Source organism: Paracoccus beibuensis, assembly GCF_026162625.1.
Classification (GTDB): Bacteria; Pseudomonadota; Alphaproteobacteria; order Rhodobacterales; family Rhodobacteraceae; genus Paracoccus; species Paracoccus beibuensis.
Genome location: NZ_JAOTBD010000004.1, coordinates 110,660 through 165,759, shown reverse-complemented (window position 1 = coordinate 165,759; position 55,100 = coordinate 110,660). Strand labels below are relative to the sequence as shown.

Genomic DNA, 55,100 nt, shown 5'->3' with positions numbered 1-55,100 from the left:
AGCGCCCCGCGTCGTCGCGCGACAGGCCATAGGTCATCTGCGTCAAGTCGTTCGTGCCGAAGGACAGGAAGGCCGAATGCGCCGCGATGTCGCCTGCGCGCAGCGCCGCGCGGGGCGTTTCGACCATCACCCCCAGGCGATAGGTGAACTCGGCCCGCATCTCGTTCCTGACGGCGGCGGCGACGGCGTCGATGCGGGTCTTGACCAGTTCGACTTCTCGCATGGCGCTGACCAGGGGGATCATGATCTCGGGGACGACGGGGTCACCCTTGCGGCTGGCCTCGACCGTCGCCTCGAAGATCGCGCGCGCCTGCATGTCGTAGATCTCGGGAACCGTGATCCCCAGGCGGACGCCGCGCATGCCCAGCATCGGGTTGAATTCGCTCAACGCCTCGACTCGCCGCGTGACGTGGGACAGCGGCAGGTCGAGGGACTCCGCAAGTTCCCGCAGGCCGTCGCGGTCATGGGGCAGGAACTCGTGCAGCGGCGGATCGAACAGCCGGATCGTGACAGGCAGGCCGGCCATGATCTCGAACAGGCGGGTGAAGTCCTGCCGCTGCATCGGCAGGATGCGGTCCAGCGACAGGCGGCGATCCTCGGGGCTGTCGGCGAAGATCATCTCGCGCATGGCGGGCAGACGCTCGGCGTCGAAGAACATGTGCTCGGTCCGGCAGAGACCGATGCCCTGCGCCTGGAAGCGCCGGGCAGTCAGCGCATCCTCGGGGGTGTCGGCATTGGCGCGGACGTGAAGGCCGCCCGCCCCGGCCGACCAGTCCATCAGCTGCGTGAAGGCGTCGTCCAGCGCCGGCGGCAGAAGAACGGCCGCGCCCGCCAGCACCTCGCCAGAGCTGCCGTCGATGGTGATCTCGTCGCCCTCGTGCAGGACATGCGTGCCTGCGCTCAGGGTCCGGCCGCGCGCGTCGATGGACAGGCCCGTGGCCCCAACGATGCAGGGCAGGCCAAGGCCGCGGGCGATGACGGCCGCGTGGCTGGTGGTACCGCCCCGCTCTGTCAGAACCGCGACCGAGGCATGCATCCCGCGGATATCCTCGGGCACCGTTTCGCGACGGACGAGGATGCAGGCCTCTCCGCGCGACTGCGCGGACTGGGCAGCGGCTGCGGAAAAGACGATGCGGCCGGTGGCGGCGCCGGGGCTGGCGTCGATGCCGCGCGCGATCAGCTTGCGCGGGGCCCGGGGGTCGACCTGGTGGTGCAGCAGGTCGGCCAGCGCCCGGGGCTCGACCCGCATCAGCGCCTCGTCATGCGGAATGATGCCGTCGCGCGCCAGGCTGACGGCGATGCGGACGCTGGCGCGGCTGCTGCGGGCGACCCGCGTCGCGTCGATGACCGAGATGTGGCCGCCCGTCACCACGAACTCGATCTGCATCTCCTCGCGCAGGCGTTCGCGGGCGGCGATGCCGAAGCGGACGAGGTCGGCGAAGATCTCGGGCGCCGTATCCTCGAGCGAGGGGCCGCGTTCGTCGCTGGTCAGGTAGAGCGTCTCGGCCCCGCTGCCCACGGCTGCACCGTGGTGCTGGCCACGAAAGCGGCCGGTGACGCGGGGTGCGCCGGTCACCGGGTCGATGAACTGGATCGTCCCCGACCCGCAGAGGCCCGGCCCAAGCGCCAGCGCCATTTCCTGCACGACCAACCCCAGCGGAGCGTCGGGCGGCGCGCCCTTGGCCTGGCGCAGAAGACGCGCTGTCGGGCCGTCCCAGGCCCGCGCCATGCTGCGCAGGACCTCCGACAGCTGCTCGGCGGGGTCCTGAGGGAAGGGGGCGTCCATCTCGTCGCGATAGCAGCGCAGAGCTTCGGCCAGCGCGTCGGGGCCGTCCTGCGTGAACATGTCCGGGTCCAGCCGCGCGATGTGGATCGCATAACTTTGCACGAAGGACAGATAGACCGCATCGGCATTGGCCTTGCCAAGAGCGGATACCAGCCGCACATGGACGTCGTCGTTGATGCCGACGTTCAGCACCGTCCCCGGACCGCCCCATTCGGGCATCACCGCTGAAGGGCGCACGCTGACAAGCCCGTTGCCCGCGAAGACGTCGCGCAGCGCCTCGGGTTGGACGCGGCGGCCTTGCGCGATGATGCGCACCGTTTCGGCAGAGATCGCGAAGCTGCGGGGGACCGGAAGCTGCATCCGGACCAGCCGCTGCAGGCATTTGGCACGCCATCCGTGGTGGGCGCGGTCGATACGCCCGGAAGGCGTGATCTCGGTCGCCTCGCTGATGTCATGCATGTTCATGAGGCCGCAGCATGGCCTTGCACCGCCATTGCTGCAAGGGCGAAAAAGGGGGCAAATGCCCCCTTTCAGCAGTTCATCGGGGGAAGGCTCAGGCGCCTTCCTCTTCGGCACCCTGGATGCTGACGTCCAGCATGTAGTCGGGCTCTTCGACCGCGCCGTTGGCGGCTGCGTCGCCCTTCTTGATGCTGTCCAGCACTTCCCAGCCTTCGATCAGTTGGCCGACGACGGTGTACTGGCCGTCAAGAAATTGTGCCGGCGCCAGATCGATGAAGAACTGGCTGTTGGCGCTGTTCGGGTCGGCCGCGCGGGCCATGCCGACGGTGCCGCGCCCGAAGGTCGTGTCGCTGAACTCGGCCTCGAGATCGGGCAGGTCGGATCCGCCCATGCCGGCCATCGAGGTGTCCTCGCCCTGCTTGCCGTTGGCCACGTCGCCGGTCTGCGCCATGAAGCCGTCGATCACGCGGTGGAACACCACGCCGTCATAGGCGCCCTGTTCGGTCAGTTCGACCAGGCGGGCGACGTGGTTCGGGGCCAGGTCCTCGCGCAGGTCCAGGACCATCGTGCCCTTGGAATTACCCTCGGCGTCCGCGACCTCGATGACCATGTTCGGGCCTTCGGTGTCCTCGACCTCGGGGTTGGTGCCCTGAGCGAAGGCGGCCGTGGTGCCAAGCGCAAGAACGGCGGGGATCAGGACGAACTTACGCATCGGCGGCCACCTTCACGCTGATCATACGGTCGGGCTGCGCGGGCGGTTCGCCGCGGGCGATCTTGTCGACATGCTCCATCCCCTCGACGACGCGGCCATAAACGGTGTACTGGCCGTTCAGGAAGTGGTTGTCGCCGAAGTTGATGAAGAACTGGCTGTTGGCGCTGTCGGGGTTCTGCGACCGCGCGGCGCCAAGCGTGCCGCGATCATGCGGCAGCTTCGAGAATTCGGCCGGCAGGTCCGGCTTGTCCGAACCGCCGGTTCCTGCGCGGCCCGGGTTGTAGCCATTTTCCATGTTGGCATGGGCCACGTCGCCGGTCTGGGCCATGAAGCCCTCGATCACGCGGTGGAAGGCGACGTTGTCATAGGCGCCGGCGCGGGCCAGTTCCTTCATGCGCTCCACATGCTTGGGGGCAACATCGTTCAGCAGCTCGATGACGACGGGGCCATCCTTGAGCTCCATGATGATGGTGTTCTCTGGGTCCTTGATATCGGCCATGCGGCCCTCCTTTGACAGGTTCGCCCTCTGATCTAGGGACTTGCCCGGCGAAGGGCAACGCGCGAAACCGTGACTCGTCCGTACCGGCGGGATCATGCGAAGCGCGCCCGGCCTTGGCGCGGTTGACGACCCCCGTTCCATGCGGGACAAGCCTGTCAACGCCCCACACCGGAAGGATGCAAGGATGACCAGGTTCCACACGATCGACGACATGGATCTTGACGGAAAGGTGGTGCTGACCCGCGTCGACGTGAACGTGCCCGTCGAAGATGGCCGCGTCACCGACACCACGCGCATCGACAAGATCGTGCCGACCGTCAGGGACATCCAGGCCAAGGGCGGCATCCCCGTGCTGCTGGCGCATTTCGACCGTCCCAAGGGCGAACGCGTCGACAGCATGAGCCTAAAGCAGATCGTCCCGGCGCTGGAAGCGGCCTTGGGCCAGCCCGTCGTCTTCGCCGACGACTGCATCGGCGGTCCCGCCAAGCGCGTCGTCGCCGCGTTGCAGCCGGGGCAGGTTGCGCTGCTTGAAAACACGCGGTTCCACGCGGGCGAGGAAGCCAATGACGCGACTTTCGCGGCCTCCCTCGCGGCCCTCGGCGGTGCCTATGTCAACGACGCCTTCTCGGCGGCGCACCGCGCTCATGCCTCGACCGAGGGGCTTGCGCGGCTGCTGAATTCCGGCGCAGGCCGCCTGATGGAGGCCGAGCTGAAGGCGCTGCACGCGGCCTTGGGCAACCCACAGCGGCCGGTGATGGCGGTCGTGGGCGGCGCCAAGGTCTCGACCAAGTTGGAACTGCTGGAGAACCTGGTGGCGAAGGTCGACCACCTGGTGATCGGTGGCGGCATGGCGAACACCTTCCTGGTGGCGCAGGGGGTCGAGGTCGGCAAGTCGCTGGCCGAACGCGACATGGCCGACACCGCCCGCGCGATCCTGGAGAAGGCTCAGGCGACGGGGTGCAGGATCCACCTGCCGGTCGATATCGTCATCGCCCGCGAATTCAAGGCCGGCGCCGCGTCCGAGACGCTGCCGGTTGATCAGTGCCCCGCCGACGCGATGATCCTCGACGCGGGCCCCGAGACGGTCGAGGCGCTGCGCCAAGCGATGACGGCCTGCAAGACGCTGATCTGGAATGGCCCCCTTGGCGCCTTCGAGATCGAGCCCTTTGACCGCGCCACGAATGCGGCTGCGCAGGCCGCGGCGGAGCTGACGCGCGGCGGCGGCCTCGTGTCAGTTGCCGGCGGCGGCGACACGGTGGCGGCGCTGAACAAGGCGGGGGTTGCCGGGGACTTCACCTTTATCTCGACCGCGGGCGGCGCGTTCCTTGAATGGATGGAGGGCAAGGACCTGCCCGGGGTCGCGGCGCTGGAAACGTCGACCCGATAAGAACTGCACGGCCGGGGGGTGATCCCCCCGGCCGATCAGGTCCGGTCGGCGTCTCCCTCAGGGCTCTGCGCGTCGGGTCGGGCGCCTGCCTCGTATCCCGTCAGCAACTTCAGCCACTGCTTATAGGCCATCGGCGGGATGACCCGTTCGGCGGCCCTTGTGATTTCGGTCGGCGGAAGCTCTGCCGGCGACGATCCTGCCGCACCGCGCTGCTGGTCGTCCGGCAGCACCCGTGCCGGCGTCGGTGCCGCATCTGACCGCGGAAGCTGGTAATGGCCAAGGGTGGTGGTCAGGAACATGGTTATCCTCCGCTTGCAGGCTGATCTTCTTCAGATATCGTGAAAAATCGTCCGGTAATCGACTTCTGTTTTCATAGAAGTTTACCGGCTTTTCCGGCGCATCCTTGCTGCGGTGCGGCATCATTTCTCAGGCAGCTGAACTTGTTAGCGTAACCAGCATTGCTGCGGATTCGGTGCATGTTATCCAACGCCCACACCAGAGGAGAGAACTCATGCAGATGACCGATACGGTGCGCCGCATCCTGGCCAATTACGAAGGCGAGACGCCGGGCGTGAAGGCCCAACTGGCGCGAATGCTGATGACGGGCCAACTGGCTGGCACCGGCAAGATGATCATCCTGCCCGTCGACCAGGGCTTCGAACACGGCCCGGCCCGGTCCTTCGCGCCGAACCCCGCCGGCTATGATCCGCATTACCATTATCAGCTGGCGATCGACGCGGGCTTGAACGCTTATGCCGCGCCGCTGGGGATGATCGAGGCAGGGGCCGATACCTTTGCGGGCCAGATCCCGACGATTCTGAAGGTCAACAGCGCCAACAGCCTGATGTCGAACACCGCAGGCAAGAACCAGGCGGTTACGGCTTCGGTTGACGATGCGCTGCGCCTTGGCTGCGCGGCGATCGGCTTTACCATCTATCCGGGTTCGGACATGGCGCTGGACATGTTCGAAGAGATCGTCGAAATGCGACGCGAGGCCGCCGCCAAGGGCGTGGCGACCGTGATCTGGTCCTATCCGCGCGGCGAGGCGATCACCAAGGACGGCGAGACCGCCATCGACGTCGCCGCCTATGCCGCCCAGATCGCGGCGCTGATCGGTGCGCACATCATCAAGATCAAGCTGTCGACGGACCACCTGATGCTGCCCGAGGCCAAGAAGGTCTATGAGGAGAAGGGCATCGACGTGGCGACGCAGGCGGCACGTGTGAAGCACTGCATGGAGGCGAGCTTCGGCGGGCGTCGCATCGTCGTCTTCTCGGGCGGCGCGGCCAAGGGGGCCGATGCGGTCTTCGACGACGCGCGGGCGATCCGCGGCGGTGGCGGCAACGGGTCGATCATCGGGCGGAACAGCTTCCAGCGCTCGCGCACCGACGCGCTCGAGATGCTGCAGAAGCTGGTGGACATCTACAAGGGCGCCTGATCGACCCAGCGGACGCGCCCCCTTGCGGGGGCGCGACGACATCAGCGCCTGGCGGCGCGGGACGGGGGACCAGAGGCCCCCCTTTTTTCAGACTTCCTCGATCCGCAGTTCCACCGGGTCGCTGACAAGGACGCCGGTGCGGGGCAGGGCTTCAATGGCGAAGTCGATCGCCTCGGGCGTGGTCTTGTGAGTCACGACGAGGACCGGAACGCTGGCGGGGCTGTGCTGGCCGTATTGCCGCATCCGGTCGATCGAGATGCCCGCATCGCCGAGCACGGTCGCGACCTTGGCCAGCGCCCCCGGCTTGTCCTGCAGTTCGAGGCGCATGTAATAGGCGGCCGGAACGGCGGTTCGCGCAGGCTGAGCGGCCACGAGCGTCTCGGCGGGCTGGCCGAAGACGGGCAGGCGGACGCCACGTGCAATCTCGATGATGTCGGACATGACCGCGCTGGCGGTGGGGCCTTCGCCGGCACCTGCGCCGCGCAGGACGATCTGTCCGACGCTGTCGCCCTCGATCACCACCATGTTTGTACCACCGACAAGCTGCCCCAGCGGGCTGTCGGCGGGCACGAGGCAGGGCGACATGCGCTGTTCCAGCCCTCGCGCGGTCGTCTGCGCGACGCCCAGCAGCTTGATGCGATAGCCCATGTCGGCCGCGCGGCGGATGTCATCTATGCTGACGCGCTCGATCCCCTCGATCTCGACGGCGTCGAAGCTGACCTGCGTGCCGAAGGCGATCGAGGACAGGATCGCCAGTTTGTGCCCGGCATCGATGCCGCCCACGTCCAGCGTCGGGTCGGCCTCGAGATAGCCGAGCTGGCGCGCCTCCTCGAAGACGGCCTCGTAGGGCAGGCCCGCGCTTTCCATCCGGGTCAGGATATAGTTGCAGGTGCCGTTCATGACGCCCATCACGCGGGTGATGCGGTTGCCGGCCAACGATTCCGTCATCGACTTGATGACCGGGATGCCGCCTGCCACCGCAGCCTCGAACCGGATCACGCGGCCAAGGCTTTCGGCCAGTTCCGCCAAGGCCTGTCCGTGCATCGCCAGCAGCGCCTTGTTGGCGGTCACGACATCCTTTCCGGCCCGCAAAGCGGCTTCGATGCTATCGCGCGCGATGCCCGTGTCGCCGCCGACCAGCTCGATGAACACGTCGACGTCGTCGGCCGTCGCGACGGCCATCGGGTCAACCTCCCACCGGTAGGCGGACAGGTCGGCGTCGCGGTTCTTCATCCGGTCGCGTGCTGAAACGGCGGTGATGGCCACCGGACGTCCCGAGCGTTTCGCCAGCAGATCGGCGTGCTTCTGGACGATCTTGACGACACCGATGCCGACGGTGCCAAGCCCGGCGATGCCGAGGCGGAGGGGGGACGTCATGGGTTCCTCTCATCCTTGATTTCGCGGGTGTTAGCGCGGCTGAGCGGCTGTTGCAACGCGCGAAAGGCGCCCTTCAGATCCAGCGTCGCGTGCGGGCGGCGTAGCGGGCGAAATCCGCCGGGAAAGCGGCGGCCAGTCGCGCCTCCTCTGGCCGGATGAAGCGGGCGGCCAGGATGCGGGCCAGCGCCCAGACCAGGAGCGGCGCTGCAAGCCAGGCACCCAAGGCAAGTGCGGCGCCCAGAAGGATCAGCAGGTCCGCAAGGTAGATCGGGTTGCGCGACAGGGCGAAGGGGCCGGTGGTGACCAGTGCCTGTGGCTGGCCATGCGGATCGACCGTCGTGCGGCTCTGCAGCATCAACGCCGCCGCCCAAAGCGCCAGCGCCAGCCCGGCCGCCGTCAGCGCCCATCCGATCGGTTGCAGGATCGGCGGACCCGCCGGCAAAAGGCGCCCGCAGCCCCAGGCAAGGCCGATGAACGCCAGAAGCCAGACGGGCGGATAGTCTGGCGTCACGCGCATTCAGTCATCGTCCTCGTGTCCGGCCCATTGGCCTTCGATCCCGGTGGCGCGCATGATGCGGACGACGCGGCGCGCCGCGGCCAGCGTGCGGTCGCGGATCTCCAGCACGTCTTCGGCCGACATGTCGCCGGGATGACGCTCTCCACGGGTGTTCACGAAGGTGGGGTGCCATTGGCCGGGCCGGTCGCCGGGGCGCCACGACGCGTGGCAGAGCAGGTTGCGCATCCGGCGCAGGCGCGGAAGCTCTTGCGTCAGAGGGGCCAGTTCGGGCGTCTCGGCCCGGCGGGCGGTGGCCAGGAAGCTGTCGATCAGCGTGCCGAGCGTATCATCGGCGATGTCCTCGATCCGCTGCAGCCATGCTTCCAGCGCGAGGTCGCTGGCATCCGCGCCCAAGCCCTTGCGGGTGAGCGAGAAGATCGCGCGCTTCAGCGCCTCCTCAAGAAAGCCGAAGGCCGCGATGGCGTGGCCGAGCGCGGCAGCCATCTCCTCCGGCAGACGGTCGGGCGCGCGGGGCAGGGGCATCGGTCATTCCCGCCAGAGCCGGGACACCCAGGACGTCGGGCGGACATAGTGGCGCAGGTGCTTGACGAACCCCTCGCGCCGGTCGCCGCTGAAGGCGGCGCGCAGATGCGCCAGGGGCGGGCGGGCCTTGTCGGCCTCGTCCCAGCGGCCGACGATGGCGTCAGGCGGGTTAAGGCTGCCGGGGAACATCACGATGCGCGTGCCGCGGGGAATCCGCGGTTCCCTGATGTAGTTCAGCGGGAAGACCGGGACGCAGTGAAAGCGGAAGTGCGCCAGCCAGCCGCGGGGCCAGAACTTGACGCCGCCGGGCGCGTTCCTGGTCACGAATCGCTGTTCGAAGCGGTACTTGTCGGCAACGCCCTGCGGGTCGGCCGCGAACATTTGCTGCAGCGGTGCCAGCTTGCCTACGCGCGTGCGATAGACCGAGGTCTGGCCCATCTTCTCGAGCGGCGTGTTGGGGTTGCGGCCCAGGATGGTGTCGTCGGGGTCGCCATAGGCGAAGAACGGGTCGAGATCCCCGGTCACGATCACGTCGAGGTCCAGGAACAGGACCACGCCCGTCACGTCGCCAAGATCGCCCCACAGGCGCGATTTCGGCCACTTGCCGCGGGTGCGCTGCGGCGCGTCATAGGTGAAGTCGGGCAGCGGGCGCACCGCGATTTCCGGATGCAGACCCGTCCCATCGTCGGTGAAACAGAACAGCCGGAACGGGGGCGTGATGTTGCGGGCGATCATCGCATGAAGCCGGTTCACGTATTCAGGCCCGAACTTTGTCCCCCACTTGATGCAGATGATCTGTTTGAAATTGCCGTCCCGTCCGTCGCTCATGTCACATCCCCCGCCTTTCGGTCCCAGCTTTCCCACCTCGGACGCGCCGAGGCAATGAGCGATCAGGCCCCGGCGTGCAGTTCGCGAAATGCCGCGACGGCATTTCCACCCAAGGACTCGGCAAGTCGCGAGGCGCCGGCAGTGTCGAGTTGGGGCCCCGTGGCGATGAACCAGCAGGCGCGCGTTGGTGCAAAGTCGTGCTTGTTCCTTGGACGGCAGCACGTTGTTCCAGGCGACGACGCGGCCTGCACGCGGCATCGGTATACGATTCAGGGGGTGCACGGACCAACGTTGCCTGAACGCATCGGGCGTAGGCGCGGCCGCGGCAAGACACGGGCGCCCGTGACGCCGCAATATCCTGATCTTGGCTTCTACGACGCATCGCGACGCCTGTCGTATCTGCGACCTGTGGCTTCCCCAAGGGCGTCGGATTCGAGGCCGACAAACGCGCCATCGGCGTAGTGCTTGATAAGCAAGATAGCGCTGGTCCCGATAAGCGACGCATGCAGCTCTTCCAGAAGTCGAAGGGCCTCAAGATGCCGGATACTTTCGTAGCGGCCGCCGAAGCCTTCGGGAAGCCGGTCATGGCCCCGCTGCGCGAGACCTAGCCATAGACGAAGCCCCGTTCGATGGGCTTGGCTGCCGCAGCACGGGATGCCTGCGCGGCCGGCCTTGGCTGCAAAGCTGCCCTGAAGAAGGCGGCTCATCATCCCGATCCTGTTGCCGGTGAGGGCTGTCGCGGCGGTATCTCAGGGCGGGCGGGGTGAAGCAACAACCTTCCCGACGATTTCAGCGGGCTCCCGGTCCGCTTCGAGGGCGCCACAACACTGATGTTGATCTGACCGGCCCTTATCGGCGAGCGTCAGACTGGACCGCCGCTGGTGAATTGGCCACAAAGCGGGACGGGCGCGTTCCCGGACGCCCCCCCGGCACCGCCAGCCAGTCCTCAAGGGCGGACGTACCTGTCTTTTGCCTGCCGATGTGAAGCCAGGTTCGCGCCACGCGTCAGCGTCGCGTCGCGCGGATCAAATTCAGGATGTCTGCCGCCGCGGACGGGATGTTCGTGCCGGGCCCGAAAATCGCCTTGACGCCGGCGGCCTTGAGGAAGTCGTAATCCTGTTGCGGAATCACGCCGCCGCAGATCACGATGATCTCCTCGGCCCCTTGCGCCTTCAGCGCCTGGATCAGCTTGGGCGCAAGGGTCCGGTGCCCCGCCGCCTGGCTGGAGATGCCGACAACGTGGACGTCGTTGTCCACCGCGTCCTGCGCGGCTTCCTCGGGCGTCTGGAACAGGGGACCCACGTCGACGTCGAAGCCGATATCCGCAAAGGCAGTGGCGATGACCTTGGCGCCCCGGTCGTGACCATCCTGGCCCATCTTGACGACCAGCATGCGGGGGCGGCGGCCTTCCTCCTCGGCAAAGGTCTCGACGTCCTTCTGGATCTGGGCGAACCCCTCGTCGCCTTCGTAGGCGGCGCCATAGACGCCAGCCAGGGTCTTCACCTCGGCGCGGTGGCGGCCGAATTCCTTCTCCATCGCCATGCTGATCTCTCCGACTGTGGCACGGGCGCGGGCGGCCTCGACGGCGGCCTCCAGCAGGTTGCCGCCCTCGCGGGCGCGGCGGTTGATCTCTTCCAGTGCGGCTTGGCAGGCGGCTTCGTCGCGGCTGGCCCGGATCTTCTGAAGGCGCGCGATCTGACTGTCGCGGACCGCCATGTTGTCGATGTCCAGGATGTCGATCAGGTCTTCTCGATCCTTGCGGTACTTGTTGACGCCGACGATGACATCTTCGCCCCGGTCGATCAGGGCCTGGCGCCGCGCCGCCGTTTCCTCGATCCGCAGCTTGGGCATGCCGGACGCGACGGCCTTGGTCATGCCGCCCATCTCTTCGACCTCCTCGATCAGCGCCCAGGCTTTCTCGGCCAGCTCCGCCGTCAGGCTTTCGATGTAGTACGACCCGGCCAGCGGATCGACGACATGGGTGATGCCGGTTTCTTCCTGCAGGATCAGCTGGGTGTTCCGGGCGATGCGGGCGCTGAAGTCGGTCGGCAGGGCAATCGCCTCGTCCAGCGCGTTGGTATGGAGCGACTGCGTGCCGCCAAGCGCCGCCGACATCGCCTCATACGCTGTGCGGATGACGTTGTTGTAGGGGTCCTGTTCCTGCAGGGATACGCCGGATGTCTGGCAATGCGTTCGCAGCATCAGGCTTGCCTGCTTCTTGGGTTGGAATTCCGACATGATCCGGTGCCACAGCAGGCGCGCCGCGCGCAGTTTCGCGATTTCCATGAAGAAGTTCATGCCGATGGCAAAAAAGAAGGACAGCCGCCCGGCGAAGGCATCCACGTCCATGCCCGCCGCGATGGCCGCGCGGACGTATTCGCGTCCGTCGGCCAGGGTGAAGGCCAGTTCCTGCACCAGGTTCGCGCCCGCCTCCTGCATGTGATAGCCCGAGATCGAGATCGAGTTGAACCGCGGCATCTGGCCCGAGGTGAACTCGATGATGTCGCTGACGATCCGCATGCTGGGCTCGGGCGGATAGATGTAGGTGTTGCGGACCATGAACTCCTTCAGGATGTCGTTCTGGATGGTTCCCGACAGCGCCGAACGCGGGTGACCCTGTTCCTCTCCGGCGACGATGAAGTTCGCGAGGATCGGGATGACCGCACCGTTCATGGTCATGCTGACGCTGACCTTGTCCAGCGGAATGCCGTCGAACAGGATCTTCATGTCCTCGACGCTGTCGATCGCGACGCCGGCCTTGCCCACGTCGCCCTCGACCCGCGGATGGTCGCTGTCATAGCCGCGATGTGTGGCCAGATCGAAGGCCACGGACACGCCCTGCTGACCGGCGGCCAGGTTGCGGCGATAGAAGGCGTTCGATTCCTCGGCCGTGGAAAAGCCCGCATATTGCCGGATCGTCCAGGGGCGCCCGGCATACATCGTGGCGCGCGGACCGCGGGTGAAGGGCCCCAGGCCCGGCAGGCTGCCCATGTGGTCAAGCGCGACCGTGTCGTCCTGCGTATAGAGCGGCTTGACCGCGATTCCTTCCAGCGTGTGCCAGGTCAGGCTGTCGGGGTCGCGGCCCTTCAATTCAGCCTCGGCCTGCTTGCGCCAATCCTGCAGCGTCGGTTTTGTCATGGTTCATCCTTTCCCGCGGCTCGTCCCGGCCTATATTCAGACCATGACGAGGTGCCGATGAAGTTGAGAGTCCTGATCTTCATGATGGTTCTGGCCGCGATGGGGCCGGGCCGCGATGCACCGCCGCCCGATCCCGACAGCGTGGTGCAGCGCAATCCGGCGCGGTTGCCGCCGGTGTCGCGGCAGCCTTCGGCAGCGGACGACGTCGTGACGCCCCTGGCCCTTCCCGCACCGCCCCTGTTCGAGGCGTCTGCTGTCGAGCCGCAGCAGTTCCTGTGGGAGGCGCGCCCCGTCGTCGTCTTCGCCGACACGCCCGAAGACCCGGCCTTCGTCGAACAGATCGAGGCATTGACCGGCGACGGGCGGGCGTTGCTGGCCCGCGACGTGGTGATCGTGACCGACAGCGATCCGGCGGCGAACAGCATCTGGCGGCAGCAGTTGCGCCCGCGCGGCTTTTCGCTGGTGTTGCTGGACAAAGACGGGCAGGTCAAGATCCGCAGGCCGACACCTTGGGACGCGCGAGAGATCGGGCGGGCCATCGACCGGCTGCCGCTCCGCCGGCAAGAGAGCGACCGGGGCAACGTCCTGCGCTGAGCGAACGCCGTGCGAAACTTGTGGATTTGCTGTGCGTTGCCTATATCATGAAGGACATCGGGCGGCATGCCCGCAGCAAAAGAGGGTTCGATCATGGCCAAATCGCGTGCAGACCGCGCCGCCGCGCCTTTCGCGTCGGTCCCATCGAAAGCAAATCCGGGCCGCCGGGACGGCAACGCCGCCCCACGTCCCGAAGGCAAGCCAAAGGCCGCGGTGATCAGCCGCGCCAACGAGATCGTGCGTGCCATCGGCCTGCGTCCCATCACCGGCCTCTCGGGTCCGAAGATCGGCTACTGACGCCGTCGCGCGCGGTCAGCCGGTCGCGCATCTCGGCCAGTTCCGCCGGGAGGTGCTGCGCCACCTGCGCCAGCACTGCGGCATCGTCGTCATCCAGTATCCGTTCCACCGCCACGGGACCGCCCCTTAGGCATTCGGTCAGAACGCGAACGGCGTGCAGGCCGGTGTCGCGTGTTTCCTCCATCAGTGACAGATAATCCGCCATCATCTGCGCGGCGCGGTGGCCATCGGTCTTCGCGATCTCGCGCAGGTCTGATGCCAGCGCTGCCATGATCGACAGCAGCCGGTAATAGAGCACGATCGGGTCGATCACGGGGGCGGGCAGGATGTGGATGTCCGTCAGCACCGCCGAGAAGATTCGGTCGTTCGCGTGCTGCGGCAGGGTGGGGACGAAGTCGCCGGTGCCGATGCGGGCGATCAGCGTCTCGGCGTCCTCGGGCAGGGGGACCTGCTGTTCCAGGGCGAAGACATGGGCTCGGATCTCGGCCAGAAGGGCGCGCTGGATGTCACCCTCGCGCGTGCGGCGCAGGATGGCGTCCCGCCGGCGGGTCTGCGCCGCAACGACGATCCAGCCCACCGCGACAAACAGGCCGGTCACGACCGCCTGCTGCAGCTGCGGGCTGAGATAGGCGTCAAGTGGCGCCATGGGAACCTGCCGCCGTCCTGATGCGTCCTTGATGCAGCACGAGGGGAAAACCGATGCACCGAATTTGTCTGACCGCGCTGCTGAGCGTCTGGCCCGTGATGGCCCCCGCCGATGCCTCGCGTGGCGCCACCACCGGGCTGCGCGTCATGCCCCTCGAGGATGGAACGCTGGAACAGCTGCGCTGGCAGACCCGGCCGGTCGTGGTCCTGGGACCAGGCGAGGCCGCAGATGCGCAGATCGCTGCGCTGCAGGCCTGGGCGGCCGAGCTGCAGGACCGCGCCGTCGTCATCCTGACCGACGGCCCGGGCGCCGAGCCGCTGCGGCGCGGCGCAGCCTTCCGGGTGCTGCTGATCGGCAAGGACGGCGGCGTCAAGCTGCGCCGCGACAGACCGGTCGACGCCTCCGAGATCATTGGGTTGATCGACACGATGCCCATGCGCCAGCGAGAGGCCGCTGCCGATCCTGAACCCGGATGAAGGCGCGCGCTCTGTCTCCACCCATGGTAGCTGGCGCAGAAGTTCAGAGCGCGCCTTTCGCCAAGCCTAGGGAAAGACAGCAGTGTCGCCATAGCAGATCGCATCTTCCAACCTCTACCTACGTGTCATCCAACTGCGCCAGAAGTTCTGCCAGGACTCTGAGGCCCTCTCGATCGACCTGCAGCGACTGGCTGACCTAACCGGGGATCTTCCGACCCGAAGAATCGTAGGTATCGACTTGTAGCAGCCTTTCGCCGTCAACTGTGACGATCGGGAATGTTCCATCGATCTCTTGGTGCCTCTTTGGATGCGCGATTTATTTATTGGTCAGCGTACGGACGAGGGCATTCACTCGAACTCCATGATCACATCGTCGACCTTCAGGCTTTCACCGGGGCCGGCGTTGACGGACTTGACCACGCCCCGGCGCTCGGCTCGCAGGATGTTCTCCATCTTCATGGCTTCGACAGTGGCAAGGGCCTGACCCTCCTGGACCTCGTCGCCCGCCTCGACGTTGATGCGCACCACAAGGCCCGGCATCGGGCAGAGCAGAAACTTGGACGTGTCGGGCGGCAGCTTTTCTGGCATCAGGCGCGCCAGTTCCGCGGCGCGGGGGCGGCGGACATGGACGCGCAGGTCGGCGCCGCGGGTCCGCAGGCGCAGGCCGGCCGGGATCTTGTCGACCTTGAGGACCAGCGGACGCCCGTCGACCTCGATCAGCGCCAGCGACTGCCCCGGGCGCCAGTCGCTTTCGACCCGCATTGCGCGACAGGCCAGGTGCACCGTCGCGCCGTCGCGATCCGCCACGACCCGGACCGGCCATTCCCGGCCCTCGGCGAAGACGACCCAGTTCTCGCCGACATGGCGCTCGTGGTTGCTCAGCCGCCCGCTGATGCGGGTGCGCCGGATCTCGGCCACGCGGTGCATGGCGGCGGCGGCGGCGGCCACGCGCTCCAGCTCGTCTTCGGGCAGGGCAGCGCCCTGGAAGCCCTCAGGGTATTCCTCGGCGATAAAGGCAGTGGTGATGTCGCCCGACACGAATTTCGGGTGGTCCATGACCGCCGACAGGAAGGGCAGGTTGTGGCCGATTCCCTCGACCTCGAACCGGTCAAGGGCCACGCGCATTGCCTCGATCGCCTGCGCACGGTCCGGCCCCCAGGTGCAGAGCTTGGCGATCATCGGGTCATAGAACATGCTGATCTCGCCGCCCTCGTAGACGCCTGTGTCGTTTCGCACGGCGGTGGCACCATGAGGCGCGCCCTGCGCCAGCCACTTGCCGTCGGCCAGCATCGGCCCCGCCGCGACCTCGACGGGCGGGCGATAGCGGGTCAGCCGACCGATGGAGGGCAGGAAGCCGCGATAAGGGTCCTCGGCGTAAAGCCGGCTCTCCATCGCCCACCCGGTGATCTTCAGGTCCCGCTGCGCGAAGGGCAACGGCTCTCCGGCAGCCACGCGAATCATCTGCTCGACCAGGTCGACGCCGGTGATAAGCTCGGTCACCGGATGTTCGACCTGCAGGCGGGTGTTCATCTCGAGGAAATAGAAGTTGCGCTGGCCGTCGACGATGAACTCGACCGTACCGGCACTGGTATAGCCGACGGCCTTGGCCAGCGCGACGGCCTGGCTGCCCATCGCCGCCCGCGTCGCCTCGTCCAGGAAGGGCGAGGGCGCTTCCTCGACGACCTTCTGGTTGCGGCGCTGGATCGAGCATTCGCGCTCGTGCAGATAGACCGCGTTGCCATGCTGGTCAGCCAGAATCTGGATCTCGATATGGCGCGGCTGGGTCACGAACTTCTCGATGAAGATGCGGTCGTCGCCGAAGCTGTTCGCCGCCTCGTTCTTCGAGGACTGGAACCCCTCGCGCGCCTCGTCGTCGTTCCAGGCAATCCGCATGCCCTTGCCGCCGCCGCCAGCGCTGGCCTTGATCATCACCGGGTACCCGATCTCGGCGCTGATGCGCGCGGCCTCGTCGGCATCGGCGATCAGGCCCATGTGCCCCGGCACGGTGCTGACGCCGGCCTCTGCCGCAAGCTTCTTCGAGGTGATCTTATCGCCCATCGCCTCGATCGCGCCCGAGGGCGGGCCGATGAAGGCCACGCCCTCGGCCTCCAGCGCCTCGGCAAACTTCATGTTTTCGGACAGGAAGCCATAGCCGGGGTGCACGGCCTCGGCCCCGGTCTGGCGGATGGCATCCATGATCCTGTCGATCACGATATAAGATTGGTTGGCGGGGGGCGGGCCGATGTGGACGGCCTCGTCGGCCATCTTGACGTGCAGCGCGTTTCGGTCGGCGTCGGAATAGACCGCGACCGTGGCGATGCCCATCTTGCGCGCCGTCTTGATGACGCGGCAGGCGATCTCTCCCCGGTTGGCGATCAGGATCTTCTTGAACATGGCTCCCCCCGGCCCTCAGGCATGAAAAAACCGCCCGAAGGTGCGGCAAGCACCTTGGGCGGCATCAATCTTGGTCCGGCCGCGAGCGCGGCCGGAAATGGTCAGGCGATCACTGGCACAGACGGACGTCGTTGCACAGCGCGCCGGCAGCGCCGCCGATGGCAGCGCCCTTGATGGCGTTTTCGCCGCTGACGCTGGCGATGGTCGCGCCGACGCCGGCGCCGATGAGGGCGCGGTCCGTGTCGGTCGGGTTGATGCCCTGCGTGCAGCCCGCAACGGCGGTTGCGCCGACCAGTGCGGCGATGGCGAAGAACTTGGACATGGTTCTGATCCTGTCGTTAGGTTGGCAGAGGCGCAACGCGCGCTCTGCCTGATTGTTTCACAATCGTCGCAGCGATCAGTAGCGGCGCTGGCAGACGCCGGCGTCGTCGCACAGCGCGCCGCCCACGGCGCCGATGGCCGCGCCTGTTGCCAGATCTTCGTCAAGCGCCTTGGCGATGACGGCACCGGCAACGGCGCCACCGGCTGCGCGCTGCGCGTCGGGCGCGATACCGCCGCCCTGGTAGCCGGGGGCGCAGGCGGAAAGGCCGGCTGCGACCAGAGCAAGCCCAGCAAGACGGATGGTGACGGAATTCTGCATGTTGAACAGCCTGTATTGTGGGCCCGCTGCCGGACCAGTTGTAGATCACCACCTCGTATCGCACAGCAAGAGGTGACGTCAAACTGACATGCGTGTGACTTCAACGGGTTCAGCAGCAAATCGCGCATCAGCGGGCGTCCTCATCCTCGCCGTCGTCCCAGTCCGCGTCATCGTCGTCCCAGTTGAAGGCAGGTGGCGCGTCCTCGACGAAAAGGTCGGGAAAGGCCGCTTCGGCGGCCGCCATGTCGACCTGCAAAAGCTGCTCGTAATCGGTCGGATCGAAATCGCCGACAGCCTTGACCTCACGGCCAATCAGCCAGGACAGACGCCCCGCATCGAGGTTGCCGCGCGGAAAAGGCTCTTCCCCGAAATGTTCGATGAGTGCTGCAAGAAATCCGGCGTCGGCGCGCTTGTCGGCGGGCTTGCGATCCTTGAATCGCTCGCGTCGGGTGATCGGCGTCGCGCCCTTCTTGCGGTTTTCTCGCCGGATGGTGAATTGGAAGTCGGTGCCGGGCAGGCGCCCGGGAAAGCCGCGATGCTTCAGCATGGCGTGGCCCCTTTGCTGTGGCGCGCGGGGGCTGCTGCGCACGGGCAGGCTGGCCGCCCGCGCGCGGTGGTCGATGCGCCGGTCTTAGCCGAACTTGCCCTGATAGACAGGCTCGGTCGTGACCGGGTTGACGACCGGCGCCGCCGGGGCGGTCGGGACGTAGACGTCGGGCTGCTGGCGCTGGCAGGCCGCGAAGGCCGACACAAGCACGAGGCCGAGGATGATTTTCTTCGACATGGAAACAGGCTCCTGTAAAGCGGACGCGACGGCGCCCGACTGCTCGGGTTATGGTCGGCTTCGACGGCCGACCTGGCCGCAAGCATAGCGGCGCTTGCCCGCCCCAGACAGGCGGCGCCCACGGCCCGACGCACGCCGCCCGGACGCTGTGGCGCGGCTGCATCATTCACGAAGTTGTGCATCATGACCATGTCCGGACAGACTTACAGCGGAATGTTGTCATGCTTTTTCCACGGGTTCGCCAGCTGCTTGCCACGCAGGCTGGCGAAGGCGCGAGCCACGCGCTTGCGGGTGCTGCGCGGCTGGATCACCTCGTCGATGAAGCCCTTTTCGGCCGCCACGAAAGGGTTGGCGAAGCGGTCCTCATAGTCCTTGGTGCGGGCGGCGATTTTCTCGGGCTGGTCCAGTTCGCTGCGATATAGGATCTCGACCGCGCCCTTGGCGCCCATGACCGCGATTTCGGCCGTGGGCCAGGCATAGTTGAAATCCCCGCGCAGGTGCTTGGACGCCATGACGTCATAGGCCCCGCCATAGGCCTTGCGGGTGATCACCGTGACCTTCGGCACGGTCGCCTCGCCATAGGCGAAGAGCAGCTTGGCACCGTGCTTGATGACCCCGCCGTATTCCTGACCGGTTCCGGGCAGGAAGCCCGGCACGTCGACCAGCGTCAGGATCGGGATCTCGAACGCATCGCAGAAGCGCACGAAGCGCGCGGCCTTGCGGCTGCTGTCGATGTCCAGGCACCCGGCCAGCACCATAGGCTGGTTCGCGACGACGCCCACGGTCTGGCCTTCGATCCGGATGAAACCGACGATGATGTTGCCCGCAAAATCCTTCTGAATTTCGTAGAAGTCGCCCTCGTCGGCGATCTTCGCGATCAGCTCCTTCATGTCGTAGGGCTGGTTCGGGTTGTCGGGGATCAGCGTGTCGAGACTGGGTTCGATCCGGGCAGGGTCGTCGAAGAATGGCCGCGTCGGCGCCTTTTCGCGGTTGTTCAGCGGCAGGAAATCGAAGAGGCGGCGGATCTCCGACAGCGCCTCGACATCGTCCCGAAAGGCGCCATCGGCGACGGACGACTTGCGCGTATGGGTGCTTGCGCCGCCCAGCTGTTCGGCGGTCACCACCTCGTTCGTGACCGTCTTCACGACGTCGGGGCCGGTCACGAACATGTAGGACGTGTCCTGCACCATGAAGATGAAGTCGGTCATGGCGGGCGAATAGACCGCGCCGCCCGCGCAGGGGCCCATGATGACACTGATCTGCGGGATGACGCCCGACGCCATGATATTGCGCTGGAACACATCGGCATAGCCGGCAAGGCTGGCCACGCCTTCCTGGATCCGCGCGCCGCCTGAATCGTTCAATCCGATCACCGGGGCGCCGTTCTGCATCGCCATGTCCATGATCTTGCAGATCTTCTGGGCATGGGTTTCGGACAGAGATCCGCCGAAGACGGTGAAGTCCTGGCTGAAGACATAGACCATGCGCCCGTTGATCGTGCCCCAGCCGGTGACGACGCCGTCGCCATAGGGGCGATCCGCCTCGATTCCGAAATCGGTCGAGCGGTGGGCCACGAACATGTCGAACTCCTCGAAGCTCTCCTCGTCCAGCAGCAGCTCGATCCGTTCGCGCGCGGTCAGCTTGCCGCGGGCATGCTGGGCGTCGATGCGCCGCTGGCCGCCGCCAAGCCGCGCCTCGCCGCGACGCCGCTCCAGCTCTTGCAGGATGTCTTTCATGCGCGCCTCTCCTTGGTCCAGTTTGCGGACGGTAGAACGGGATGCGGCGTCGTCAAAGAAAAATCGGGGAAATTTGCAAAGGAATGGCTTCACAAGCCGCGCAAACTGAAAACCTGCAAACGCCCCGTGACGCAGCCTCTTGACGCAGGGCGGGCGTGCGGGCAAGCCAGCGGCATGGGACTGCAGATCGACATCCAGGCTATGCTGGCCAACCACGCGGCGCTGGCCGCCCAGGCGCCCGGCGCGCGCGCGGCGGCGGTCGTCAAGGCCGATGCCTATGGGCTTGGCGCCGACAAGGTCGCGCCCGCCCTCTATGCGGCCGGTGTGCGGGACTTCTTCGTGGCGCTGGCGCGAGAGGGCCGGGCGATCCGCCCGCTACTGCCCGATGACGCGCGCATCAACGTGCTGTCAGGGCATATGGAGGGCGAGGATCTGACCGGCCTGACCCCGGTCCTGAACAGCCCGGCGCAGTTCTTCCGCGACCGCGCCATGCGGCCGGGCCAGCCCTTCGCGATCCAGCTGGACACCGGCATGAACCGCCTTGGTATGGAGGCGCCCGAATGGGCCGCCCTCCGCGACGAGGCGCTGGCGGCTGCGCCCGCCTTCATCATGTCGCACCTGGCCTGCGCCGATGAACCCGACCACCCGGCCAATGCGGCGCAGCTTGCGGCGTTCCGCGCGATGACCGACGGCTGCAACGTCCCCAGGTCGCTGGCGGCGACTGGCGGCATCCTGCTGGGGCCGGATTATCATTTCGATCTCGTTCGTCCGGGCGTGGGCCTTTATGGCGGAATGCCCTTCGCCAATGCCCGTCCGGTCGTGAACCTGTCGCTGCGGGTGATCCAGACGCGCGACGTGAAGGCGGGCGAGATAGTCGGCTATGGCGCCACCTGGCATGCCGGGCGCGACAGCCGGATCGCCACGGTCGATGCAGGCTATGCCGACGGCATCCTGCGGGCGCTGTCCTCCAGCGGGGCGATGCTGTTTGCGGGCCAGACCGCATGTCCGATCGTGGGCCGCGTGTCGATGGACCTGATCACGGTGGACGTGACGGACCTTCGCACGGTGCCGGACCGCCTGGACCTGATCTGCCCGCGCCAGCCCATCGACCGGCTGGCCGATCTTGCCGGCACCATCGGATACGAGATCCTGACCGCGCTCGGGCTGCGTTACCAGCGGACCTACCTGTGAACCCACTCCGGGCGATCGGCCGGCCTGCGCTGCGCCTGACGCGGGGCATCGGGGCCGTGACGCTGTTCGCCGCCCGCGGGCTGGGCGGCCTGACGCCGTTTCCCGCCCGCGCGATCCTGGCGCAACTGCTGCAGATCGGCTGGCTGTCGCTGCCGGTCGTCGGGCTGACGGCGCTGTTCACCGGCGCCGCCCTGGCGCTGCAGATCCATTCCGGCGGAGAGCGGTTCCAGGCCAGCGACGTCGTGCCCGCCATCGTTGCCATCGGGATGGTCCGGGAACTTGGACCGGTGCTGGGCGGGCTGATGGTCGCCGCCCGCGTCGCCAGCGCCATCGCGGCCGAGATCGGCACGATGCGCGTGACGGAACAGATCGACGCGCTGGTGACGCTGTCGACGGACCCGGTGCGCTGGCTGGTGACGCCGCGCCTCTGGGCGGCGATCCTGTCGCTGCCCGTGCTGGTCGCCGTGGGCGACATCATCGGCATCATGGGAGGCTGGCTGGTGGGAACGACCTCGCTCGGGTTCAACTCGGCCACCTACATCGCCAACAGCTGGGCCTATTTGGAAGGCTGGGACGTCCTGTCGGGACTGATCAAGGGGGCGGTCTTCGGGCTGATCGTGGCACTGTCGGGCTGCTGGTTCGGCATGCGGTCAGGCCGGGGGGCGGCAGGCGTCGGCCGTGCCACCACCTCGGCCGTGGTGGCGGCGGCGGTGGGCATCCTGGCCGCGAACTTCGCGCTGACGGGGCTGTTCTTCCGATGATCGAGGTCCGGAGACTGCGCAAGAGCTTCGGTCAGGCCGCCGTGCTGGACGGGGTCGGCCTGCGCGTGGGGCAGGGCGAAAGCCTCTGCGTCATCGGACAGTCCGGCACCGGCAAATCGGTGCTGCTGAAATGCATCCTGGGCCTGATCCAGCCGGACGAGGGCGTGATCCTGTCGCAGGGCCAGCCGCTGGACCAGGCGCACTTCATGCAGCGGTTCGGCATGCTGTTCCAGGGTGCCGCGCTGTTCGACAGCCTGTCGGTCTGGCAGAACGTGGCCTTCCGGTTGCGCCAGCGGATGTCCGATCGCGCCGCCCGGGCCATTGCGCTGGAAAAGCTGGCCCGGGTCGGGTTGGGGCCGGAAACCGCCGACCTGATGCCTGCCCAGCTGTCCGGCGGCATGGCCAAGCGCGCCGGGCTTGCCCGCGCCATCGCCGATGACCCGGCGGTCATCTTCTTCGACGAGCCGACAACCGGCCTGGACCCGATCCGGGCGCGGTCCATCGACAGCCTGATCCGCGGGATCGTCACCGAGACTGGCGCCACCGCCGTGACCATCACGCACGACATGGCCTCGGTGCGCGCCATCGGCGACCGGGTGGCGCTGCTGCAGGGCGGGCGCATTGTCCACGACGGCCCCGTCGCCGCAATGGATCAGGCGCCGGCGCTGGCCAAGTTCCTTGGCTGACGTTGCCTGGTCGTCATGCAACTTTTACGCATCTGTCGCGTTCTGCTGGAAAACAGCAGGGCCCGTTCCCATCTGTCACCGACAAGATCTTGTGCGAATCCCGCCAAGTTGCCACGATAGAACCAGACGCCTGAGCAGGAGAAAGATTTGGGTCTGACCCCGACGCCCCCCGTGACCACCCCCTCGGCGGAAACCCTTCTGGAATTTCCCGACAACCGGCTGCTGATCGACCTGTGCGGCGCCAACGACCGGCATCTGGCCCGTATCGAGGAGGCGCTTGGCGTTCATATCCTGCGCCGCGGCAACCAGCTTGGCATCGTCGGCGGCCCCGAGGCGCAGGCCGAGGCGGCGCAACTGCTGCGTGGTCTCTATGCCCGGCTGGAACAGCAACGCCCCGTCAGCATGGCCGAGATCGAGGCCGCCTTGCGCATGGGGGTCGAGCCCGTGGCCGACGTCACCCCCGCCGAACAACTGGAGATGTTTGCCCAAGGCAATTACGAACTGCGCACCCGCAAGAAATCGGTCGAGCCGCGCACCGACGCGCAGAAGGCCTATGTCAGGTCGCTGTTCCAGAACGAACTGGCCTTCGGCATCGGCCCCGCCGGCACCGGCAAGACCTATCTGGCCGTCGCCGTCGGCGTGACCATGCTGATCGGCGGCCATGTCGACAGGATCATCCTGTCGCGCCCCGCCGTCGAGGCGGGCGAACGGCTTGGCTTTCTTCCCGGCGACATGAAGGAGAAGGTCGATCCCTACATGCAGCCGCTCTATGACGCGCTGAACGACTTCCTTCCCGGCAAGCAGATGCAGAAGCTGATGGAGGAAAAGCGCATCGAGATTGCGCCCTTGGCGTTCATGCGCGGCCGCACCCTGTCCCGCGCCTTCGTGGTCCTGGACGAGGCGCAAAACGCCAGTTCCATGCAGATGAAGATGTTCCTGACCCGCCTTGGGGAAGGATCGCGCATGGTCATCACCGGCGACCGCACCCAGATCGACCTGCCGCGAGGGATGCAGTCGGGGCTGGTAGATGCCGAAAAGGTTTTGAAGGACGTCAGGGGCATCAGCTTCAGCTATTTCACGGCCGACGACGTGGTGCGCCACCCGCTTGTCGCGCGGATCATCAAGGCGTATGACGCCGAGGAAGTCGCGGCCCTTGCCCGAGGCGAAACAGAGGAACCGCGCGGGCAATATGTCCCCCGCCGGGCAATTCGGAACGATGCCTGAAGTAATATCCGCCGACTGCGTGATCGAGGATGACAGATGGCAGGCCGCCGGGCTTGAAGACCTGGCGGCCCGTGCGGTCACCGCGGCACTGTCCTGGCACCGCGTCGGCGGAGAGGTCGTCGTCATGGGCTGCGCCGATGCCCGCATCGCCAGCCTGAATGCCGATTTCCGCGGCAAGCCGCGCGCGACGAACGTGCTGTCCTGGCCGTCGGTTGAGCATGCGCCGCGGCAGCCGGGCGCGGCACCTGTCCTGCCGGACGAGGACGAGCTTGGCGACATCGCCATCGCCTTCGAGACCTGCGTCGCCGAAGCGCAGGCGCAGGGCAAGCCGTTCGATCATCACGTCCTGCACCTGCTGGTCCACGCGACGCTGCACCTGCTGGGCTATGACCACGAGAACGATCCCGACGCCGAGAGCATGGAGGCGACCGAACGCGCCATCCTGCAGATTCTCGGCGTGCCGGACCCCTACCAGGAGACAGACCCATGAATTCCGAGGCCCGATTATCCGAAACCGGCTATGACGACCCCGAAAGCCACGACGAGGAGCCGCCGAGTACCCGCGGCTTCTTCGGCCGCGTCTTCCACGCCCTGACCGGGTCCGAGGACGAGGCCGCGGGCGAGGGCAGCCGCCACGTCGCCGGCGCGCCCGGACTGGTGAACCTGCGCCGGATGCGCGTCGACGACGTTGCCATCCCCAAGGTCGAGATCATCGCCGCGCCGCTGAACGTCACGCTGGACGATCTTGTGACGATGTTTCGGGAACATGGCTTCTCGCGCATCCCCGTCTTCCGGGGCACGCTGGACAGCCCGCTTGGCCTGATCCACCTCAAGGATCTGGCGTTGAAGCACGGCTTCGGGGCGGGCGGCAAGTTCACCTTGCGGCCGATGCTGCGTCCGCTGCTTTACGTCCCCCCATCCATGCCCATCGGCGTCCTGCTGCAGCAGATGCAGACCAAGCGCATCCACATGGCGCTGGTGATCGACGAATACGGTGGCGTCGACGGCCTTGTGACCATCGAAGACCTGATCGAGCAGGTCATCGGCGAGATCGAGGACGAGCACGATGAGGATGAAGGCGGGCTCTGGGTCCATGAAAAGCCGGGCCAGTGGCTGATCCAAGCCCGCGCCGACGTCGGCGATGTCGAGTCCGAAACCGGCACGCGCCTGACGGATGACGACGAAGAGGTCGACACGCTCGGCGGCCTGATCTTCATGCTGACGGGACGGGTTCCGCTGCGGGGCGAGGTCATCTCTCACCCTTCTGGGGTGGAGTTCGAGATCGTCGATGCCGATCCGCGCCGGCTGAAGCGGATCAGGATGCGCCTGCCGAGCGTGGCGACCGCCACCGATCCCAAGGCCGTGCCGGAGACGGTTGAAAATCCTGGCTGACCGGGCTCAGGGTGTCTCGAATCGCGACAGCATCGCGTCGATGAATATCTCCCGCGGACCGGGAAGTTCCATCATCACCTCGTGGCGGGTTTCGGCGACCTCCAGAAGGTCGCCGTTCGGCCACCTGAACGCACGGTCGCGGATGGCCTGGACCGAGACGACCCGTTCCTCGGACCCGACGGCGACCAGCATCGGCTGCGGCGGCGAGGGGATGCGCGACAGGCGCGCGCATTCGTTCAGGGCTTTTGCGACCCAGTCGAAGCTGGCGCCGCCGATGGTCAGGTCTGGCCACGTGGCGGCCTCTCTCAGAAGCCGGGCCCATTCGTCGACGCTGTGGGTCAGAACATTAGCATCGAAGCTTTCGTCCAGGAAATAGGTGGTCGACGAACCGCCGCTGCGGGGGGCGGGAAACCCGCCGCGACCCAGTCGCCCGGCCAGGTAGGCGATCCCCAGCGCCATGCCCTGCTGCGCGCGCCGCAAGTTGATCCCCCACATCGGGGCCGAGAACACCGCCGTGCGAACCGGCAGGTCGCCCTCAAGCGCCGCAAGACCAATGCAGCCGCCCATCGAATGCGCAAGCAGGTTCCAGGGCCGTGGCAGGTCCAGCGCCTCGGCCGCGACGACCATCTCGACCACGTCGTGCTGGTAGTCCGAGAATTCGCGGATATGGCCCGGACGAGGATTGGCCTGAAGGCGGTCCGACAGCCCTTGTCCGCGCCAGTCGACGGCAAGGACGTCATAGCCTTCGGCATTCAGCCGGTCGGCGATGGGGGCGTATTTCTCGAAATACTCGGTCCGGCCGGGGAACAGCAAGACCGTGCCCCGGCTGTCGGCGCGTGCCGACCAATGTGCAAGGCGCAGCCTGACGCCGTCCTCTGCCCTGACGAAGAAGGCGCTGGCAGGCGCCTTCGTGTCGTCGGGCAGCTGGTGGAACGGCGCCGGCTCCATCAACTCAGGAGAGCGCCTGGCCCAGCTGCATCGCCACGCCCATCGAGCCGTCGATCTTCAGTTTCCCGGTCATGAAGGCGGTGGCGGGGTTCACGTCGCCGTTCAGAATCCCCTCGAAGGTCTCGCGGCTGGCGATCAGCGTCACCTCGGCCTCCTCGTCGCCTGCGCGCACGCCGCTTTCGTCGATCATGATCGCGCCTTCGTCCTTGATCACGAACTTGGCGGTCGATCCGAAGGTGCCGATCTTCTTGCTCAGCTTTTCGACGGCGGCATTCACAACATCGCTCATTTTGGTCCTTTCAACGCGCTTTGTCTGGCGCCCGACCTGCGGGCTGGGTTACACCACAGTTATGCGCCTGGACCGTAACATTTTCCATGATGCCGTCACGGCACTGCGTCGCAATCTTCTGACGATCTTACTCATATCTGCTACCGCCTTCCCTGCCGTCGCACAAGACACGCTCAACGACGCTTTCGATCGGCTCGCTCAATCGGAAGGCGAAGGCTGGCGGAACGCCGAAAGCGACATCCTGCGGGAATGGTCGCGGTCCGGATCGCCCGCCATGGACGTGCTGCTGCAGAGAGGAGAGGCCGCGCTGGACATGGGGGACATCCCCGCAGCCGTCGGCCACCTGACGGCGCTGACGGATCACGCCCCGGACTTCGCCGCAGGCTTTCATGCGCGGGCCGCGGCCTATGCAGCGGCGGGACAGTTCGGCCCCGCGCTGGCCGATCTGGCGCGCACCCTGCAGCTGGAACCGCGCCACTTCGCCGCCCTGACGCAGCTGGGCGTCATGCTGGAGGAGATGGGGCAGGACGACCGCGCCTTGGCCGCCTATCGCGAGAGCCTGAAGATCCATCCCCACCAGCAGGAAGCAATCGACGGTGCGGCACGTCTGGAACGCAAGCGCCTCGGCACCGATATCTAGGGCATGAACATGACGACGCGCGGGCGGATCACCGCCATCCTGGGGCCCACCAATACGGGCAAGACGCATCACGCCATCTCGCGGATGCTGGGCCACCGGACGGGCGTCATCGGCCTGCCGCTGCGGCTTTTGGCCCGGGAGGTCTATGACCGCATCGTCAAGGCACGCGGCCCATCGGTCGTGGCGCTGGTGACGGGGGAAGAGCGGATTGTCCCCGACCGCGTCCAGTATTGGGTTGCCACGACCGAGGCGATGCCCGACATCGCCGCCGATTTCGTCGCCATCGACGAGATCCAGCTGTGCGCCGACCCCGAACGGGGCCACGTCTTCACCGACCGGCTGCTGAACATGCGCGGCCTGCACGAGACGCTGTTCCTGGGCAGCGACACGATGCGCCCGGCCATCGCCGCGCTGGTTCCCGAGGCGCAGTTCGTGCGGCGTGAAAGGTTCTCGACCTTGACCTGGTCGGGGTCCAAGAAGCTGTCGCGGATGCCTGCGCGCAGCGCCATCGTCGGCTTCAGCGTCGATGATGTCTATGCCATGGCCGAGTTGATCCGCCGCCAAAAGGGGGGCTGCGCCGTCGTCATGGGCGCCCTGTCGCCCCGGACCCGCAATGCGCAGGTCGAGATGTACCAGAACGGCGAGGTCGATTACCTCGTTGCCACCGACGCCATCGGAATGGGTCTGAACCTGGACATCCGCCACGTCGCCTTCAGCGCCACGCACAAATTCGACGGCCGCCGGGTCCGCCCGCTGTTTCCCCACGAGATGGGCCAGATCGCCGGACGGGCAGGGCGGCACACCGAATCCGGCACCTTCGGCGTCACCGGCGACGCGCAACTGCTGGACGAGGGGTTGATCGACGCGCTGGAGAACCACCGCTTCGCGCCGATCCAGCGCCTGACCTGGCGCAACGGCGCGCTGGAGTTCGGGACGATGGACCGGTTGGTCGACAGCCTTGAAGCGGCCTCGGGACACGAGCTTTTGTCCCGGGGCCGTGAGGCCGATGACGTCGCCGCGCTGAAGATCCTGCGCGAGCTGCCCGAGATCCGCGACCGCGTGCAGGGCGGCAAGGACGTCCGCCTGCTGTGGGAGGTCTGCCGGGTGCCCGATTTCCGCGGCATCTCGCAGATGGAACACGCGACGCTTCTGGCGCGAATCTTCGGTTTCCTTCAGGATGGACATATTCCTGCAGACTGGCTGGACCGCGCGATCAAGCGCATCGACAAGACCCATGGCGACATCGACGCCATCTCGAAGCGGCTGGCCTATATCCGGACCTGGACCTATGTCGCGCAAAGAACGAACTGGGTTGCGGACGAAAAGCATTGGCGAGCCGAGACGCGCGCTGTAGAAGACCGCCTGTCAGATGCGCTGCATGCGGCGCTGACCCAGAGATTTGTGGACCGGCGCACATCCGTGCTTCTGCGCCGGCTCAACCAGAAGGAGAGCCTCGTGGCCGAAGTGAATGACAAGGGCGAAGTGACGGTCGAGGGCGAATTCGCCGGTCGGCTGGAAGGATTCCGCTTCCGCCCCGACCAGACCGCGACGGCGGACGAGGCGAAGATGCTGAACCGCGCCAGCTACGAGGCGCTGCGCCCCGAGTTCCACCTGCGCGCCGACCGCTTCTACAATGCCCCCGACACCGAGATGGACTATACCGAGCAGGGCGGGCTCATGTGGGGCAACCAAGCCGTCGGCAAGCTGGTCAAGGGCTCCGACCCGCTGCATCCCGGCGTCGAGGTCTTCGTGGACGAGGAAGCCGGTGCCGACATCGCCGACAAGGTGCGCAAGCGTGCGCAGCATTTCATCGACCGCAAGGTCGCGGCGCTGTTCGAGCCGCTGATCGCACTGCAGAAGGACGAGGCACTGACCGGCCTGGCCCGCGGCTTTGCCTTCCGGCTGGTCGAGGCGCTTGGCATCCTGTCCCGCGACGGCATTGCCGCCGAGGTCAAGGATCTGGACCAGGAGGCCCGTGGCGCGCTGCGCAAGCACGGCGTCCGCTTTGGCCAATTCACCATCTTCATGCCGGCGCTGCTGAAGCCCGCGCCGACGCGGCTGCGCCTTGTGCTGTGGTCGCTGACCGAGGGGATGTCCGAGTTCCCGGAAAGTCCGCCCCCTGGCCTGGTGACCATCCCGCACCTGACCGAGGTGCCCGACCAGGTCTATACGCTGTCGGGTTATCGTCCCGCCGGCGACCGCGCGATCCGCATCGACATGCTGGAACGTCTGGCCGACCTGCTGCGTGCGCAGGATACCCGTGGCGGGTTCGAAGCCAATCCCGACATGCTGTCCATCACCGGCATGACTCTGGAACAGTTCTCGGGCCTGATGCAGGGGCTGGGCTACGCTGCCGAAAAGGGCGAGCGGGCCAAGGTCAAGGCTGTCGAGACGCCTGTCGTCACCCCTGCACCCGAGAGTGAGGGTTCCGACGCGCCCCTGACCGAGGAAGAGTCGGTTCTGGCCGCGGAAACCCGCGCCCGTTGGGAGGCAGAGCAGGCCGAAAAGCGGCTGGCCGAGGCGCCTGACGCGGAAGCTGCCCCCGAGGATGCCCCCGCACCCGAGATGGAGACGTTCTACACGTTCCGTTGGGCGCCGAAGCCCCGTGGCAACCGCCGCCCGCAGGGAGATCGCCCGCAAGGGGATCGGCCGCAGGGTGAAGGGCGCCGTGGCGGTCAGCGCCGGGACGGGCAGCGCGACGCGCAACAGCCGGAGGGCGCCCGCCGCGAAGGTCCGCGCCAGGACGGCCCGCGGGGCGATGCGCCGCAGGGCGAACGCCGCGGTGGCCACGGCAAGCCCGGCGGCAAGTTCGGCGGCCCGAAGAAGGGCGGCAAGCCGGCGCACCAGGGGCCCAAGACCTTCTCCTCGCGCCCCGAGAAGAAGGCCGATCCAGACAGCCCGTTTGCGATCCTGGCGGCGCTGAAGGACAAGAACTGACGTGACCGAAGAGGCCGGTGGCCTGAGGCTGGACAAATGGCTGTTCTACGCGCGCCTCTTCAAGACGCGAGGCCTGGCAGCGGACCGCATCGAGGGCGGCGGCATCCGCGTGAACGGCCAGCCCTGCCGCAAGCCCGGTCGGTCCGTCCGGCCCGGTGACCGGCTGACGGTCTCGGCGCATGGCCATGTGCGGGTCCTGACCATCGCGGGCTTGGCGGCCCGCCGCGGCCCGGCGTCCGAGGCGCAGCACCTCTACACTGAAGATCGCGACGGGTTGATTGATCCGCCCGAAGCGACTACGTGACACTCCGAACATCAAGGCAAGAGCGACCCGATGACCTATGTGGTGACCGACAACTGCATCATGTGCAAATACACGGACTGCGTCGAGGTTTGCCCCGTGGACTGTTTCTACGAGGGTGAGAACACGCTGGTCATCCATCCCGACGAATGCATCGACTGCGGCGTCTGCGAGCCGGAATGTCCTGCCGACGCGATTCGTCCGGACACCGAGCCGGACATGGATACGTGGGTCGAATTCAATCGTAAATATTCCGAGATGTGGCCTGTCATCACCCGCAAGAAGGACCCGCTGCCGACGGCGGCCGACATGGATGGGCAGGCCGGCAAGCTGGAGAAGTACTTCTCGGAAGCGCCGGGCGAGGGCGACTGAACCGATTCGGGTCGCAGCGTCCGCGCCGCGATCTGCAAGTCGCTGACGAGTATGAGAATTTTTGTAGGTGCCGACCGAAAACCGGCATCAATCCTGACGCTTTTTCTGGCGTCATTTTTGTGTTATATTCCCTCAAGTAGCGCATCGTCTGCAAGACCTTGCCGCATGTTGCCACCTCCGCGCCCTCTGCCGGGACGGAGAGACCTGTCAGGATCAAGATGGACCGAGGGGGGTGAAGCCCCCCTGCGGCCCTTTGTGCCCGTCATCCGGGCGCGTACCAGAGGAAGCCAGATGTCGAAATCCAAGAAGAACGAATTCCGCCCCGATGACTTTGTCGTCTATCCGGCCCACGGCGTCGGTCGCATCGTGTCGATCGAAGAACAGGAAGTCGCGGGGCTTCGCCTGGAGATGTTCGTGATTTCGTTCGACAAGGACAAGATGACCCTGCGCGTGCCGACCGCCCGCGCCAGCGAGATCGGAATGCGCAGCCTGTCGACCCCCGACCTGATCGACCGTGCGCTGGAGACGCTGAAGGGCAAGGCCCGCGTCAAGCGGGCCATGTGGTCGCGCCGTGCGCAAGAGTATGAACAGAAGATCCACTCGGGCGACCTGATGTCGATCGCCGAGGTTGTGCGCGACCTGCACCGCAGCGACGACCAGCGCGAGCAGTCCTATTCCGAGCGTCAGCTCTATGAGGCCGCTCTGGACCGCCTGACGCGCGAGGTCGCGGCTGTCGGCGGGCTGGACGAAGGGGGCGCCCAGAAGCGCGTCGAGGAAGTCCTGATGACGCGCGCGGCCTGATCCACCCAAGAATGATCCTCAGAGGCGTCCCCGTGGCGCCTCTTTGCGTTACAGGGGCGTTGTTCCGGTCGTGGACAACGATGGTCGGGCTGGTATAAGGCGGCCAGCATCAAAGCACAGTATCTGAGGCACATCATGATCAAGGTCTTCGGCCACACCTCTCCGGACACGGATTCGACCGGCTCGCCCATCATCTGGGCCTGGTACCTGACCGAATGCCGCAAGACCCCGGCCGAGGCGGTCCTGCAGGGCGAGCCCAACACCGAGGCCGCCTGGATGCTCGACCGCTGGAGCCTGGCGAAACCGCAGATCATCGCCGATGTCGCCGCCGGCGACCGCTGTGTGATCGTGGACACCAACAACCCGGCCGAACTGCCGGCTTCGATGAACGAGGCCGAGGTCATCGAGATCATCGACCACCACCTGCTGGCCGGCGGCATCAAGACACGTGCACCGATCAACATCACGATCCGTCCCCTGGCCTGCACCGCGACCATCATGCACGACCTGATCGGCGATGACATGGCCCGCGCGCCCGAGGGCATCAAGGGCGCGATGCTGACCTGCATCCTGTCCGACACGCTGGAATTCCGCAGCCCGACCACCACGCCGCATGACCGCGCCGTGGCCGAGAAGCTGGCCGTTGACCTTGGCGTCAACGTCGCCGACTTCGCGTCCGAGATGTTCGCCGCCAAGTCCGACGTCAGCGCCTTCAGTGACGCCGCGCTGCTGCGCATGGACAGCAAGGAATACGAGCTGGGCGGCAAGCAGCTGCGCGTCTCGGTCCTGGAAACCACGGCGCCGCAGGTCCTGCTGGACCGCAAGGCCGCGCTGATGGCCGCCATGCCCGGCGTTGCAGCCGAGGACGCTGCAGACCACGTCCTGCTGTTCGTTGTCGACATCCTCCGCGAGGAAGCGACGCTGCTGGTCCCCAACGACTTCGTCAAGTCGGTCGCCGAGCGCAGCTTTGGTGTCACCGTCACCGGCGACACGGTGGTCCTGCCGGGCGTCATGAGCCGCAAGAAGCAGATCATCCCGGTCCTGGCCGTCTGATGACTCGCATCATCACTTCGCTGGCCGAGATCTCGGCCAGCTATGACGCGCTGTTCTGCGATCTTTGGGGTTGCCTGCACAATGGCAAGCACCCCTTCGCCGCCGCCGTCGCGGCGTTGCAGGCGTTCCGGGCGCAGGGCGGCAAGGTCTGCCTGATGACCAACGCGCCGCGGCCGAACCAGTACGTGATCCGCCAGCTGGACCGCATGGACGTGCCGCGCGACTGTTGGGATCTTGTGGTCAGTTCGGGCGATGCGGCGCAGGACGCCATGTTCGACGGCGCCGTTGGCCGCAAGCTGTGGCACATCGGGACCGAAAAGGACCTCGGCTTCTTTACCGACATCCCGGACGATCACCGCGACGCTGCCCCGGTCAGTCGCGTTAAGTTGGAGGAGGCCGAGGGCATCGTCGCCTCGGGCCCCTTCGACGAGCTGCACGAGACGCCCGAGGATTATCGCGAGCGGTTCCTGTCGGCGCGCGACCGGGGTCTGCCGATGCTGTGCGCCAATCCCGACATCGTTGTGGACCTGGGCGAGACGCGCATCTATTGCGCAGGCGCCCTGGCCGAGTACTACGAGAGCATGGGCGGCAAGGCCCTCTATTTCGGCAAGCCGCATGCACCTATCTATGATCGGGCGCGCAAGCTGATGGGGCTTGGCGCGGACGCGCGCATCCTGGCGGTCGGCGACGGGATCGCGACCGACATCAAGGGTGCCGAGGCGCAGGGTATCGACTCGATCTTCGTCACCGGCGGGCTGGCCGCAGATGCCTTCGGCAGCGATGTCGAGAACCCCGATGCCACATTGCTGCGCGACTGGCTGTCGGTGCAGCAGCGATCCCCCACCTACGCGATCGGCAGGCTTCGCTGAAACAATCAAGGCGCCTGCCCCTCGGGAGCGGGCGCCTCCAATCTTGCGATGACGGACACTTTGCTGCCTTTATCTGGTTCTTCTGGAAATTTTGTTGCGCTGAAGTATTCACGCTGCTAAGCAAAATGCGAACAGGGAACGGATAACGCAAGTGGAGCGCAGGATGCTGGACAACCTTCCCCGCGGCACGATCGTCATCGAGGATCTCGAGATCGGGATGACGCGGTACCTGCAAAAGCACATAACCGACCGCGACATCGAGATGTTTGCCGAGGTGTCCACCGACCGCAACCCGGTGCACCTGGACGAGGACTATGCGCGGGACACGATCTTCGAGGGGCGGATCGCCCACGGCATGCTGACCGCGGGCCTGGTGTCGGCGGTGATAGGGGAACAGCTTCCGGGGCATGGGACGGTCTATCTGGGGCAGACGCTCAAGTTCATGGCGCCGGTGCGTCCTGGCGACCTCGTGCGCGCCGAAGTGACCGTCGAGACGATCGACCACGCGAAACGGCGTGTCACGCTTGCAACCCGGTGCCTCGTGGGCGATACGGTCGTGCTGAAAGGCGAGGCGGTCGTGCTGGCCCCAAGCCGCAAGTTCGACTGAAGGGACGCGCATCCAGCGTTCCAGTGGGGGCGCATTGCAGATCCATCGCGATTGGACCGGACTTCCGGCAGAGGCATGCGGCGCGACGGTTGCCATGGGCAACTTCGACGGCGTCCACAAGGGGCATCGAGCCGTCATTGACGTCGCCCGCGCTGCCGCCGCTGCACCACTGGGAATTGTGACCTTCGAGCCGCATCCGCGGGAATATTTTGCGGGAGACGGGCCTTCATTCCGGCTGATGAACGCCGAGGCGCGGGCGAACCGCTTGGCGCGGCTTGGCGTCACGCAGCTTTACGAACTGCCCTTCGGGCCCGTTCTGGCGGGACTGTCGCCCGAAGCCTTTGCCCGCGAGGTTCTGGTCGAGGGGCTGGGCGTCGCTCATGTCACTGTGGGGGCCGATTTCTGCTTTGGCAAGAACCGCGCCGGAACGGCCGGGACCCTGTGCGACCTGGGCCGGCAACTGGGCTTCGGCGTCACCATCGTTCCGCTGGTCGGCGCCGAAGGGGCGGAATACAGCTCGACCGCGATCCGTCAGGCCCTGACCGAGGGGCGGACGCATGACGCGGGGCGCATGCTGGGCCACTGGCACCGGATCGAAGGCGAGGTCGTGCATGGCGACAAACGCGGCCGGGACTTCGGCTGGCCGACGGCGAACATGCGCATGGACGGGCTGCACCTGCCGCGGCTTGGCGTTTATGCGGTGCTGGTCGATGTCCTGACGGGGCCGGACCGGCTGTCGTGCCAGGGGGTCGCTTCACTTGGCGTGCGGCCGATGTTCGGCAAGAACGAACCCAATCTCGAGGTGCACCTCTTCGATTTTTCGGGCGACCTTTACGGGCAGCACCTCTCGGTGGCGCTGGTCGATTTCGTGCGCGACGAGGCGAAGTTCGTCGATGTCGAGACGCTGATCGCCCAGATCGCCCATGATGCGCAGGACGCCCGGCGCCTGCTGGCGGGCCGCTGATGCGTGACCGTTTCTGGGAGCTGCCGCTTCCCAAGCTGACCGGCGAGGAATGGGAGGCGCTCTGCGACGGGTGCGGCAAGTGCTGCCTGAACAAGATCGAGTTCGAGGACACGAACGAGTTGGCCTTCACCCGCGTCGCCTGCAAGCTGCTGGACGGCGAGGCGTGCCGGTGCAGCAGCTATGCCAACCGCCACGACTATGTTCCGGACTGCGTTGTGCTGACGCCCGCGAAGATCCGCGAGATCGCGTGGTGGCTGCCCGCGACCTGCGCCTATCGCCTGCGCCACGAGGGCAAGCCGCTCTATGACTGGCACTACCTGATTTCGGGCGACCGGGACAGCGTACACAAGGCGGGCGTCAGCGTGCGCGGCTGGACCGTCAGCGAATTGACCGTCACTGAAGACGATTGGGAAGACCATATCATCGAGGACCTGTCATGAACTTTGCATCCGACAACGCCTATGCCGCCCATCCTGCCGTGATGGCCGCGCTTGAGCGGGCGAACTCGGGTGCAATGATGGGGTACGGCGCGGATCCCGTCACGGCCGAGGCCGAGGCCGCTATCCGCGATCTTGTGGACGCGCCGGAGGCGGTGGTGCGCTTCGTGGCGACGGGAACGGCCGCCAATGCGCTGGTCTGCGCGCAGCTGTCGCCGCCCTTCGGCCGCATCTATTGCCATGATGACGCGCATATCGAGACCAGCGAATGCGCCGCGCCCGAGTTCTTTTCGCACGGGGCGAAGCTGGTGACGCTGCCCGGCACGGGTGGCAAGCTGTTGCCCGAGGTTCTGGCCGAAGCGATCCGTGTCGGCGCAGGCGGGGGCCTGAACGGAGGACGGAACGCGATGGTGTCGATCACCAATGCAACGGAATGGGGCACCGTCCATACCCCGGCCGAGGTTGCCGACCTGGCCGCCGTCGCGAAAGAGGCGGGGCTGCCGCTGCACATGGACGGCGCCCGGTTCTCGAACGCGGTGGCGTCGCTTGGTTGCAGTGCGGCCGATCTGACCTGGCGGGCCGGGGTGGACGCGCTGTGCCTGGGGGGAACCAAGAACGGCGCCATGGCCGCCGAGGCTGTCGTCTTCTTCGACGCCGGGCGCGCCGAGGCCTTCGACTATCGCCGCAAGCAGTCGGGGCATGTCTTTTCCAAAAGCCGCTTCCTGGCGGCGCAGATGCTGGCGCTGGCGACCGATGGGCTGTGGCTGAAGCTGGCGGATGCCGCCAATGCCAAGGCCCGAGCCCTTGCCGAAGCGGTCGAGGCCGGGGGTGGACACCTGCTGCAGCCCGTGCAGTCGAACGCCGTCTTTGCGGCGATTCCGGCGGAAACGCATGCACGCGCCAGGGCGGCCGGCGCTGTCTATTACCTCTGGCCTGACAAGTCGGCCGAGGGGATGAACCCCGTGCCGTTACGGCTGGTCTGTGCCTGGGACACGCCGGACGATCACGTCGAGGCGCTGGCGGCAATCCTGCGCGGCTAGGTCCGCAGCGCGTCCAGAAGCAGGTTCAGCGCATGCTCGACCGTGGCCGCGCGGACGCGCTGGCGGCCGATGGCGCCGAACTCGACTGTCGAGGTGGTGACGCCGAAGTGCTGCGCAACGCCGAAGCAGACACGGCCTTCGGGCTTATGCTCTGACCCGCCGGGGCCTGCGATGCCGGTGACCGATATGACGATACCGGCATCGGAGTTGCGGAGCGCACCCGCCGCCATTTCTCCCGCCACTTCCTCGCTGACGGCGCCATGATCCGCCAGCGTGTCGCGCTGCACGCCCAGCATCTGCATCTTGGCGACGTTGGAGTAGGTGACGAAGCCGCGGTCGACGGCGTCGGACGACCCCGGAACCTCGGTCAGGGCGCCGGCGATCAGCCCTCCGGTGCAGCTTTCGGCAGTCGCGATCAGCACGCGGCGGGCGCGGGCGGCCTCCAGAACCTCGGCGGCGACGCTCATAGCATCATCGGGATGTGAAAGGCCGCGGCCGCCACCATCGTCGCCAGACCCGCGAAGATGCCGGCCCAGAGGTCGTCGACCATGACGCCGCGCACGTCGTGCCGCCGGTCGACCCGGCCGACGATGCCGGGCTTCCAGATGTCGAACAGGCGGAAGAACAGGAAGGCCGCCACCCAGCCCGGATAGGGGAAGCTGTCGGCGGGCAGGCCCATCATCCAGAACCCGAAGGACGGGAACAGCAGCGCCACCCACTGGCCGCCGATCTCGTCGATGACGATCTCAGGGCGGTCGGGATCGGTCATGCCTGCCGTGTGGCGGCGGACGGCCCAGAACCCCAGTGGGATGACCAGCCCGGTCGCCAGCGCCAGCAGCGGGAAATGCCCGATGCGGTGCAGCAGCAGGCCAAGGCCAACGGCGACGATCGATCCCCAGGTGCCTGGGCCGGGGCGCAGCAGCCCGGCGCCGAACCAGATGCAGAGCAGGCGTTCCATGTCCTAGTCCTTGATGAGTGTCGCGGTGGCAATGGCGGCGATGCCCTCGCGCCGGCCGGTGAAGCCAAGTTGCTCTGACGTGGTGGCCTTGACGCTGACGCGGCCGGCTTCCAGCTTCATGATGTCGCAAATGCGGTCCTGCATGGCTGCGGCGTGCGGTCCGATCTTGGGAGCCTCGCAGATCAGGGTGACGTCGGCGTTGCCGAAGCGAAACCCCATCGTACGGGCAAGCTGGGCCGCATGGGACAGGAAGATCGCGCTGTCGGCGCCCTTCCACTGCAGGTCCGAAGGCGGGAAGTGGCGCCCTATGTCGCCCTGCGCCAGCGCCCCATAGATGGCGTCCGTCAGGGCGTGCATGCCGACATCGGCGTCGGAATGCCCGACCAGCCCCGCGTCATGGGCCACGCGCACCCCGCAGAGCGTCACGTGATCCCCTGGCCCGAAGGCGTGCACGTCATAGCCATTGCCAAGGCGAATATCCATGGCACCTCCCAGAATGCGTTCGGCCCGCGCGAAGTCGGCGGGATAGGTGATCTTCAGATTGTCTTCCGACCCCGGCGTGATGACAACCGCCATTCCCGCCTGCCGGGCCAGTTCCACGTCGTCTGCGGCATCGGCGCCCGCATCATGCGCCGCGATGATGCGCTGCAGGACAAAGCCCTGCGGCGTCTGCGCCCGATAGAGCCCGTCGCGCGGCGTCGTCCCGGCCACCTGCCCCTGCTGCCCGCGCCAGAGTGCGTCGGACACGGGCAGGGCAGGTGCCGCAGCCTCGGCGCCAGATTGCAGCGAGTCAATGACGCCGCGGATGACATCGGCCGAGACAAGGGGCCGCGCGCCGTCATGGATCAGAACGTGGCTTGCCTGGCCCTCGAGCGCCGCCAGTCCCGCCCGGACGCTGGCCGAGCGTGTGTCGGCGCCGCTGACGATGGTCAGCGTGCCGGCATAGCGGGTCAGGGCCTCGGCCATATCGTCGGGGTGGACTATCAGAACGATCCGGTCGAAGCCCCGGAACGCCTCGATGGCGTGGTCGAGCACGGGACGGCCGGCAACCTCTCTCCATTGCTTGGGGCGACCACCGCCGGCGCGCGTTCCGCGACCCGCAGCCGTGATCAGTGCGGCGAAGCCTGCCGGGGCTCGCAGGGTCATGCGTGGTCCGGCATGTCGCCCCTGATGGCTTGCGCGAAGGCCGTGCGGTAGAGGTGCGACAGGTCCGGCATCGGCGCGCTGTCGGTGCCGAAGGCGACCGCGTCGCCACCGAAGCGGCCCACGGCCGCGACGGGGACGCCGGCAACCGCGGCGGCCTTGGTCAGCGCCTTGGCGGCATCCGCAGTGCATGCGACAAGATAGCGGGCCTGGTCTTCACCGAAGAGATGCGCGATGTCGTCGCTGTCCAGCGTGACGCCAAGTCCTGCGGCCTCTGCCATCTCGAACGCGGCAAGCGCCAGGCCGCCGTCCGACAGGTCCGTAGCCGAGGAAAGGTGCTGGCGGTGGGCGCGCAGGAACTCTCCGTTCCGCCGCTCTGCGGCCAGATCGACATGGGGAGCATCGCCGTCCTCGCGGCCGAAGGCCTCGAAGGCCAGGGAGCTTTGGCCCAGGTGGCCGCGCGTTTCGCCGATCACCAGTGCCATGTCGCCGTCCGAGGGCAGGCCGGCGATCATGTCGTCCAGATCGACGATCAGGCCGACGCCGCCGATGGTCGGGGTGGGCAGGATGCCCTTGCCGTCGGTTTCGTTGTAAAGCGAGACGTTGCCCGACACGATGGGAAAGTCGAGCGCACGACATGCCTCTCCGATGCCTTTGATGGCGCCGACCAGCTGGCCCATGATCTCGGGCTTTTCGGGGTTGCCAAAGTTCAGGTTGTCGGTCGTGGCCAGCGGCAGCGCCCCCACGGCCGTCAGGTTGCGATAGGCCTCGGCCACGGCCTGCTTGCCGCCCTCGAACGGGTTCGCGCGGACATAGCGGGGCGTCACGTCGCTGGTGAAGGCCAGCGCTTTGCGGGTGCCGTGAACGCGCACCACGCCAGCGCCCATGCCGGGGCGGCGGACGGTATCGGCGCCGACCTGCGTGTCGTACTGTTCCCAGACCCAGGACTTGTGGGCGTGGTTCGGGCTGCCGATCAGCGCGCGCAGCGCGGCGACCGGCGCGATCTGCGGCAGCGGCGCGGCGTCGGCAGCCGCGGGCGTCTCGATCCAGGGGCGGTCGTATTCCGGCGCGCTGGAGCTGAGCTTCGACAGCGGCAGGTCGGCCATCACCTCGTTTCCGTGCAGGATCAGGAAGCGATCCTCGGGGATGGTCTCGCCCACGATGGCGAAGTCGAGGTCCCATTTCTCGAAGATCGCGCGGGCCTCGGCCTCTTTCTCGGGCTTCAGCACCATCAGCATGCGTTCCTGGGATTCCGACAGCATCATCTCGTACGCCGTCATCCCGGTTTCGCGCTGCGGGACGTGGTCCAGCGTCAGCTTGATGCCGAGGCCGCCCTTGTCGCCCATCTCGACCGCGGAACAGGTCAGGCCAGCCGCGCCCATGTCCTGGATCGAGATCACCGAGCCAGACGCCATCAGCTCCAGGCAGGCTTCGAGCAGGCATTTTTCCGTGAAGGGGTCACCGACCTGCACGGTCGGGCGCTTTTCCTCGATCGTGTCGTCGAATTCGGCGCTGGCCATGGTCGCCCCGCCGACGCCGTCGCGGCCGGTCTTGGCGCCGAGGTAGACAACCGGCATACCGACACCGGATGCTGCGGAATAGAAGATCTTGTCGGCATCTGCCAGACCCGCCGCGAAGGCGTTGACCAGGCAGTTGCCGTCATAGCTGGAGTGGAAGCGAACTTCTCCGCCGACGTTCGGCACGCCGAAGGCGTTGCCATAGGCGCCGATGCCCTCGACGACCCCCTTGACCAGGTGCGGGGTCTTGGGATGGTCGGGCCGCCCGAAGGACAGCGCGTCCATCGCGGCGATCGGGCGGGCGCCCATGGTGAAGACGTCGCGCAGGATACCGCCCACGCCGGTCGCGGCACCCTGGTGCGGCTCGATATAGCTGGGGTGGTTGTGGCTCTCCATCTTGAAGACCACGGCCTGACCGTCGCCGATGTCCACGACGCCCGCGTTTTCGCCCGGGCCGCAGATGACCTGCGGGCCATCGGTCGGCAGGGTGCGCAGCCATTTCTTCGACGACTTGTAGGAGCAGTGCTCGTTCCACATGGCGCTGAAGATGCCCAGTTCCGTGAACGTCGGCTCTCGCCCGATGATCTGCAGGATGCTGTCGTATTCGTCGGGCTTGAGCCCGTGCGCGGCGATCAGTTCCGGAGTGATCTGGGGGTCCTGCATGATCGAGCCTTCCTGCGCATGAAATCACGCGCCTTTTAGGCGTTGCCGCCGTGCATGGAAAGGCCGCAGACGCGGGGCGCGAGACAAAAAAAAGCCGGGCACGAAGCCCGGCCTAAGTCCAACAGGGAGGTAGAAGGTGATGAGCGATTAAGCTGACCATCGCCTTCGAAGCCCGATCTATGTGCAGAGTGTGAACTCTTCAAGACAATTGCACCCATCTGGATGTCATAGCCGCCATGCAATCACGTTATGGCTGCGCGGCGGGTTTGAAGTGCGTACGGTTTCAAGCCGCTCCGGCTTCGCTCTGAAAGCGGCGATAGGCTTGAATTTCCTCGAGAACGAAGTCGCGGAAGACCGCCACGCGGCGGGTCTGGCGCAGTTCCTCGGGATAGGCGAGGAAGACCGGCACCTCGCCCGATTCGACGTCGGGAAAGACGCGGACCAGGTTCGGGTGGTCGGCGGTCAGATAGTCGGGCAGCACGCCGATCCCGAGGTTGGCCAGCACCGCCTGAAGGACGCCGAAATAGTTGTTGACGGTCAGGGTCGATCCGACGTTCTGCGACATCAGCTCCTGCACGAGGCGCGCGCCTGCGGCGACCTGCGGCAGGTCCGGCTTCTGGCAGATCAGCCGGTGCTTGCCGAGTTCCGCCAGAGTCGTGGGAACGCCCCGCGACGACAGGTAGTCCGGGCTGGCATAGAGACGCATGCGGATGTTCAAGAGCCTGCGGCGGATCAGGTCCGACTGGCTGGGCTCTTTCATGCGGATGGCGACGTCGGCCTCTCGCATGGGCAGGTCCAGGACGCGTTCTTCGAGCATCAGGTCGATGCGCAGGTCGGGAAACTTTTCATAGAGCTTGACCAGGCGCGGGGCCAGCCACAGCGTGCCGAAGCCGACGGTGGCGGTCACCTTCAGCTCGCCAAAGACGTTTTCCTCGCTGTCGCGGATGCGGGCGGACGCCCCCTCCAGCTTGCGCGCCATGGACGACGTGGCCTCGAACAGCAGCTCTCCCTGTTCGGTGAGAATCAGGCCGCGGGCGTGGCGGTGGAACAGGGTCGTGCCGAGGGACTCCTCGAGTGCGCGAATCTGACGGCTCACCGCCGACTGCGACAGATGCAGCGCATCGCCGGCATGGGTCAGGCTGCCCGCATCGGCCACCGCGTGAAAGATTCGAAGCTTGTCCCAGTCCATCCTTGTTACATTCCTGTCATGACAGCCATGCGATTTTTGCAGACCTGACTTTCACCTGCGCACGGAAAACGTGTTCGTCAAGCGCCGTTTTTCTATTCGTAAGTCAGTCATTCTGACCTATACTCTCCCCGGAGGGGCCGTCAGGCATAGGAGGAGACGCAACAATGAGCCAGCAGGAATTCACGCTCGCCGACCGTTTTGATCTGTCGAAGCGACACGTTCTTTTGAACGGCACGCAGGCGTTGGTGCGCCTGATGCTGATGCAATCAGCACGCGACAAATCCGCCGGCCTCGACACGGCCGGCCTGGTGACAGGCTATCGGGGCAGCCCCCTGGGGGGTGTCGACCTGCAGATGATGCGCGAAGGCAAGCGGCTGTCCGAGGCGAACGTGCGCTTCCAGCCGGGCCTGAACGAGGATCTTGCCGCCACCGCGATCTGGGGCAGCCAGCAGGCGGAGCTGCGTGGCGAGGGACGCCATGACGGCGTCTTCGCGCTGTGGTACGGCAAGGGGCCGGGGGTCGACCGAACCGGCGATGTGATGCGCCACGCCAACATGGCCGGATCTTCGCGTCATGGTGGCGTCGTCATGGCCATGGGCGACGATCACACCGGCGAAAGCTCGACCGTGTTGCACCAGTCTGACTGGGCGATGATCGACGCCTATATTCCCGTCCTGTCGCCTGCCGGGGTGCAGGAGATCCTGGACTTCGGCCTTTATGGTTTTGCCCTGTCCCGCTATGCGGGCGTCTGGACGGGTCTGAAGACGATGAAGGACACGGTCGAGGCCACGGCGGTCGTTGACGGCGACCCGCACCGGCTGACTTTCGTCCGCCCCTCCGATTTCGCCATGCCCGAAGGCGGGCTGAACATCCGCCTTGGCGACACGCCGGTCGCGCAAGAGGCACGGATGATCGACCACAAGCGGTGGGCGGCCGAGGCGTTCAGCCGCGCGAACCGTATCGACCATCGCGTCTGGGGCAAGCCTGGCGCGCGCATCGGCTTTGTCGCCGCCGGCAAGAACTGGCTGGACCTGGTCCACGCGCTGTCGCTGCTGGGCATCGACGAGGCCGAAGCCGAGCGCTTGGGCCTGACCACCTACAAGGTCGGTCAGACCTGGCCCATGGACATGAAGTCCATCCAGGAATGGTCCGAAAACCTGGAGCTGATCGTCTGCGTCGAGGAAAAGCGCAAGCTGATCGAAGTGCAGTTGAAGGAAGCGATCTTCGACAAGCGGCGTGGCCGCCGCGTCCACGGCTGGAAGCACGACCGCACCGGAGAAGAACTGTTCCCGACGCGCTATGCGCTGGACCCGGTGATGATCGCCCAGAAGATCGGCACCATCCTGATCGAGGAGGGTCGCGGGACCGAGCACGTCCGTGCGGGCCTTGCCCGTCTGAACGAGGTGCGCCGGAACGACAATGCGCCCGAGATCGCGACCCGCACGCCGTGGTTCTGCTCGGGCTGTCCGCATAACAGCTCGACCCGGCTGCCGGAAGGAAGCCGCGCGTATGCCGGCATCGGCTGCCATTACATGGTGCAGTGGATGGGCCGAGAGACCGAAGGCTTCACCCACATGGGCGGAGAGGGCGCCAACTGGATAGGCGAGGCTCCGTTCAGCAAGAGAGACCATGTGTTTCAAAATCTTGGAGACGGAACCTATAATCACTCTGGGATTCTGGCGATCCGGGCCGCGCTGGCAGCCGGCACGAACATCACCTACAAGATTCTCTATAACGATGCTGTCGCCATGACAGGCGGCCAACCGAACGAGGGCGGCTTGACCGCCCCGCAAATCGCACGGGAACTGCAGGCGATGGGGGTGTCGCCGCTCGTCGTTGTCTATGACGAAAAGGAAGACGTCGATCGCGGCAAGTTTCCCGCCGGCCTGCGGTTCGAGGAGCGTGCCGAGCTGATGTCCGTTCAGCGAGAGATGGAAGAGGTCAAGGGCGTCAGCGCCATCCTCTATATCCAGACCTGCGCCGCCGAGAAGCGGCGCCGGCGCAAGAAGGGCCAGTTTCCCGACCCGGACCGCCGCATCTGGATCAACCCGGAAGTCTGCGAGGGCTGCGGCGACTGCTCGGTTCAGTCGAACTGCGTCTCGATCGTGCCGCTGGACACGGAACTGGGCCGCAAGCGCCAGATCGACCAGTCGAGCTGCAACAAGGATTACAGCTGCGTGAAGGGGTTCTGCCCCAGTTTCGTGTCGGTCAGGGGCGGCACCTTGCGCAAGCCGAAGGCCGAGGCTTTCGAGCTGCCGGACCTGCCGGAACCGTCCCTGCCGGTGATCGAGGGCACGCATAACGTCGTCATCACCGGAGTCGGCGGTACCGGCGTGGTCACCATCGGCGCCGTGCTGGCGCAGGCCGCGCATATGGACGGCAAGGGTGCCGGCATGATGGAGATGGCAGGGCTGGCCCAGAAGGGCGGCGCGGTCCATATCCACCTGCGCCTGGCGAACCGCCCCGAGGACATCAGCGCCATCCGCGTCGCGGTGGGCGAGGCCGACTGCGTCATCGGCGGCGACCTGGTCGTGACGGCTGGGGCCAAGACGGTCGGGCTGATGACGCAGGGCCGGACGGGGGCCGTGGTCAACGACCACGAGATCATCACCGGCGACTTCACGCGGTTCCGTGACTTCCAGGTGCCCTCGGACCGGCTGCGCCTGTCGCTGGAGGCGCGGTTGCAGGACCGGGTGGCGTTCTTCGACGCCAATGACGTGGCGCTGCGGATGCTGGGGGATTCGATCTATTCGAACATGCTGGTGTTGGGCGCCTGCTGGCAGCAGGGCCTGATCCCGCTGACGCACAAGGCGATCATGGAGGCTATCCGCCTGAACGGTGCCAAGGTCGCAGAAAACCAACGGGCCTTCCAGATCGGGCGGTGGGCCATGGCCTTCCCCGACCAGGTCCGCAAGCCCGTCGGGGTGACGCAGCTGCCCCCCGATCCGGTCGATTACCGGGCTGAACGGCTGATCGGCTATCAGGGCCGCAGGCTGGCACGTCGCTTTCGCGCACTGGTCGACAATGCACCTGCTCCGCTGCAGGAAAGCGTCGCAAGAAGCTATTACAAATTACTGGCGTATAAGGATGAATATGAGGTTGCGCGGCTTCACCTGACGACCGCGCGCCAGGTGGCCGAGCAGTGGGAGGGGGACGTGCAGTTGTCGCTGCACCTGGCGCCGCCGATGTTGAACGGGACGGACTCGAACGGTCGGCCGAAGAAGCGGGAATTCGGCGCATGGATGCTGGGTGCCTTCAGGGTGCTGGCGGCGATGAAGGGGCTGCGGGGCACGCCCCTCGACCCGTTCGGGTATTCGGCCGAACGCAAGCGTGAACGCGCGATGATCCGCGAGTTCGAGGCTGACATGGCCGAGATCTTCTCCAATGTGACCGACGATACCATGCCCATTGCCATCGAGCTGGCAGAGCTGCCCGTGTCGGTGCGCGGCTTTGGTCCCGTCAAGCACGAGGCTGCCGATCGCGCGGCCGAACGCCGCAGCGAACTGCTGGCGCAGTTCCGCGCGGGCCATGCGCCCCTCCGTGAAGCCGCTGAATGATCTGAGTCATTTCCAACCTGCGCGTGTCGCCCTATGAAGGGCGTCACGCGAGGCAGGAGATGCGACCATGGCAGTAGGAGTATTCGATTCGGGGCTGGGCGGTCTGACGGTGCATCAGGCCATCGCCGCCCGGTTGCCGGACCTGCCCCTGGTCTACTTGGGTGACAACGCTCATGCGCCATACGGCGTTCGGACCGCCGATGACATCTTCGACCTGACCTGCCGGGGCGTCGAGAGGCTGTGGGCCGAGGGTTGCGATCTGGTCATCCTGGCCTGCAACACCGCCAGCGCCGCCGCCCTGAAGCGGATGCAGGAGACATGGCTGGCCGACGACAAGCGCGTCCTGGGCGTATTCGTGCCGATGATCGAGGCCCTCACCGAGCGGCGGTGGGGCGACAATTCGCCGCCCCGACAGGTTGCCGTGAACAACGTGGCCCTGTTCGCGACGCCCGCCACGGTCGCAAGCCGCGCCTTCCAGCGCGAGCTGGCGTTTCGCGCCGTGGGTGTCGACGTCGAGGCGCAGCCCTGCGGTGGCGTGGTGGATGCCATTGAAATGGGCGACGAAATGCTGGCCGAAGCGCTGGTAACCAGTCACGTCGAGGCGCTGCTGCGCCGGATGCCGCATCCCGAGGCCGCAATCCTTGGCTGCACGCACTACCCGCTGATGGAGCGGGCGTTCCAGCGCGCCCTCGGCCCCCAGGTCAAGGTCTATAGCCAGGCGGGGCTGGTGGCCGAGAGCCTGGCGGATTATCTGACACGCAGGCCGCAGTTCCTGGGTTCAGGGGCGGGCGGCAGGTATCTGACCACGGGCGATCCCGCGCGGGTGTCTGGCAAGGCGACGCAATTCCTGCGCCGGCCCATCCCGTTCGAAGCCGCCTGAAGGAGCAAGCAATGGCCGGCATGAAGTCCCTCAAGAAGCAGCGGCGGATCCAGGTTATCGCCTCGGCCGCGGTGGCGCTGATGATCTCGGTCGTCCTGATCGGCTATGGGTTCAGCGACGGCATCAACCTCTATCGCTCGCCTAGCCAGGTCAGCGAGGCGGCGCCCGAGCCCGACGAGTTCTTCCAGCTGGGCGGCCTGGTCAAGGAGGGCTCGGTGGTCCACGGGACGGGCGTGGCCTTCGACTTCGTCATCACCGACGGCGCGGCCGAAATTCCTGTGACCTATGTCGGCGGCGACCCGCGCCCGGACCTGTTCAGCGAAGGGCAAGGGACCATCGCCAAGGGCTGGTATCGCGACGGCCGGTTCGAGGCGCGCGAACTGCTGGCCAAGCATGACGAGACCTACATGCCGCGCGAGGTCGTCAAAACGCTGAAAGAAACGGGCGTCTATCAAGAGTCAGGCGCCTGAAGCAACGCGCGCAGGGTTAACGAGAGGTTAATCCCCCTCCAGCAGCATCCCCGATGCGACCGATCCCGGTCGAATAATCGTTGGGGGACACATGCCAAGCGTCGAACAGATAGCCCGAGAGATCGTGGCGCGCGAAGGAGGGTTCGTCAACGACCCCGACGATCCGGGTGGCGCCACGAACCACGGAGTGACCATCGGGACCATGCGCACCTTGGGGATGGACCTGAATGGCGATGGCCGGATAGATGCCGCCGATGTCCGCGCGCTGACCCGCGCCCAAGCCGAACGGGTCTTCGTCGAACACTATTTCCGCAAGCCGCACCTGGCCGAACTGCCCGAGGCGCTGCAGCCGAGCATCTTCGACATGTATGTCAATGCCGGCGGGAATGCGGTCAAGATCCTGCAGCGGCTGATCACGCGCATGGGCTTCAAAGCCGCCGAGGATGGCGTCGTGGGTCCGCTGACCGTCGCGGCCGCCCGTGACGCGGCCGAGGCCGCGCCGCTGCATCTGGCGGATGCCTATGGGATCGCGCGGCGCAACTATTATTATGCGCTGGCCGATCAGCGGCCCGCCAGCCGCAAATATGCCCGCACGCGGACTGGCGGGAAGGGCGGCTGGATCACCCGCGCCGAGGAGTTCATCCATCCGCGCTATCGCCTGACCGATGCCGAACACCGCGCGAGGATCGCAAAATGGGCCTGATCGACCGTTTCATCGGGGTTGCCCCGACCGTCACCGCCCTCGGCAGCGCCGCATCGGGCGTGGCGGAGGTCTTCACCCGGAACGCCACGCGGCGGATGGAACTGGACGAAGAGGCATATGCCCGCGCCATCGGACAGCTGGGGCAGGAATTCTCCAGCCTCCGCTGCGGCTGGTTCGATGGCTTCGTGAACGGGCTGAACCGCCTGCCGCGCCCGCTGCTGGCGCTGGGGACGATGGGGCTCTTCGTCTATGCCATGGTGGAACCCGTTGGTTTCGGAGTCCGGATGCAGGGGCTGCAGATGGTTCCCGAACCGCTCTGGTGGCTTCTGGGCGCCATTGTCGGCTTCTACTTCGGCGCGCGCGAGGCGCATTACTTCCGCCACCGGGTCTTCCCTGTCAGCGCGCCCTCGGACGGGACGGGAACGGTCATCGACGCGCAACCGGTGGCGCGGCCCGACGACCCCTTCGACGACAACCCGGCGCTGCGCGACTGGCGGCAGACCCTGCGCGATTAGGACGCACGCGAAACTGACCGGCCGCGACGAACGAGGGACTTTTCCCGCTGCCGTCGCGGCCTTATGCTGCGGTCAACGGAGGATGCCCCTTGATGATCGCTGAATACGGCCATTTCGCCCTGATCCTGGCCTTCGCGGTCGCTGTCTATCAGATGACGATCCCGATGGTCGGTGCCGCCAAGGGATGGCACGGCTGGATGGAAAGCGCGCGCCCGGCCGCCTTGGCACAGCTTCTGCTGATGGCGATCAGCTTCGCGGCGCTGACGATTGCCTTCGTCACCTCGGACTTCTCCGTCACGTTGGTTTATGAAAATTCGCACACATCGAAGCCGCTGATCTACAAGATCAGTGGCGTCTGGGGGAACCACGAGGGTTCGATGCTGCTGTGGGTGCTGATCCTGGCGCTCTTCGGCGCGGCGGCGGCGCTGTTCGGCGGCAACCTTCCGCCCAGCCTGCGGGCGCGGGTGCTGGGGGTGCAGGCAGCCGTCAGCGTGGCATTCTATGCGTTCATCATCTTCACCTCGAACCCGTTCTGGAGGATGGGCAATCCGCCGTTCGACGGGCGTGACCTGAACCCGCTGCTGCAGGACCCCGGCTTGGCGTTCCACCCGCCGTTTCTCTACCTCGGCTACGTCGGCCTCTCGATGGCGTTCAGCTTTGCCGTCGCGGCTCTGATCGAGGGGCGGGTGGATGCGGCCTGGGCGCGCTGGGTGCGCCCCTGGACGCTGGCGGCGTGGATATTTCTGACCATCGGCATCGCGCTCGGGTCCTGGTGGGCCTATTACGAGCTGGGCTGGGGCGGCTTCTGGTTCTGGGACCCGGTCGAGAACGCCAGCTTCATGCCTTGGCTTCTGGCCGCAGCACTGCTTCATTCCGCCATCGTCGTTGAAATGCGCGAGGCGCTGAAAAGCTGGACGATCCTGCTGGCAATCATGGCCTTCGGCTTTTCGCTGATCGGCACGTTCATCGTCCGGTCTGGCGTGATCACCTCGGTCCACAGCTTCGCCAACGATCCCGAACGCGGGATCTTCATCCTGGCGATACTGGCGGTCTTCATCGGCGGGGCGCTGACGCTCTACGCTTTCCGGGCATCGGCGATGACTGCCAAGGGGGTCTTCGCGCCGCTGTCGCGCGAAGGCGCGCTGGTGCTGAACAACGTCCTTCTGGCCGTTGCCGCCTTCGTGGTCTTCATCGGCACGATCTGGCCCCTGGTGGCCGAGATGTTCTGGGGACGCGTCCTGTCCGTGGGTCCACCCTTCTTCAACCAGGCCTTCACGCCCTTCATGATCGTCCTTGCGATCGCGCTGCCCGTCGGCGCGCTGATGCCATGGAAGCGGGCAGCACTGGCCCGCAGCCTGCGTCCGCTGCGGGGCGCGCTGGTGCTGACGGCAGCCGTCATGGCGCTGGTCTTCGCGGTGTCCACCGGCCATTCAGCCCTTGCCGTGATCGGCGCGGGCCTTGGGTCGTGGCTGATCTTCGGCGCCTTGTCCGAGCTTTGGCTGAGGACCGGTTCGTCGGGTGCGGCGCGTCTGCTGCGGCTTCCGCGCGCCGATTGGGGCAAGGCCGTCGCACATGGCGGCCTGGGCGTCACCTTCATCGCCGTCTCGCTGATTCAGGCCTGGCAGGTCGAGGATGTACGCGTGGCCGAGCTGAACCGGCCGTTCCAGGTCGGCGACTTCCAGATGGTCCTCCGTTCGGTCGAGCGGAACGACGGGCCGAACTACCTTGCGCAGCGGGCACTGGTCGATGTGACGCGCGACGGTCGTCCCGTGGCGACCCTGACGCCGGAAAAGCGCGTCTATCCCGTCCAGGGGATGCCGACGACGGAGGCTGCGATCGACTATGGCTTCTGGCGCGATCTCTATGTGGTTCTGGGCGACGAACAGGCCGGCGGAGGCTGGGCGCTGCGCACTTATGTCAAGCCGTTTGCCAACTGGATCTGGGGCGGGGCGATGCTGATGGCGCTTGGCGGTCTGATCAGCCTGTCGGACCGCCGCTATCGCGTTGCGGCCGGCGCCCGACGCACCGCGCACGCCGCCACGGTGGCCGCGGAATGACCCGGCTGCTGCACTGCCTGCCGCTGCTGCTGGCGCTGGCCCTCCCGATCTCGATGCCGGCCTTCGCCGTGCAGCCGGACGAGGTGCTGGAGGATGCCGGCCTCGAGGCTCGGGCGCGAGAGATTTCGCGTAAGCTGCGCTGCCCGGTCTGCCAGGGCGAGAACATCGACGATTCCAACGCCGCCATCAGCCGCGACCTGCGGCTCTATGTCCGCGAGCGGCTGGTTGCGGGCGACACGGATGCCGAAGTCGTGGACAATGTCGTTGAACGTTTCGGAGAGTTCGTGCTGTTCGAGCCCCGGGCCAGCGGCAGCGGCCTGATCCTGTGGCTGGCGGGACCGCTGATGGCGCTGGTGGCGGCGCTTCTGGCATGGCGGTTCCTGCGCAGCCGCAACGTGGCCCCGGCCGAGACGCCGAAGCTCGATGCGGCAGAGCAGAAGCGCCTGGATGAGATCATGCGCCGAAGCTGACGCGCCGTCGCGCTTCCCCGGGCGGCAGAATGCTGCATGGTCCCACGAACAGGGAGGTGCGCATGGCGCTTAGCACAATCCGATTTACGGTCGAGGATGGCGTCGGCACCTTGGCGCTGAACCGGCCGTCGGTCATGAACGCGCTGAACCGGCAGATGCGGCACGAGATCACGCAGATGCTGATCGCGCTGCCAGATGAGGTGCGCTGCGCCGTGCTGACCGGCATCGGGCGCGGCTTCTGCTGTGGCCAAGATCTGACGGACGGCGCGACAGGGGCGGATCTGGAGGCATTGCTGCGCGACGAATACGAGCCGATGCTGCGGGCCATTTGCGATTGCCCGGCTCCCGTTATTGCTGCCGTCAATGGTGTCGCGGCAGGTGCCGGCGCGAACCTTGCGCTGTCGGCTGACGTAGTCATCGCAACCGAAAGCGCCAGCTTCATCCAAGCCTTCACGCGCATCGGCCTCATCCCCGACGCGGGCGGTACCTGGATCATGCCGCGAGCGGTGGGCATGGCGCGGGCCATGGGAATGATGCTGTTCGCCGAGCCGGTCACGGCGCGGCAGGCGGAAGAATGGGGGCTGATCTGGCAGGCACTGCCCGACGACGTGTTCGCAGCCGCGGCGGCGGATCGGGCGCAGGCGCTGGCGAAGGGGCCGACAGGCGCCTTCATCGCGATCCGGCAGGCGCTTGCAACGTCCTTTGGCAACAGCCTCGAGGCGCAGCTGGCAGTCGAGGCGCAGCTGCAGGGGCAGGCGGGTCAAAGCCATGATTTCGCCGAAGGGGTGGCGGCGTTCCTGGAAAAGCGGCGGCCGGTCTTCACCGGCCACTGATCACGGAATCTGGCAGAACCGAGGCACTGGCCCGCGATTGTCGAAGAAGGGCAGCGTCGCCGGCTTGGGCAGCGGCGCATCATGTGGGACATCGACGACGAGGCGGGAAAGTTCGGCCAAGACCACCTCGGTGATGAATGGAAGGTCGAGCTGGCGCGCCTCGGTCAGTGGGACCCATTGCAGATGCGAAAGCTCGTCGCAGGCCAGGCTGAAGTCGTCGGGGTCGCCTGACAGGGCCGCAGCGTCCGCCACGAAGAACCTGGCGTCGAAGCGGCGCGGCCGGCCCGGCGGGGTGATGGCGCGAAAGACATAGGTCAAGGCGCCCGCGTCGGGTGTCAGTCCGGCCTCACGATAGCCCGGCCAGGGGCAGGGCGCACCGTCGGATTGGCCGATCAGCAACCCCGTTTCTTCGGCCAGTTCGCGCAGTGCCGCGGCTGCCAACGTGTCCGGAGCGGGCATGGGGGTCGCTGCAGGCTCGGCACGAAGTCGTTCGCGACAGAGGTCTGGCAGCGGACCGGCCAGCGCCACTGACGCATCCTCGAGATCGACCGCGCCGCCGGGAAAGACGAACTTCGACGGCATGAAGACGGCCTTGGCGCCGCGCATGCCCATCAGGACCGACGTTCCGTCGCCGTTGCGCCGCAGGACCACCACCGTGGCCGCGTCGCGCACCGGCACCGCAGGATCGGCCGTCACGCTGCGACCTTGCTGCGTTCGTCGAACCCGTGCATGCGGCGCGCCCATTGCAGGCCGATGAACCCGCCCTTGATGACTGGCAGCATCGCCAGGGACAGGACGATCGAGCCGATCCCGAAGGCCAGCAGCAGTGTCATCGCGCTAGGGCGCCAGGCGACGAAGGACGCCAGCAGCAGCGGCGCCCCCAGGTGCGAGACGATCAGGATGGTCAGGTACGCAGGCCCGTCGTCCGCGCGCTGGTGGTGCAGCGCCTCGTTGCAGCGGGGGCAGTGGTCGGCGACCTTCAGGTAGCTGCTGAAGATCCGCCCTTCTCCACAGGCCGGGCAGCGCCCGAGTGCGGCGCGGCGCATCGCAAGGCCGGTCTGGCGCTCCTCCACGTCGTCGGGGGTTGCCGCCGCGGTCATGCTGTCGCCATAGCTCATCGGTTTCTCCTACGAATACGGGGTTGGCCCGCTGCCGATAATCTAGGCGGTCAGGTGCGTGCTGGGAAGACCCGCTCAAGCCGCATGCTCGAAAGGAGCCGACACGACCCGGTTGCGACCCCTCGCCTTGGCTGAAAGGAGGGCACGATCCGCACGCTCGGTCGCCAGTCGGGCAATTTGGTCAGGCCAGCCGTCGCTGCCGGGCGGGACAGCAGCCACGCCCACCGATGCGGTCACCCGAACCTGTCCGCCGCCCGAGAGGCCAGGGAGGGCCACTGGCTCGTCCTGGACCGCCCGCCGAAGCGCCTCGGCCATGCGCAGCGCACATTCCACGGTGCAGTTGCCCAAGGCGCAGAGAAACTCCTCGCCGCCCATCCTCGCGACCAAACCCGCGCCGCCGACGGTGTCGCGCAGACGGTGCGCAACCTCGGCCAGAACGGCGTCGCCGGCCATGTGTCCGTGACGGTCGTTGACCGCTTTGAAGTGGTCCAGGTCAATGGCCAAGACGCAGAACCCCTGCTTGGACATCAGCGCGTCACGCGCCATCTCGGCCAGTTTCGGAAGGGCGTGGCGGCGGTTCGACAGGCCGGTCAGCGGATCGGTCATGGCCCAGACCATGTGGCGCTGGACCTCGGCGCGGCGCTGATCGCTTTTGGTCTTGCGGGACAGAAGCTTCTGCAGCGACATCGCCGCCGCCTGCGCCCCGCTGGACCCGCCAAGGGAGTCCGAAAGGACATCGCCCGCGCCGAGGTCCAGCGCGATGGCGGCAAGCTCCTCCCGCTCGGGTGCGATGGCGATGACGAAGCCGGCATCCCGCGAGCCCTGCCGCGACCGCAGCTCGGACAGCAGGCGAAGCCCGTCGCCCCGGTTGCGGATATCCGCCGCGATCAGGTAAAGATCGGCGGTCCGGCCAGATGCCGCGGCGCCAAGCGCCTCGTCGGGATCCTGTATGTCGAAGCGCCCGGCCATGCGGTCCGACAAGAGCTGCCGCCAGCGCAGCGCCCGGCCCACGCTGTCGGCGATCAGCACGACCTGCGGCAGGGCGACGTGGCTGAAGGCGGCGGGCGCCTCGGCCAGTCCAAGCTGCGCCTCCTGCGGATGTTCGGCGTCGCGCAGAATGCCCCGGACCCGCGCCATCAGCATCTGGTCCTCGACATCCGGGTCCAGCGTGGCCGTCGCACCGGCTTTCAGCGCGCCCAGCCTGTCGGACGGCCTGACGAGCATCAGGACCGGAATGTCCGCATACCGCACGTCCGACGTCAACTGCTTGCAGATGTCGCTTGCGGGGCAGTCGGGAAAGCCGCCGCCCAGGATGATCAGGTCCGGACGTGCCGTTGCCAGCTGCGCGGCCAGCTGATCGAACCAGCCGACCGCCACGACGTCATAGCACACCGCAGACAGTCGGACCTTGAGGGTGATCCGCGCCGTCGCCGCGCCGTCTGCAACAAGGATACGTGCCGTCATCTGTTAATCCGGGAGGTCTCGACATCATGGTTTCAATTTCGCTGCAAATGCTTAACAAAGGGTTTCCCGAGGGGCTGCCCCCGGGGCGAAATCCCCGATGGAGTCCGGAATGGCCACAAGCCCGCAGCAGGCGCATGATATCGCAACCCGCATCCTGATCGCCATGGCCGAGCGTCCGGACGACCTTGTCCGCTTCCTCGAGGGTGCCGGGCTGCAGCCCTCCGACCTGAGGGCGTTCTCGGACCGACCGGACATGGCCTTGTTCCTGCTTGATTTTCTTGTCGAGGAGGACAACAGGCTCTGCGATTTTGCCGATGTGGTGGGTATGAGACCGCAGGACATCATGTCTGCGCGGACGGCACTTTCGGGACCAGGCAGCTATGGGTGGTCGGCGGACTAGCGGATTTCCGCCGGCCGTTTCCGCTTTCTTTACTGCCGGCCCCTTAGGCTCATCTCGAATCGAGGTGAAGCATGAACAGATTGGTCAACCGGGCGATCGAGGAATTCCTGCGCTCCACCTATGGTGAAGAGCTGGTGCAGGCGCTTGAGGACGACGCGACGGCAGAGGTGCGGGTGCCCGATGACGGGCGGATGGACACCTCTGCCCTGGCGCGGGCTGCCAAGCGCCTGTCGAAGCCCTTTTCCGAGATGCTGGAGGACATGGGCGCCTGGATGACGCGGATCGAGCCGATCCGGCGGCTGCTCAGGTTCTCGGGCCGCGACTTCAAGGATTTCCTCCTTCGCATGGACGAGCTTCCAGGCCGCGCGAATCTTGTCCTGCCGATGCTGCCTGTGCCACGCCTGCAGGTCGAGACGTCCGA

General features: G+C 66.6%; 59 protein-coding genes (2 of these 59 running past the window's edge). 32 read left to right on the top strand and 27 right to left on the bottom strand.

What is annotated here, in order from left to right; all coding sequences use genetic code 11:
• From OC159_RS04740 to OC159_RS04730, 3 genes are all read right to left on the bottom strand, one after another.
• Window positions 1-2,251, bottom strand: partial view of a putative PEP-binding protein gene (locus OC159_RS04740; RefSeq protein ID WP_407674051.1) — the 5' portion only. The gene continues 290 nt to the left of window position 1, outside the view; only the first 2,251 of its 2,541 coding nucleotides appear in the window; it begins with the start codon at window positions 2,249-2,251; the stop codon falls past the left edge of the window.
• Window positions 2,252-2,339: 88 nt separating this feature from the next.
• Window positions 2,340-2,957: a peptidylprolyl isomerase gene (locus OC159_RS04735; RefSeq protein WP_265500000.1), complete on the bottom strand. Its 618-nt coding sequence runs from the start codon at window positions 2,955-2,957 to the stop codon at window positions 2,340-2,342.
• Window positions 2,950-3,456, bottom strand: a complete 507-nt coding sequence (locus tag OC159_RS04730) for a peptidylprolyl isomerase (RefSeq protein ID WP_265499999.1) — start codon at window positions 3,454-3,456, stop codon at window positions 2,950-2,952. Before OC159_RS04730 ends, OC159_RS04735 begins: the two co-directional genes overlap by 8 nt.
• Window positions 3,457-3,640: 184 nt before the next feature.
• Between OC159_RS04730 and OC159_RS04725 the strand changes: the two genes are divergently transcribed.
• A complete protein-coding gene (locus OC159_RS04725; RefSeq protein ID WP_265499998.1) occupies window positions 3,641-4,843 on the top strand; it encodes a phosphoglycerate kinase in 1,203 nt (400 codons plus the stop codon).
• Between the two features lie 35 nt (window positions 4,844-4,878).
• On the opposite strand, the gene OC159_RS04720 is transcribed toward OC159_RS04725, so the two are convergent.
• Window positions 4,879-5,142 carry a hypothetical protein gene (locus OC159_RS04720; protein WP_265499997.1) on the bottom strand — a complete coding sequence of 88 codons (264 nt, stop codon included), beginning with the start codon at window positions 5,140-5,142 and terminating at the stop codon, window positions 4,879-4,881.
• Window positions 5,143-5,354: 212 nt separating this feature from the next.
• Here OC159_RS04720 and OC159_RS04715 point away from each other — a divergent pair, with 212 nt between their 5' ends.
• The gene (locus OC159_RS04715) at window positions 5,355-6,281 is read left to right on the top strand and encodes a class I fructose-bisphosphate aldolase (RefSeq protein ID WP_265499996.1); all 927 of its coding nucleotides are present in this window, start codon (window positions 5,355-5,357) and stop codon (window positions 6,279-6,281) included.
• A gap of 87 nt (window positions 6,282-6,368) precedes the next feature.
• On the opposite strand, the gene OC159_RS04710 is transcribed toward OC159_RS04715, so the two are convergent.
• The 6 genes from OC159_RS04710 to scpA all read right to left on the bottom strand — a co-directional run bounded on the left by OC159_RS04710 (window position 6,369) and on the right by scpA (window position 12,663).
• Complete coding sequence (locus OC159_RS04710; protein ID WP_265499995.1) at window positions 6,369-7,658, bottom strand: homoserine dehydrogenase; 1,290 nt, start codon at window positions 7,656-7,658, stop codon at window positions 6,369-6,371.
• 73 nt (window positions 7,659-7,731) lie between these two features.
• The gene (locus tag OC159_RS04705; RefSeq protein ID WP_265499994.1) at window positions 7,732-8,175 is read right to left on the bottom strand and encodes a methyltransferase family protein; all 444 of its coding nucleotides are present in this window, start codon (window positions 8,173-8,175) and stop codon (window positions 7,732-7,734) included.
• A complete protein-coding gene (locus tag OC159_RS04700) occupies window positions 8,176-8,697 on the bottom strand; it encodes a hypothetical protein (RefSeq protein ID WP_265499993.1) in 522 nt (173 codons plus the stop codon). It abuts the gene before it with no gap.
• A gap of 3 nt (window positions 8,698-8,700) precedes the next feature.
• Window positions 8,701-9,525 (bottom strand): glycosyl transferase, encoded by an 825-nt coding sequence (locus OC159_RS04695; RefSeq protein ID WP_265499992.1) that lies wholly within the window; start codon window positions 9,523-9,525, stop codon window positions 8,701-8,703.
• Between the two features lie 371 nt (window positions 9,526-9,896).
• On the bottom strand, window positions 9,897-10,232 hold the full coding sequence (locus tag OC159_RS04690) for a hypothetical protein (RefSeq protein WP_265499991.1): 336 nt from the start codon (window positions 10,230-10,232) through the stop codon (window positions 9,897-9,899).
• A gap of 298 nt (window positions 10,233-10,530) precedes the next feature.
• Window positions 10,531-12,663 (bottom strand): methylmalonyl-CoA mutase, encoded by a 2,133-nt coding sequence (gene scpA / locus OC159_RS04685; RefSeq protein ID WP_265499990.1) that lies wholly within the window; start codon window positions 12,661-12,663, stop codon window positions 10,531-10,533.
• 57 nt (window positions 12,664-12,720) lie between these two features.
• Here scpA and OC159_RS04680 point away from each other — a divergent pair, with 57 nt between their 5' ends.
• Both OC159_RS04680 and OC159_RS04675 read left to right on the top strand, forming a co-directional pair.
• Complete coding sequence (locus OC159_RS04680) at window positions 12,721-13,257, top strand: DUF4174 domain-containing protein (RefSeq protein ID WP_265499989.1); 537 nt, start codon at window positions 12,721-12,723, stop codon at window positions 13,255-13,257.
• A 66-nt stretch (window positions 13,258-13,323) separates the two neighbouring features.
• Entirely contained in the window at window positions 13,324-13,554 is a 231-nt protein-coding gene (locus OC159_RS04675) for a hypothetical protein (RefSeq protein WP_265499988.1), read from the top strand.
• On the opposite strand, the gene OC159_RS04670 is transcribed toward OC159_RS04675, so the two are convergent.
• Entirely contained in the window at window positions 13,520-14,200 is a 681-nt protein-coding gene (locus OC159_RS04670; protein WP_265499987.1) for a hypothetical protein, read from the bottom strand. The two genes, OC159_RS04675 and OC159_RS04670, sit on opposite strands and share 35 nt — an antisense overlap.
• A gap of 53 nt (window positions 14,201-14,253) precedes the next feature.
• Between OC159_RS04670 and OC159_RS04665 the strand changes: the two genes are divergently transcribed.
• Window positions 14,254-14,676 (top strand): DUF4174 domain-containing protein, encoded by a 423-nt coding sequence (locus tag OC159_RS04665; protein ID WP_265499986.1) that lies wholly within the window; start codon window positions 14,254-14,256, stop codon window positions 14,674-14,676.
• 348 nt (window positions 14,677-15,024) lie between these two features.
• Here OC159_RS04665 and OC159_RS04660 read toward each other — a convergent pair whose 3' ends face one another.
• From OC159_RS04660 to OC159_RS04635, 6 genes are all read right to left on the bottom strand, one after another.
• Entirely contained in the window at window positions 15,025-17,070 is a 2,046-nt protein-coding gene (locus tag OC159_RS04660; RefSeq protein ID WP_265499985.1) for an acetyl-CoA carboxylase biotin carboxylase subunit, read from the bottom strand.
• 109 nt (window positions 17,071-17,179) lie between these two features.
• On the bottom strand, window positions 17,180-17,392 hold the full coding sequence (locus OC159_RS04655; protein ID WP_265499984.1) for a YMGG-like glycine zipper-containing protein: 213 nt from the start codon (window positions 17,390-17,392) through the stop codon (window positions 17,180-17,182).
• A gap of 75 nt (window positions 17,393-17,467) precedes the next feature.
• Entirely contained in the window at window positions 17,468-17,710 is a 243-nt protein-coding gene (locus OC159_RS04650) for a hypothetical protein (RefSeq protein ID WP_265499983.1), read from the bottom strand.
• Between the two features lie 127 nt (window positions 17,711-17,837).
• Window positions 17,838-18,257, bottom strand: a complete 420-nt coding sequence (locus OC159_RS04645) for a hypothetical protein (protein WP_265499982.1) — start codon at window positions 18,255-18,257, stop codon at window positions 17,838-17,840.
• 84 nt (window positions 18,258-18,341) lie between these two features.
• Entirely contained in the window at window positions 18,342-18,494 is a 153-nt protein-coding gene (locus OC159_RS04640) for a hypothetical protein (protein ID WP_265499981.1), read from the bottom strand.
• A gap of 203 nt (window positions 18,495-18,697) precedes the next feature.
• The gene (locus tag OC159_RS04635; RefSeq protein ID WP_265499980.1) at window positions 18,698-20,230 is read right to left on the bottom strand and encodes an acyl-CoA carboxylase subunit beta; all 1,533 of its coding nucleotides are present in this window, start codon (window positions 20,228-20,230) and stop codon (window positions 18,698-18,700) included.
• A 174-nt stretch (window positions 20,231-20,404) separates the two neighbouring features.
• On the opposite strand from OC159_RS04635, the gene alr reads away from it, so the two are divergent.
• The 6 genes from alr (at window position 20,405) to OC159_RS04605 (ending at window position 25,484) form a co-directional block, all read left to right on the top strand.
• Entirely contained in the window at window positions 20,405-21,421 is a 1,017-nt protein-coding gene (alr, locus tag OC159_RS04630) for an alanine racemase (protein ID WP_265499979.1), read from the top strand.
• Complete coding sequence (locus OC159_RS04625; RefSeq protein ID WP_265499978.1) at window positions 21,418-22,182, top strand: MlaE family ABC transporter permease; 765 nt, start codon at window positions 21,418-21,420, stop codon at window positions 22,180-22,182. The genes alr and OC159_RS04625 overlap by 4 nt, the downstream gene beginning before the upstream one ends.
• Complete coding sequence (locus OC159_RS04620; protein ID WP_265499977.1) at window positions 22,179-22,868, top strand: ABC transporter ATP-binding protein; 690 nt, start codon at window positions 22,179-22,181, stop codon at window positions 22,866-22,868. Before OC159_RS04625 ends, OC159_RS04620 begins: the two co-directional genes overlap by 4 nt.
• A 147-nt stretch (window positions 22,869-23,015) precedes the next feature.
• Entirely contained in the window at window positions 23,016-24,092 is a 1,077-nt protein-coding gene (locus OC159_RS04615) for a PhoH family protein (protein ID WP_265499976.1), read from the top strand.
• Complete coding sequence (ybeY, locus tag OC159_RS04610; protein WP_265499975.1) at window positions 24,085-24,582, top strand: rRNA maturation RNase YbeY; 498 nt, start codon at window positions 24,085-24,087, stop codon at window positions 24,580-24,582. Before OC159_RS04615 ends, ybeY begins: the two co-directional genes overlap by 8 nt.
• Window positions 24,579-25,484: a transporter associated domain-containing protein gene (locus tag OC159_RS04605; RefSeq protein ID WP_265499974.1), complete on the top strand. Its 906-nt coding sequence runs from the start codon at window positions 24,579-24,581 to the stop codon at window positions 25,482-25,484. The genes ybeY and OC159_RS04605 overlap by 4 nt, the downstream gene beginning before the upstream one ends.
• A gap of 6 nt (window positions 25,485-25,490) precedes the next feature.
• On the opposite strand, the gene OC159_RS04600 is transcribed toward OC159_RS04605, so the two are convergent.
• Window positions 25,491-26,432, bottom strand: coding sequence for an alpha/beta hydrolase (locus tag OC159_RS04600; RefSeq protein WP_265499973.1), 942 nt, complete (start codon window positions 26,430-26,432; stop codon window positions 25,491-25,493).
• A 4-nt stretch (window positions 26,433-26,436) separates the two neighbouring features.
• Window positions 26,437-26,721 carry an SCP2 sterol-binding domain-containing protein gene (locus OC159_RS04595; protein WP_265499972.1) on the bottom strand — a complete coding sequence of 95 codons (285 nt, stop codon included), beginning with the start codon at window positions 26,719-26,721 and terminating at the stop codon, window positions 26,437-26,439.
• Window positions 26,722-26,782: 61 nt separating this feature from the next.
• On the opposite strand from OC159_RS04595, the gene OC159_RS04590 reads away from it, so the two are divergent.
• From OC159_RS04590 to OC159_RS04540, 11 genes are all read left to right on the top strand, one after another.
• Complete coding sequence (locus OC159_RS04590) at window positions 26,783-27,361, top strand: tetratricopeptide repeat protein (protein WP_265499971.1); 579 nt, start codon at window positions 26,783-26,785, stop codon at window positions 27,359-27,361.
• Between the two features lie 9 nt (window positions 27,362-27,370).
• Window positions 27,371-30,298: a helicase-related protein gene (locus OC159_RS04585; protein WP_265500053.1), complete on the top strand. Its 2,928-nt coding sequence runs from the start codon at window positions 27,371-27,373 to the stop codon at window positions 30,296-30,298.
• A gap of 1 nt (window position 30,299) precedes the next feature.
• Window positions 30,300-30,602 (top strand): RNA-binding S4 domain-containing protein, encoded by a 303-nt coding sequence (locus tag OC159_RS04580; protein ID WP_265499970.1) that lies wholly within the window; start codon window positions 30,300-30,302, stop codon window positions 30,600-30,602.
• Between the two features lie 30 nt (window positions 30,603-30,632).
• Window positions 30,633-30,971, top strand: a complete 339-nt coding sequence (gene fdxA, locus OC159_RS04575; RefSeq protein ID WP_265499969.1) for a ferredoxin FdxA — start codon at window positions 30,633-30,635, stop codon at window positions 30,969-30,971.
• A gap of 291 nt (window positions 30,972-31,262) precedes the next feature.
• Window positions 31,263-31,772: a CarD family transcriptional regulator gene (locus OC159_RS04570; RefSeq protein WP_265499968.1), complete on the top strand. Its 510-nt coding sequence runs from the start codon at window positions 31,263-31,265 to the stop codon at window positions 31,770-31,772.
• Between the two features lie 135 nt (window positions 31,773-31,907).
• Window positions 31,908-32,825, top strand: a complete 918-nt coding sequence (locus OC159_RS04565) for a manganese-dependent inorganic pyrophosphatase (RefSeq protein WP_265499967.1) — start codon at window positions 31,908-31,910, stop codon at window positions 32,823-32,825.
• Entirely contained in the window at window positions 32,825-33,694 is an 870-nt protein-coding gene (locus OC159_RS04560) for a TIGR01459 family HAD-type hydrolase (protein ID WP_265499966.1), read from the top strand. Before OC159_RS04565 ends, OC159_RS04560 begins: the two co-directional genes overlap by 1 nt.
• 163 nt (window positions 33,695-33,857) lie before the next feature.
• On the top strand, window positions 33,858-34,301 hold the full coding sequence (locus OC159_RS04555) for a MaoC family dehydratase (RefSeq protein ID WP_265499965.1): 444 nt from the start codon (window positions 33,858-33,860) through the stop codon (window positions 34,299-34,301).
• A gap of 34 nt (window positions 34,302-34,335) precedes the next feature.
• Window positions 34,336-35,265: a bifunctional riboflavin kinase/FAD synthetase gene (locus OC159_RS04550; RefSeq protein WP_265499964.1), complete on the top strand. Its 930-nt coding sequence runs from the start codon at window positions 34,336-34,338 to the stop codon at window positions 35,263-35,265.
• Entirely contained in the window at window positions 35,265-35,705 is a 441-nt protein-coding gene (locus OC159_RS04545) for a YcgN family cysteine cluster protein (protein ID WP_265499963.1), read from the top strand. Before OC159_RS04550 ends, OC159_RS04545 begins: the two co-directional genes overlap by 1 nt.
• On the top strand, window positions 35,702-36,742 hold the full coding sequence (locus OC159_RS04540; protein WP_265499962.1) for a threonine aldolase family protein: 1,041 nt from the start codon (window positions 35,702-35,704) through the stop codon (window positions 36,740-36,742). The genes OC159_RS04545 and OC159_RS04540 overlap by 4 nt, the downstream gene beginning before the upstream one ends.
• On the opposite strand, the gene OC159_RS04535 is transcribed toward OC159_RS04540, so the two are convergent.
• From OC159_RS04535 to OC159_RS04515, 5 genes are all read right to left on the bottom strand, one after another.
• Window positions 36,739-37,209 carry a CinA family protein gene (locus OC159_RS04535; protein WP_265499961.1) on the bottom strand — a complete coding sequence of 157 codons (471 nt, stop codon included), beginning with the start codon at window positions 37,207-37,209 and terminating at the stop codon, window positions 36,739-36,741. The two genes, OC159_RS04540 and OC159_RS04535, sit on opposite strands and share 4 nt — an antisense overlap.
• Window positions 37,206-37,700: a phosphatidylglycerophosphatase A family protein gene (locus OC159_RS04530; protein WP_265499960.1), complete on the bottom strand. Its 495-nt coding sequence runs from the start codon at window positions 37,698-37,700 to the stop codon at window positions 37,206-37,208. The genes OC159_RS04535 and OC159_RS04530 overlap by 4 nt, the downstream gene beginning before the upstream one ends.
• 3 nt (window positions 37,701-37,703) lie before the next feature.
• The gene (locus OC159_RS04525) at window positions 37,704-38,846 is read right to left on the bottom strand and encodes a bifunctional 2-C-methyl-D-erythritol 4-phosphate cytidylyltransferase/2-C-methyl-D-erythritol 2,4-cyclodiphosphate synthase (protein ID WP_265499959.1); all 1,143 of its coding nucleotides are present in this window, start codon (window positions 38,844-38,846) and stop codon (window positions 37,704-37,706) included.
• Window positions 38,843-41,023, bottom strand: a complete 2,181-nt coding sequence (gene purL / locus OC159_RS04520) for a phosphoribosylformylglycinamidine synthase subunit PurL (RefSeq protein WP_265499958.1) — start codon at window positions 41,021-41,023, stop codon at window positions 38,843-38,845. Before purL ends, OC159_RS04525 begins: the two co-directional genes overlap by 4 nt.
• 283 nt (window positions 41,024-41,306) lie before the next feature.
• Window positions 41,307-42,212, bottom strand: coding sequence for a LysR family transcriptional regulator (locus tag OC159_RS04515; protein ID WP_265499957.1), 906 nt, complete (start codon window positions 42,210-42,212; stop codon window positions 41,307-41,309).
• Between the two features lie 164 nt (window positions 42,213-42,376).
• Here OC159_RS04515 and OC159_RS04510 point away from each other — a divergent pair, with 164 nt between their 5' ends.
• From OC159_RS04510 to OC159_RS04475, 8 genes are all read left to right on the top strand, one after another.
• Window positions 42,377-45,769 (top strand): indolepyruvate ferredoxin oxidoreductase family protein, encoded by a 3,393-nt coding sequence (locus OC159_RS04510; protein ID WP_265499956.1) that lies wholly within the window; start codon window positions 42,377-42,379, stop codon window positions 45,767-45,769.
• 67 nt (window positions 45,770-45,836) lie between these two features.
• On the top strand, window positions 45,837-46,649 hold the full coding sequence (locus OC159_RS04505) for a glutamate racemase (RefSeq protein ID WP_265499955.1): 813 nt from the start codon (window positions 45,837-45,839) through the stop codon (window positions 46,647-46,649).
• A 20-nt stretch (window positions 46,650-46,669) separates the two neighbouring features.
• The gene (gene ccmE, locus OC159_RS04500; protein WP_265500052.1) at window positions 46,670-47,119 is read left to right on the top strand and encodes a cytochrome c maturation protein CcmE; all 450 of its coding nucleotides are present in this window, start codon (window positions 46,670-46,672) and stop codon (window positions 47,117-47,119) included.
• Window positions 47,120-47,210: 91 nt separating this feature from the next.
• On the top strand, window positions 47,211-47,822 hold the full coding sequence (locus OC159_RS04495; protein ID WP_265499954.1) for a holin-associated N-acetylmuramidase: 612 nt from the start codon (window positions 47,211-47,213) through the stop codon (window positions 47,820-47,822).
• A complete protein-coding gene (locus OC159_RS04490) occupies window positions 47,813-48,337 on the top strand; it encodes a holin family protein (protein ID WP_265499953.1) in 525 nt (174 codons plus the stop codon). Before OC159_RS04495 ends, OC159_RS04490 begins: the two co-directional genes overlap by 10 nt.
• A gap of 92 nt (window positions 48,338-48,429) precedes the next feature.
• The gene (locus OC159_RS04485) at window positions 48,430-50,394 is read left to right on the top strand and encodes a heme lyase CcmF/NrfE family subunit (RefSeq protein ID WP_265499952.1); all 1,965 of its coding nucleotides are present in this window, start codon (window positions 48,430-48,432) and stop codon (window positions 50,392-50,394) included.
• Window positions 50,391-50,864 carry a cytochrome c-type biogenesis protein gene (locus OC159_RS04480; protein WP_265499951.1) on the top strand — a complete coding sequence of 158 codons (474 nt, stop codon included), beginning with the start codon at window positions 50,391-50,393 and terminating at the stop codon, window positions 50,862-50,864. Before OC159_RS04485 ends, OC159_RS04480 begins: the two co-directional genes overlap by 4 nt.
• A gap of 62 nt (window positions 50,865-50,926) precedes the next feature.
• Window positions 50,927-51,697 (top strand): enoyl-CoA hydratase-related protein, encoded by a 771-nt coding sequence (locus OC159_RS04475; RefSeq protein ID WP_265499950.1) that lies wholly within the window; start codon window positions 50,927-50,929, stop codon window positions 51,695-51,697.
• On the opposite strand, the gene OC159_RS04470 is transcribed toward OC159_RS04475, so the two are convergent.
• The 3 genes from OC159_RS04470 to OC159_RS04460 form a co-directional block, all read right to left on the bottom strand.
• The gene (locus tag OC159_RS04470) at window positions 51,698-52,441 is read right to left on the bottom strand and encodes an NUDIX domain-containing protein (RefSeq protein ID WP_407674050.1); all 744 of its coding nucleotides are present in this window, start codon (window positions 52,439-52,441) and stop codon (window positions 51,698-51,700) included.
• Complete coding sequence (locus tag OC159_RS04465; RefSeq protein ID WP_407674049.1) at window positions 52,390-52,815, bottom strand: DUF983 domain-containing protein; 426 nt, start codon at window positions 52,813-52,815, stop codon at window positions 52,390-52,392. The genes OC159_RS04470 and OC159_RS04465 overlap by 52 nt, the downstream gene beginning before the upstream one ends.
• A gap of 75 nt (window positions 52,816-52,890) precedes the next feature.
• Window positions 52,891-54,279 (bottom strand): diguanylate cyclase, encoded by a 1,389-nt coding sequence (locus OC159_RS04460; RefSeq protein ID WP_265499948.1) that lies wholly within the window; start codon window positions 54,277-54,279, stop codon window positions 52,891-52,893.
• Between the two features lie 109 nt (window positions 54,280-54,388).
• Here OC159_RS04460 and OC159_RS04455 point away from each other — a divergent pair, with 109 nt between their 5' ends.
• Window positions 54,389-54,679 carry a DUF3572 family protein gene (locus OC159_RS04455; RefSeq protein ID WP_265499947.1) on the top strand — a complete coding sequence of 97 codons (291 nt, stop codon included), beginning with the start codon at window positions 54,389-54,391 and terminating at the stop codon, window positions 54,677-54,679.
• Between the two features lie 71 nt (window positions 54,680-54,750).
• A protein-coding gene (locus OC159_RS04450) for a heme NO-binding domain-containing protein (RefSeq protein ID WP_265499946.1) crosses the window boundary here: on the top strand, window positions 54,751-55,100 show its 5' portion. It continues 217 nt past the right edge of the window; the window shows 350 of its 567 coding nt (coding positions 1-350); its start codon is at window positions 54,751-54,753; its stop codon lies off the right edge, out of view.

Coding starts and splice junctions, on each gene's coding strand:
- OC159_RS04735 (WP_265500000.1), bottom strand. CDS start 2,957: ATGCGTAAGTTCGTCCTGATCCCCGCCGTTCTTGCGCTTGGCACCACG.
- OC159_RS04730 (WP_265499999.1), bottom strand. CDS start 3,456: ATGGCCGATATCAAGGACCCAGAGAACACCATCATCATGGAGCTCAAG.
- OC159_RS04725 (WP_265499998.1), top strand. CDS start 3,641: ATGACCAGGTTCCACACGATCGACGACATGGATCTTGACGGAAAGGTG.
- OC159_RS04720 (WP_265499997.1), bottom strand. CDS start 5,142: ATGTTCCTGACCACCACCCTTGGCCATTACCAGCTTCCGCGGTCAGAT.
- OC159_RS04715 (WP_265499996.1), top strand. CDS start 5,355: ATGCAGATGACCGATACGGTGCGCCGCATCCTGGCCAATTACGAAGGC.
- OC159_RS04710 (WP_265499995.1), bottom strand. CDS start 7,658: ATGACGTCCCCCCTCCGCCTCGGCATCGCCGGGCTTGGCACCGTCGGC.
- OC159_RS04705 (WP_265499994.1), bottom strand. CDS start 8,175: ATGCGCGTGACGCCAGACTATCCGCCCGTCTGGCTTCTGGCGTTCATC.
- OC159_RS04700 (WP_265499993.1), bottom strand. CDS start 8,697: ATGCCCCTGCCCCGCGCGCCCGACCGTCTGCCGGAGGAGATGGCTGCC.
- OC159_RS04695 (WP_265499992.1), bottom strand. CDS start 9,525: ATGAGCGACGGACGGGACGGCAATTTCAAACAGATCATCTGCATCAAG.
- OC159_RS04690 (WP_265499991.1), bottom strand. CDS start 10,232: ATGAGCCGCCTTCTTCAGGGCAGCTTTGCAGCCAAGGCCGGCCGCGCA.
- scpA (WP_265499990.1), bottom strand. CDS start 12,663: ATGACAAAACCGACGCTGCAGGATTGGCGCAAGCAGGCCGAGGCTGAA.
- OC159_RS04680 (WP_265499989.1), top strand. CDS start 12,721: ATGAAGTTGAGAGTCCTGATCTTCATGATGGTTCTGGCCGCGATGGGG.
- OC159_RS04675 (WP_265499988.1), top strand. CDS start 13,324: ATGCCCGCAGCAAAAGAGGGTTCGATCATGGCCAAATCGCGTGCAGAC.
- OC159_RS04670 (WP_265499987.1), bottom strand. CDS start 14,200: ATGGCGCCACTTGACGCCTATCTCAGCCCGCAGCTGCAGCAGGCGGTC.
- OC159_RS04665 (WP_265499986.1), top strand. CDS start 14,254: ATGCACCGAATTTGTCTGACCGCGCTGCTGAGCGTCTGGCCCGTGATG.
- OC159_RS04660 (WP_265499985.1), bottom strand. CDS start 17,070: ATGTTCAAGAAGATCCTGATCGCCAACCGGGGAGAGATCGCCTGCCGC.
- OC159_RS04655 (WP_265499984.1), bottom strand. CDS start 17,392: ATGTCCAAGTTCTTCGCCATCGCCGCACTGGTCGGCGCAACCGCCGTT.
- OC159_RS04650 (WP_265499983.1), bottom strand. CDS start 17,710: ATGCAGAATTCCGTCACCATCCGTCTTGCTGGGCTTGCTCTGGTCGCA.
- OC159_RS04645 (WP_265499982.1), bottom strand. CDS start 18,257: ATGCTGAAGCATCGCGGCTTTCCCGGGCGCCTGCCCGGCACCGACTTC.
- OC159_RS04640 (WP_265499981.1), bottom strand. CDS start 18,494: ATGTCGAAGAAAATCATCCTCGGCCTCGTGCTTGTGTCGGCCTTCGCG.
- OC159_RS04635 (WP_265499980.1), bottom strand. CDS start 20,230: ATGAAAGACATCCTGCAAGAGCTGGAGCGGCGTCGCGGCGAGGCGCGG.
- alr (WP_265499979.1), top strand. CDS start 20,405: ATGGGACTGCAGATCGACATCCAGGCTATGCTGGCCAACCACGCGGCG.
- OC159_RS04620 (WP_265499977.1), top strand. CDS start 22,179: ATGATCGAGGTCCGGAGACTGCGCAAGAGCTTCGGTCAGGCCGCCGTG.
- ybeY (WP_265499975.1), top strand. CDS start 24,085: ATGCCTGAAGTAATATCCGCCGACTGCGTGATCGAGGATGACAGATGG.
- OC159_RS04605 (WP_265499974.1), top strand. CDS start 24,579: ATGAATTCCGAGGCCCGATTATCCGAAACCGGCTATGACGACCCCGAA.
- OC159_RS04600 (WP_265499973.1), bottom strand. CDS start 26,432: ATGGAGCCGGCGCCGTTCCACCAGCTGCCCGACGACACGAAGGCGCCT.
- OC159_RS04595 (WP_265499972.1), bottom strand. CDS start 26,721: ATGAGCGATGTTGTGAATGCCGCCGTCGAAAAGCTGAGCAAGAAGATC.
- OC159_RS04590 (WP_265499971.1), top strand. CDS start 26,783: ATGCGCCTGGACCGTAACATTTTCCATGATGCCGTCACGGCACTGCGT.
- OC159_RS04585 (WP_265500053.1), top strand. CDS start 27,371: ATGACGACGCGCGGGCGGATCACCGCCATCCTGGGGCCCACCAATACG.
- fdxA (WP_265499969.1), top strand. CDS start 30,633: ATGACCTATGTGGTGACCGACAACTGCATCATGTGCAAATACACGGAC.
- OC159_RS04570 (WP_265499968.1), top strand. CDS start 31,263: ATGTCGAAATCCAAGAAGAACGAATTCCGCCCCGATGACTTTGTCGTC.
- OC159_RS04565 (WP_265499967.1), top strand. CDS start 31,908: ATGATCAAGGTCTTCGGCCACACCTCTCCGGACACGGATTCGACCGGC.
- OC159_RS04560 (WP_265499966.1), top strand. CDS start 32,825: ATGACTCGCATCATCACTTCGCTGGCCGAGATCTCGGCCAGCTATGAC.
- OC159_RS04555 (WP_265499965.1), top strand. CDS start 33,858: ATGCTGGACAACCTTCCCCGCGGCACGATCGTCATCGAGGATCTCGAG.
- OC159_RS04545 (WP_265499963.1), top strand. CDS start 35,265: ATGCGTGACCGTTTCTGGGAGCTGCCGCTTCCCAAGCTGACCGGCGAG.
- OC159_RS04540 (WP_265499962.1), top strand. CDS start 35,702: ATGAACTTTGCATCCGACAACGCCTATGCCGCCCATCCTGCCGTGATG.
- OC159_RS04535 (WP_265499961.1), bottom strand. CDS start 37,209: ATGAGCGTCGCCGCCGAGGTTCTGGAGGCCGCCCGCGCCCGCCGCGTG.
- OC159_RS04530 (WP_265499960.1), bottom strand. CDS start 37,700: ATGGAACGCCTGCTCTGCATCTGGTTCGGCGCCGGGCTGCTGCGCCCC.
- OC159_RS04525 (WP_265499959.1), bottom strand. CDS start 38,846: ATGACCCTGCGAGCCCCGGCAGGCTTCGCCGCACTGATCACGGCTGCG.
- purL (WP_265499958.1), bottom strand. CDS start 41,023: ATGCAGGACCCCCAGATCACTCCGGAACTGATCGCCGCGCACGGGCTC.
- OC159_RS04515 (WP_265499957.1), bottom strand. CDS start 42,212: ATGGACTGGGACAAGCTTCGAATCTTTCACGCGGTGGCCGATGCGGGC.
- OC159_RS04510 (WP_265499956.1), top strand. CDS start 42,377: ATGAGCCAGCAGGAATTCACGCTCGCCGACCGTTTTGATCTGTCGAAG.
- OC159_RS04505 (WP_265499955.1), top strand. CDS start 45,837: ATGGCAGTAGGAGTATTCGATTCGGGGCTGGGCGGTCTGACGGTGCAT.
- ccmE (WP_265500052.1), top strand. CDS start 46,670: ATGAAGTCCCTCAAGAAGCAGCGGCGGATCCAGGTTATCGCCTCGGCC.
- OC159_RS04495 (WP_265499954.1), top strand. CDS start 47,211: ATGCCAAGCGTCGAACAGATAGCCCGAGAGATCGTGGCGCGCGAAGGA.
- OC159_RS04490 (WP_265499953.1), top strand. CDS start 47,813: ATGGGCCTGATCGACCGTTTCATCGGGGTTGCCCCGACCGTCACCGCC.
- OC159_RS04485 (WP_265499952.1), top strand. CDS start 48,430: ATGATCGCTGAATACGGCCATTTCGCCCTGATCCTGGCCTTCGCGGTC.
- OC159_RS04480 (WP_265499951.1), top strand. CDS start 50,391: ATGACCCGGCTGCTGCACTGCCTGCCGCTGCTGCTGGCGCTGGCCCTC.
- OC159_RS04475 (WP_265499950.1), top strand. CDS start 50,927: ATGGCGCTTAGCACAATCCGATTTACGGTCGAGGATGGCGTCGGCACC.
- OC159_RS04470 (WP_407674050.1), bottom strand. CDS start 52,441: ATGGGCGCGCCGCATGCACGGGTTCGACGAACGCAGCAAGGTCGCAGC.
- OC159_RS04465 (WP_407674049.1), bottom strand. CDS start 52,815: ATGAGCTATGGCGACAGCATGACCGCGGCGGCAACCCCCGACGACGTG.
- OC159_RS04460 (WP_265499948.1), bottom strand. CDS start 54,279: ATGACGGCACGTATCCTTGTTGCAGACGGCGCGGCGACGGCGCGGATC.
- OC159_RS04455 (WP_265499947.1), top strand. CDS start 54,389: ATGGCCACAAGCCCGCAGCAGGCGCATGATATCGCAACCCGCATCCTG.